This window comes from Rhodoblastus sp. 17X3 (assembly GCF_030056575.1).
Lineage (GTDB): Bacteria > Pseudomonadota > Alphaproteobacteria > Rhizobiales > Beijerinckiaceae > Rhodoblastus.
The window spans coordinates 1-55822 of the sequence record NZ_JASHHX010000016.1; the positions used below are offsets into that span (position 1 = coordinate 1).

Below are 55822 nucleotides of genomic sequence, written 5' to 3' on the forward strand. Positions count from 1 at the left end.
AAGAACATAACGCGAACATTATGTCAAGATCGCGAACCATCAAGCGAACCATGATCGATTAAAACTCTCGTCCGCGCGGTGCTTGGCTCCAGTGGTTTTTTTGCGCATTGCGGACGTTCGGCAAATGCCTGCTCCCCTCCCGTTGCGGCCGAGCGCTACCGTGGACGCCGCGCGCTGCCAAATCATCTCGTGAATCTGCTGCCAAGTGACATGCATCTCGCTATGGCGTTCAAGCTGTGAACCGGGCAGATCAGCCTGGAGAGACGCGCGGCGGCGCTCGCCATGTTCAACAAGCTAGTCGCGGAGAGCCTTACCGTGCTTGGTGTGACAGATGGGCTGTTTCGGGTCGCGGCCAAGTTCGCCAATCAGCATGCCCTAGGGCTTCGTGCCGGGGACGCGCTGCACCTCGCCATTGCCTCGGAGTATGGCGCCATCGTGCATGCGCTTGACCAGCGGCTTGCCGATGCTGGTCCGGCGCCCGGCGTGCCGACGCAATTGCTGGCATGACCCAGGTTCGCTCCTTCCCGGCTGGCCGCGCCTAGGGCGTCAATGGCAGATGATTGGACCAATGAACAGAACGACGCGATCGTTGCAGGCTATTTCGCGATACTCGCCGACGACATCGTTGGATGCCCCCACAGCGGCGACCACCTTGGTGCGTGGCGGAGCGGCGAAGAGCGAAAATGCGTCCAGCCTAAGCGTACGCTCGAAGGCGAAAGCGGATATCTGGGTGGAGTGGGCAAAGGCGGTATCGCTCCTCCGCTACCAATTCAAAATCAACGAATTAAGCAGCGAAGAACCGGGCGATTGGCGGCCTATTCACGTTGTTGTATGTCGCAGTGATTCCGCACGAGTCAGATCGTATCAGATCTGTTCGCGGCGGTGCGGCGCCTTGAGGCCTTGATCGGTTCTTGTATAGATCGCCTCGGACATTTCAGCGATGATTTTTCGGTCGCCAGTCTTTTTCTGAAGCAGCACGAACTCGATCGGCCCAAGCTCCGGCAAGCGTGGATCGGGGTCGCAGGCTTGCAAGCCTTGCGGGATGAGCGTGCTCGAATGCGCCATCATCCCGAGGCCGATGCCGGTCGCTGTCGCGAGGCCATTCAGGTCGCCGCTGGTGCAGGCAATGCGCCAAGGCACGCCCTCGCGCTCCAAGGCGGTGAGCGCCATGAAACGGGTGATGCTCGGCGGCGGATAGAGCACAAGCTGCGCTTCATCATGGCGGAACACTGGCTTATTGGTCGCAGCGGTCCAGACGATCCTGTCCCGGAAGACGAGCTGGCCGCGATCGCCGTCAGGCCAGCGTTTGCACAGAATCATGTCGAGTCGGCCCTCGTCGAAGAGTTCCATCAGCGTGCGGCTCAAGGCGATCGTGAAGTCGAGATCGACGTCCGGGTGGCTCTGGGTGAAGTCGCGGATGATCTCGCGCAGCCAGCCGATCGCCAGATCTTCGCAGGCGCCGAACAGGAAGCGCCTCCTTTTCTTGGCTAGTGAAAAATGACGCTTCGCCCGCTCATTGGTCTCGAGTATGGAGCGCGCGAACTCCAGCATGGCTTGTCCATGTTCGGTCAGGCTGTTCGAATGCGTGTCGCGCAAAAACAGCTTATGCCCGGCGAATTGCTCCAGTCGTTTGACATGTTCGCTGACGCTCGACTGCGAAAGGCCGAGTTGGCGCCCGGCTTCCGAAAAGCTTTTCACTTCCGTGATTGCGACGAAAGTGCGGAGGTGGAGCGGGTCGAGCATGGCCGGAGCGCCTCATCGGAAAATCCGATCGCTGATATTTAATCATCGGTAGTTCCGATTTACAAATTCCAATTCATCATCGGCCTCAACAAATTCGCCGCCAAATAATGGAGGCGGCGCAATGGGGAGGACCGATATGATCACCAGCAGGCGCAATTTCTTTGGCACGGCCGCGATGGGCGCTTCCGGGCTTGTGACCTTCGCGAGCATAGCCGAGGCGACCGACAAGTTCATGGCCAAGGGCGGCGACGGCGGCTACGCCCGCGAGGCGACAGCCCTGCCGCCGGGCGATGTGGTCGCCTATCACGACCCCAAAGACGTCGGCGCCATGCCAGACTTCAAGTTCTCGCTCGATGGCAACAAGCCCAAGGTCACCTCCGGCGGTTGGGCCAAGGAAGCAACGGTGCATCAGTTCCCGATCAGCAAGGGAATCGCCGGCGTTCACATGTATCTCAACCCTGGCGCGTCGCGCGAATTGCATTGGCACGCCATGGCGGCGGAGTGGGCTTTCGTCATTGAGGGACGCTGCCAGACGGTGGTGATCGAGCCGAGCGGCGCGGTCGAGGTCAATAATTTCGAGCCCGGAGATCTCTGGTATTTCGCCAAGGGGCACGGCCATTCAATCCAGGCGATCGGCGACAAGCCCTGTCATTTCATCCTGTCATTCGATAATGGCGCCTTCTCGGAACACGGCACGTTCTCCATCACGGACTGGGTCGATGTCACGCCGAAGGAGATGCTGGCGCTTGAATTCGGCTTGCCCAAGGACATTTTCGACGCTTTCCCGAAAGGCGAGACCTATATCCAGTCGGGTCCGATCTTGCAGCCGTCTGATGCGTTGGAGGCGCCCTGGCCCAAGGAATCGACACACAAATTCCAGCTGACACGCAATGCGAAGGCGGTGCGCGATTTCGATGGCGGGACCTTCCGGCTGGCGACCATTGACGAATTTCCGGCGCAAAAAACCATGTCGGGCGGCGTGATGACGCTGAAGCCTGGCGCGATGCGCAGGCTGCATTGGAATGTCAACGCCAATGAATGGCACTATTACCTGCGCGGCAAGGGACAGGTTGCGATGTTTGGCTCGGGCGGGCGAGGCAAGGTGGCGGAATTCGGTCCCGGCGACGTCGCCTATATTCCCATGGGCTTCGGCCACGCCATCAAGAACGTCGGGGACGAGGATCTCGAAATCGTCCAGACCTGGGACAATGGCAAGTTCGAGGAGATCGATCTCGATCGCTGGGTGCAGACCAGCCCGAACTATCTGCTGTCGAACAATTTCGCCGGCGTTCCCAATTCGACCATCGCCAAGTTGAAACGCGGCTGAGCTCTCCGGAAGCAGCTGGGCGCGGCCTCTCGCGGGCCGCGTCCTTTTTCGGAGCGGCTAGCGCCGTGTCTCATCGAAGCTCGGCGGCTTTCCAATGGTCTCAACCCGACGCAATTTCATTGAAATCGCCGCCTGGGGCGCGGCCTGTTTCCCGGCCTTGGCCAGCGCCTCCGCCGCGGAGTCCTAGAAATCCAGCTCGACAAGATGGTGCGGTCCAGCCCGGCCTATCTGCTCGCCAATAATTTCGCCGGCGCGCCGCCGGAGATCAGTCGCGCGACTGAAACGAAATTGAAAGGACCGCGCGACGGCGAAAACGACCGCGCGCGAAAAAAAGATGAGCGGGGAGAGAAATGATGGAGGCTGCGAACGAATTATCCTTGTCCGCGCGAACTGTTGAGGTCGCGCATCAGGTCCTGTCCGGCCGCGGCCGGGGGCTGCGCGGCCATCTCGCTTTCGTCGGGCCTGCCGTCGTCGCCTCTGTCGCCTATGTCGATCCCGGCAATGTCGCGACCAATATCCAGGCTGGCGCGCGCTATGGCTATAACCTGCTTTGGGTCGTCCTGTTCGCCAATGTCATTGCGATGCTGTTCCAGGCCATGTCGGCCAAGATGGGCATCGTCACCGGGCGCAATCTCGCGGAACTCTGCCGAGATCATTTTCCCAGGCCGGTTGTGATGGCGATGTGGGGCGCCAGCGAAATCGCCGCCATGGCGACCGATATCGCGGAATTCATCGGCGCAGCGCTGGGCTTTTCGCTTCTGTTCGAGATTCCCTTGTTTGTCGGCATGGTCGCGGCGGGCATTGTCGTTTTCGGAATCCTGCTTTTCGAAAAGCAGGGCTTTCGGCAATTGGAAATCGTGATCGGCGCAATGATTGCCGCCATCGCCGTCAGCTATGTGCTCGAACTGATCATCGCCAAGGTCGATTGGTCGAGCGCGGCCATGGGAGCGGTGACGCCGCGGATCGAGGATTCCTCCGCGCTCCTGCTGGCCGTCGGAATGATCGGCGCGACCGTCATGCCCCACGCGATCTTCCTGCATTCGGGCCTGACCCAGCAACGTGTTCCAGCAAGAACGGAACAGGAAAAAAGCAAGCTTCTGCGCATTTCCAATCGCGAGGTCATCGTCGCGCTGAGCGTCGCCGGACTGGTCAATGTCGCCATGGTGATGATGGCGGCCGCCGCCTTCCATCCGGGAGCGGCGGACGTCGCCGAAATCGAGACCGCTTATCGCACCTTAACTCCTCTCCTGGGCAAGGGCGCCGCCGCCTTGTTTCTGGTTTCCCTGCTGGCGTCGGGCCTCTCGAGCGCTGCTGTGGGAACCATGGCCGGTCAGATGATCATGCAGGGCTTCGTCGGCTTCCGAATTCCAATCTGGCTGCGACGCCTGGCGACCATGATCCCCTCATTCATCGTGATCGGCCTGGGCGTGAAGGCCATCGACGCCCTGGTGTGGAGCCAGGTCGCGCTAAGCGTGCTGCTGCCCATCCCCATGGTCGCGCTGCTGGTTCTGGCGCGCCGCCGCGACCTGATGGGCTCCTTCGTGAACAGTAAAGGGAATCAAATAATTGCGACACTCTCGGCCTTGATCGTTCTTGGCCTGAACGTCGTGCTGGTCGTTCAGGCTTTGAGCTGAGCGCTCGCAAGTTCCACTCGCAAGAAAACGATGAAGACAAGACCTGGGAGAAAAGGATGAGCATATCAATCAGGGCCAAGGCGCCCGAGGCGCCGCTCGGCTGGCTGGATCGCGAGGCGACCATTGCGCAGCCGGGTTTCAATCGCTGGCTGGTCCCGCCGGCGGCCTTGGCGATCCACCTCTGCATCGGCATGGCCTATGGCTTTTCGGTCTTCTGGCTGCCGCTGAGCCAAGCCATAGGAATCAGCAGGCCCGTCGCCTGCGCGGCCGATTCCGGCCTGATGACGGCTCTGTTCACCACGACATGCGACTGGAGAGTCGCCGATCTCGGCTGGATGTTCACTTTGTTCTTCGTCCTGCTCGGCTCATCCGCCGCCATATGGGGCGGCTGGCTGGAGCGCGCCGGTCCGCGCAAGGCGGGCGTGGTCGCAGCCTTCTGTTGGGCCGGGGGGCTGCTGATCGGCGCGCTCGGCGTCTATGCCCATCAGCTCTGGCTGCTCTGGCTCGGACCGGGCGTGATCGGCGGAATCGGGCTGGGCCTCGGCTATATTTCGCCGGTCTCCACGCTGATCAAATGGTTCCCCGACCGGCGCGGCATGGCCACCGGCATGGCGATCATGGGCTTTGGCGGCGGCGCGATGATCGGCTCCCCGCTCGCAACTCTGCTGATGAATTATTTCAAGACTCCGAATTCTGTCGGCGTCTGGCAAACGTTCATGGTGCTTGGCTGCGTCTATTTCGTGTACATGCTCGGCGGCGCCTTCGGCTATCGCGTTCCGCCGCATGGATGGCGGCCTCAGGGCTGGGCGCCGGCCCCCGCCGGGAAGGGCATGATCACGCATGGCGACGTCCATCTCGACAATGCGCTGAAGACCCCGCAGTTCTGGCTGATCTGGGCAGTGCTTTGCCTCAATGTCTCGGCAGGCATCGGCGTGCTTGGCATGGCCTCTCCCATGTTGCAGGAGATTTTCGGCGGCGCGCTGATCGGCAAGCCGGAATTGGGCTTCGCCGCGCTCGACGCCGGTCAGAAGGCCGCCATCGCGGGGATCGCGGCGGGCTTTGCCGGACTGTTGTCTCTGTTCAATATCGCGGGCCGCATTGGCTGGGCGACCATTTCTGACAAGTTGGGGCGAAAAAATACCTTTTTCGTCTTTTTCCTGGTGGGAATCGCGCTCTACGCCAGCACGTCCGCCTTCGCCCATATGGGAAGCAAGGCTCTGTTCGTTGGCGCCTTCTGCGCGATCCTGTCGATGTATGGCGGCGGCTTCGCCACCGTGCCGGCCTATCTGGCGGATATTTTCGGGACCCAGTATGTGGGCGCGATCCACGGCCGGTTGCTGACGGCCTGGTCCACGGCGGGAATCGTCGGACCGGTGGTGGTCAATTACATTCGTGAGTTCAACAAGGCGGCCGGAGTCCCCGCCGACCGGCTCTACGACGTCACCATGTATGTGCTCGCCGGCTTTTTGTTCCTCGGCATGATCTGCAATGCGCTTGTGCGCCCGGTCGATCCGAAATGGCTGATCCCCGAGCGTGAGGCTGCGGCGCGTCAAGCGGCGCAATCCATTCCCTCGGGACCGGTCGGCGATCATGGCGTCGGCCAAGGCCGGTTCGACGTCAAAGCGGCGCTGGCATGGGCCTCTGTCGGAATCCCCCTCCTATGGGGCGTGGCGCAAACGTTCGAAAAAGTGCTTAAAATTCTCTACTGAAAGCGCGGCGATTTGCCGACAGCGCCGCGTTCCGATTCCGCAATCCCGAGGGTTCACGTGGCGTCAATGAACACCCGCAAGGGCTGTCGGCCGCGGAAAAATCAAATTTCCGCGGCGAACCGCCAGATTGCGCGTTCGTTTGGTGGCGGAGGCAATGCAAAACGAGCCTCCGCTACCATCCCGCCCGTTGGCGCAGAATGCTCGCGCCTTCGGCAGCCGGGTTAACAATCGCAAATTTTAATCCCTTTGAGCCTCGCCGCCGTCTGAAATGCGCGTCGGCTGTCGCGCCGACCGGAACCGGCGCGACCTCCGTCGGGAGTTGGCGATCAGAATTCGCGGCCGATCCGCGCGTCGAGCGAATAAGCGCCGCCGCCCCGGATGACATAGCTCAGGGCGACGATCCCCCAGAACAGCGGATATTCGAAACCGCCGTCCGTCCAGAAGAAGCCGGCGCCGAGATGGACGCTCAGCACCGCCGCGCCCATGAGGCCGACGACCAGTGCGGCGACCGGCCGCGTCAGCAGGCCCAGCGCAAGGAAAAGACCGCCAAAAAACTCGATCAGGCCCGCGATCAGCGCGAGCGAGGCGGGCAGGCCGAGCTTGGCCGCGAAGAATTGGCCGGTCGCCTCAAGCCCGTAGCCGCCAAACAGGCCGAACAATTTCTGCGCGCCATGCGGCATCAAAAGGAGGCCGGCGGTCACGCGGACCATGGGGTCGGCGTAAGGCGTCAGAGCCTTGGTCAGCGCGCCGACCGCAGGGATGAGGGGACGGGGGGAGGAAACGGCTACAATGGTCATGGGCTCTGCTCCTGGCTTGGTTCGGACGACCTCGTCCGTTGCAAACAGAATTGCGCCATCCCTAGTTGGAAACAATTACGCAAAGAATGACATAACTGTTTTGTTATACTGAATAATTCGGGCAGGGCGACTATTCTCTTTGAAGAAACAGTTAAGTCACAATTGATGGAATTATCTTCGATTGTCAAAGGCCGTAGGTTTCTGGCGCCAAACGAATTCGGAGATTTTCCAATGTCCAACATTCTCGCGATCCACAGCAGCCTTTCGAGCGAAAACTCCATCTCCAACCAGCTGGTCGACCAGGCCGTCGCCGCCCTTCAGCAGAACGCGCCGCACAGTCAGGTTGTTCTGCGCGATCTCGCCATATCGTCGATCCCGCATCTCGACGCCGACGCTCTCTCGGGCATTCGCGGCGAGCCGTCCAGCGAGGCGCAGGCGGCGGCGCGAGCGCTTTCGGAAGAGCTGGTGAGCGAACTCAAGGCGGCGGATGTTCTGGTGATCGGCGCGCCGATGTATAATTTCGGCATTCCGACCTCGCTGAAGGCGTGGTTCGACTATGTCCTGCATCCCGGAATCACGTTCCAATACAGCTCGGCCGGCCCCAAAGGCCTGCTCACCGGCAAACGCGCCATCGTCGTTCTCAGCCGCGGCGGATTCTTCTCGGACGGTCCGGCCAGGTCGATGGATTCTCAGGAGCCGCATCTGCGCACCTTGCTCTGGTTCATGGGCATAACGGACGTCACCTTCATTCTTGCCGAGCGCCTCGCTTCGGGCGCGCAGGCTCAGGAAGCGGCGTTGTCGTCGGCGGCGCGCCAGATTTCGCAGACCGTGGAAAACCTGAAGGCGGCGGCCTGACCGGCCGCGCCAAGGCGCAAAAACAGGGGAGGCTCACATGGGAATGCTGGTTGAAGGCGTCTGGCGCGACATCTGGTACGACACCGCCTCGACGGGCGGCCAGTTCCAGCGGCCGGCGACGCAATTCCGCAACGCTCTTTCGGCTGAGGGGCCCTTCAAGCCCGAAGCCGGGCGCTATCATCTCTATGTGTCCTGGGCCTGCCCCTGGGCGCATCGCACGCTGATCTATCGCAAGCTCAAGGGGCTCGAACAGGCGATCGGCGTGACCTATGTCGAGCCGCTGATGCTGGAAGACGGCTGGACGATGGCGCAAGGCGCCGACAGCGTCAACGGCGCGCGTTTTCTCTGGCAGGTCTACGCCAAGGCGGCCCCGCATTATACCGGACGCGTGACGGTTCCGGTCCTGTGGGACCGCGAGCGGAACGCCATAGTCAATAATGAATCCGCCGAAATCATCCGCATTCTGGACGCCTGGCCGGGCGCGCGCGGGCCGCTGTTGCGCCCGCCGGAGCTTGCGGCGGAAATCGACGCGCTGAACGACATGATCTATCCGGCCATCAACAACGGGGTCTATCGCGCCGGCTTCGCCACCAGCCAGGCGGCCTATGATGAGGCCTTCGATCAGCTGTTCGCGGCGCTCGATGCGCTGGAGCTTCGGTTGAAGGATCGGGCCTTTCTGCTGGGCGAAAAGCCGACCGAGGCCGACTGGCGCCTGTTCACGACGCTGATCCGCTTCGACGCGGTCTATGTCGGGCATTTCAAATGCAATCGGCGGCGCATCGCCGATTATCCCGAATTATGGGATTACACCCGGGCGCTTTACCAGGCTCCCGGAATCGCCGAAACCGTCCGCTTCGATCAGATCAAGACGCATTATTACGGCAGCCATCGGACGATCAACCCCACCGGGATCATCCCCAAAGGCCCTGATCTCGACCTTCTGGCGCCCACGCGCCGCACGGCCTGAGGCGCGCCTCAACAAAACGCGATCGGCAGATCCTTGTCCCAATAGGGCTCCTTGCCGATCGCTTTCGAGAGGTGCTCGACGAAGCTGCGCACCTTGAGAACGTCGACGCGCCCGGGCGGCATCACGGCGAACAGGCTCGGCTCGACGGCGCGCCATTCGAGCAGGACCGGGAGCAGGGCGCCGGACCGCAGCGCTTCATGGGCGATGAAGGTCGGAGCGAGCATGATTCCCAAACCGTCAACCGCCGCCTGCACGAGGACGTCGCCATTGTTGCTGTGCAGCCGGCCATTGACGCGAATGTCGGCATTCACGCCTTTCCGCACGAAGCTCCAGACATTCTGGCGCGCCAGATAATCATAGACGAGGCAATCGTGCCGGGTCAGATCCTGCGGCTGCTCCGGCTTGCCCCGCTTTTCGAGATAGAACGGCGAGGCGCACACGACCATCCGCGCCGGCGCGAGGCGTCGCGCCGTCAGGCTGGAATCGCCGAGATTGCGAATGCGGATCGCGACATCATAGCCCTCGTCGACAATATCGACGACGCGGTCGTCGAGCGTGAGTTCGACATTGACCTCGGGATGCTGGAGCAGAAAAGCGTCGATGATCGGGCCGAGATGCCGGATGCCGAAGGACATCGGCGCATTGACGCGCAAGGTTCCGCGCGGGATCGCCGTCGCCGAGCGGATATCCTGCTCCGCGCTTTCCAGCAGGCCGAACATGGTTTCGGCCGCCGCCAGCAATTTGCGCCCGGCCTCTGTCAGGCTCATCGACCGCGTCGTGCGGTTGATCAGCTTCACGCCCAGTTCGGCTTCGAGGTCGGCGATGCGCTTGCTCGCCATGGCGCGGGAGATGCCGAGTTTGTCCGAACCGCGCGCAAAACTGCTGAGCGTCGCGATGGCGATAAAGGTCCGGAGGGCGTCAAGGTCGCGGATCATGCTCGCCTGGCCAACTGTGCGGCGCAACGTCTCGGAAACCCTGTCGTCTTGATTTCCACTGATTGACCTGTCGCCGGCCCGGCGGTAGGGCGTGCAAGTTAATCCCACCTCGCGTTCGAACTCAACCAGATGCCGTTCGCCGGCGAACGAATGTGCGCCGAGCCGGGCGACAAAAATCTCGCGTCGATCGTTTTTTCAAGAGTGGAGGCCGGCCTGGAACATTTTTTTGCTGCCCTCGCCTTTATTGTCCGGCGGGGGCGCGCCTTTCAGCTGCGGGTAATCAGAACGCCGCTGGAGCCGTCGGTCCCGAGATGGAATGCTCCGCCGGCCAATGTCGAATCCTGGAAATCCAGCGTCGCCAACTGATGGGCGCTGTTCGTGATTTGGAGCAGCCCGCTCGGAGCGCTGTAGTTGAAGATCGCGCCGGCAAGCGAGAAATTGTGCAGGTCGATGGCGCTGCCGGGGCTGAAATTCTGCAGCAGATCGCCCTTGTAGGCGGCCGTGCCGACGCCCGTTCCGAACAGGGCGGCGTTGTCGATGACGAGTTCCCCGCTGTTCTGAAAATCGATCCGCGACGCCGAGCCCAGAGACTGCGCAATTTCGAGACTGTCTCCGGAACCCAGCAGGAAGCTCCCCGTGCTGCCGACGTCGACGGCGACCGACACGTCGAGCGAGCCGTCAATGGCGAGAACGCCATTGTCGATCACAACGGCGATCGAATTGCCCGCGCCATGGAGCGTCCAATAGGCGCCGGAATCGTCTTGCAATGATTGGAAGTTCTGGAACTGTGAGGTTCCAAGGCCGGCCAGGTCTCCCCAGCCATTGGTCAGTTCGAGGGTTCCGCCGCCGCCGCTGACGAGGCCGTTGAACACGGATTGGGGATCGTCAATGACGCAGTTGGCGGCATTATTCGACACGAAATCGATCGCATAGATCCCGCCGCTTATGGTCCCGGAATTGGTGACGGTTCCGCTTCCGCCGTTGATGAACACGCCGGCATATCCGCCGGAAATCACGCCGTCGCCCTGATTGACGACGCTGCCGCCCTTTTCGAGGTCGACGCCGCCGCCGGACGGCGCGCTCGCGGCGATCACGCCGTCATTGGTGATAGTTCCGGCGCCGCCCCCGACAAAAACGCCGGCAATCTGAGCGGAGATCGCGCCGCCATAGATGTTATTGACGACGCCGCCGGCGTTCAAACCGATCCCGTCAGCGCCCGTCAGTTGACCGCCGTTGCTGACGGTCGCCGGAACGCCTGAAGCGAAGACCGCATATCCGACGCCCGCAATTGTTCCGCCGCTGTTATTGGTCACGAGGCCGCCAGCGCCGACGGTGACGCCCGCGCTGCCGGCTGCGACGGCGGAGATCGCGCCGCTGTTCACGATATTGGCCGAAACATTCGTCAGGTTGACGGCGGTGTTCTGGCCCAGAATGGAAGCGCCATAAAGGTTCGTCACGACGCCGCCAGCGCCAAGCTGGACCGCTGTCAGGGCTGTCGCCGATATCAGGCCTTGATTGACGATCGTTCCCGCTGCGCCGAGGACGAAAATCCCATAGCTGGTTCCCGATATCGCGCCGCCCCATTTGTTGTTGACGCTGCCGCCCAGCTCAAGATCGGCGCCCGCGCCGCCCGCGGTCGATGTGACGATCAACCCTGAATTGGCGACGCTTCCTCCGTGGCTGAGGCTCACTCCGGCGGTTTGGCCGGTGATCGTCCCGTCCTGCTGGTTGGTGATGGTTCCTCCGGCGGCGATGAGAACGCCGTATTTCCGACCGGCAAGGTAGCCGTCATTGGCGATCGTCGCGGTCCCCCCGGCTACGAACACGGCGGCCGCATTCGCGCCGACGAGGCCCTTGATCGAGCCGCCCCAACGGTTGGTGAGGCTGCCTCCCGCCAGAAAGGCGACGCCATCGTCGATTGAGGCTGCAATGCTGCCGGTGTTGGTCACGGAGCCGGCGCCGCCGGCGTCAAAGAAAACGCCGTCCTCGCCGCCGGCGATCGCGCCGCTGTTGTTGACCGAGCCGCCGGCGGCGAACCCGACGCCGTAGCCGGTTCCCGAGGCTGTGATCGTTCCGGCGTTAGCGACAGAGCCTGCGGGTCCGTCGACGAAAACACCCGATATGGTCGCCAAGGGCCCTGAGACGCCCTTGCCGGTTATGCTGCCCCCATATCGGTTGCCGATTGTTCCTCCCGCGCCGAGACGGACGCCGCCACTGCCGGAGATCGCGCCGTAATTGACGATCGTGGCCTGTCCGAGCAGGAAAACGCCATATCCCGTTGCTGACGATATGGCGCCATAGGAATTCGTGATCGACCAATTGACGCCGGCTCCGCCATCGATGGCGTCGGCGCCCGGCGCGGTCGCCGCGACGCCGCCGCTAAACGTGATCGTGAGCGGGTTGTCGGTGGGGGCGAGCGTCAAGGTTCCTGAAAGGAGCGTGGTGATCGTGCGCGACATGGGTAGCCTCCTCGAGCCACGCGGCTTTGGCGGTCGGGCGGTCTTCGGGATCAATCGGTTTGTCCCCGCACGGCAATCTTCGCGGCGCCGCTTCGGGTCGTCAGATATCTGGAAAGAACGCTCTGAACATACCGCAAAAGTTAACCAGGAACGCGCAACCTTTGGGCGTAAGCCGTTCGCGACGGCTTCGCGCGCGCTCGATCATCGGCGCCAGGGCGCGATGCCCGGAGACGCGACCATCCAGGGCCTTATGCGGCGGGCGGGAATGGCCAGTTCGAAGTTCGAATTGGCGAGCGAAAAATTGATGTTGTAGAACGGGTCCGTTTCGAGCGTCCTGCCCCAGGTCCTCTGCATATAAAGGACTTCCCGACGGAAACGCGCGGCTTTTTCAGGTTGCAGATCAGTCCCCCGGGAAGGCGATTCGTGATGAAAGAGCAGCGCGAACGGCGTCCATGCATTGAGATAGCCCCGCGCCGCGACCTTCAGCGAGAAATCGACGTCGTTGAACGCGACGGTCAAATCCGCGGCGTTCAGGCCGCCCACTTCTTCATAGACGGCTTTTCGGACCACCAGACAGGCGCCCGTCACCGCCGAGACATTGGACGCCAGCTGAAGGCGCCCGAAATAGCCGGCGTCCTTCGCGCCTGATCCTGCATGGAAATGCGCGGCGACGCCGCCCACGCCCAGCACCACGCCGCCATGCTGCACGCTGCCGTCGGGATAGAGCAGCTTGGCCCCCACGACACCGTATTCAGGGCGCGAGGCCAGCGCCACCATTTCGTCGAGCCAGTCGGAATCGATGACGTCGACGTCATTGTTGAGCAGGCCGATCAATTCGCCATGCGCGATGGCGACGGCCTTGTTGTTCATGTCCGAATAATTGAAGACGCCGCGATAGGGCATGACGCGCACGCGCGGATCCAGTGAAGCCTCCCGCAACAGTTCCCGCGTCTCGGGCTCGTCGCTGTCGTGATCGATGACGATGATTTCCAGATTGGGATAGGCCGTCCGGCGCATCAGTCCGTCGAGACAAGGACGCAGCAAGTCGGCCCGGTTGCGGGTCGGCACGATCAGCGAGACCAGCGGCGCCGGCGTGGGAACCATGCGCCGCACGCGCTCCCATTGCGGCAGGAACGGATGCGGCTCGATAATGGAATCGTCGCCCGTGGCGCGGAGATGATCGGACTTGGCGCGGCGCGCGGCGTCGACGCAGCGTTGCAGCTGGCTCTCCGAGAAGGACGATTTAACGGTCGAACTGCGCCAGTGATAGAGGATCGCCGGGATATGGCGGATCCGGTCGGGCAAGGTTTCGCGCGAAACGCGCAGGGCGAGATCATAGTCCTGGCTTCCCTCCAGCCCCAGGCGCAGGCCGCCGATATTCTCGACCAGGCTTCGCCGATAGACGCCGAGGTGGCTGACCATGTTGTGGCCGAGGAAAAGCTCGGGATTCCAGTCGGTCTTGAAATAGGGGTCGTGGCGGCGCCCGTTTTCGTCGACGCGATCCTCGTCGGAATAGATGAGATCGGCGTCCGGCGTCCGGTTCAATTCGACGACGACATGATAGAGCGCATGTTCGGCCAGCAGGTCGTCATGATCCATCAAGGCGATGAATTCGCCGCTGGCCACCCGGAGCGCGGAATTTGTCGCGGCTGAAATATGCCCGTTCACGTCGCGCTGCACCAACCTGATCCGGGCGTCGCGGGCGGCGTACTCGGCCAGGATCGCGGAGACATGGGGCGAAGGCGAGGCGTCGTCCGCGATGCACAGCTCCCAATGCGGGTAGAGTTGCGCGCGCACAGAGTCCAGCGCCTGCCGCAACAGCGCCGCCGGCGTTTCGTAAACCGGCATGATCACGGAAATCAAAGGCTGGTAGGTCAGCATTTCCAGGTGAGTCAGGATCCCCTGGCGATCGTCATCGTCGAGCGTGTCACATCGTGCGATCCAGTCCTGATAGGTGGCTTCGTCTTCCGGGGCGGGGCCCGTCGAGGGCCGGCGCTTTTGCGTCCGCGGACGCGGCATGTTTTCGAAGACGAGCGGCTCGATTCCCTCGAAACGGAACGCCATCGGCCGGCCTTCATATTTTCCGTAGCGCTCGAAATGAACCAGCGGATCGTAATGCGTTTCGACGACGTCGGGATTCGCTTCGAGATAGCCGGCGGCGGAAAAGACCGGGCCGGGATCGCGCCCTTCCTTGCGTCCGATCGTCAGGTAATGGACCGCCGGATCGACGCCCTCGCCAATGTCCTCGTATTTCCTCGCATACCAGCCGGGATCGAAGAAAATCGATTGCTGCAGATAGCGGAGCCGGCGGTGGAAGCGGCTGAACCGCTGGAAAAGTCCGATCCGGGGTTTGTTCGCGCTCAGGGCGGCGTGGCGCGTCGCCAGCGAGCCGACGGCGTCATGCAGATGGCGGCGCGTCGCGGTCAGTTCCGCCTTCAGGGCTTCGCTGTTTTTCCAGGCCTCGATCCGCGTTGCGATCAGCTCCGCGTGGACAAGCAGCCGATCGTCCTGCGGGGCGCGCGGGCTCCTTTCCAGCGCGATCGCCCACGGACGCAGGAAAGACGGGTCGAAACAGGCGACCGGGGCGAAGCCATGTTCCGCGAATGCGCGCAGCCAGTCGATCGGAGCCCGCAGCTTGTCTTGCGCCGGTCCGGCGAGATCGACCGGGGAGGCGGAAAACAGGACGCGCGTCGTCGCGGCGCAGATGTTGCGGATGGCGACGTCCGCATCGCCCTTGGGCAGATGGGTGAGAACCTCGATGCAGGCGATGAGATCGTAAGGACCGGCGATGGGATCGGTCAGCCTTCCCAGTCCGCGAAAGGCGCATTTGGGTTCCGGCGCCTGCGAAATCGCGGGCGCGGCGTCGACGCGAAAGCCGATCGCGCAGCCGGCGTCGAAAATACGCGGCGACGGCCAGGCCGAAATGACCTTCGCGGCAAGGTCGCTGAACGAGCCCCGATCCGGCTCTGCGCTGTGGCCGGCCGCCACGTATCCGCAAGCTGAATGATGCGCGTCATCGTGGATGGCGTGATGGATCTGTTGATATTGCTTTGAGGATAAATGCATCATCAGAATAACCATAGAATATGTTGCGCGCAGGTTCGGCCTAAAGGTGATCTCTATTAGGCCGTCTCAGTTTCATGGCGGCGGCGCCCGATCCGAGCGCGCTGAAAACGCGCCGACCCTTTGGCGTTGCAGACGATCTGACTGGGAGCTGGCTTTGACGACATGAGAGCTTCCAATCGGGCGGGGCTGGCCGCATTCCTGATTTTCTTATACGTGGGAAAAATACCCACGTCAAATGAATGTGTGATTGATTCCCACGGAATCGGTCTTTATGATTGCGCCATGTCCGAACCGTCCCCAGGCGCGCCGGGCGGGCCGCAGTTGCAGGGGCCCGTCGCGCGCCTTCTTCGGCCGCTGGTGCGGCTCCTGATCAAGAGCGGCGTGACCTTCCCGGCGCTGTGCGAACTTCTGCGCGAGCTTTATGTGAATGTCGCGGAACATGATTTCGCGCTTCCCGACAAAAGCCAGACGGACAGCCGCGTCAGCCTGCTGACGGGGATCCATCGCAAGGAGGTGCGGCGGCTGCGCGGCGCCGGGGCCCCGGTCAATGTCGTTCCGACGTCTCTTTCCCGCGCCAGCCAGATTCTGGCGCGTTGGCTCGGCGCGGCCGAATTCACCGATGAAGCGGGCCGGCCCCTGCCGCTGGCGCGCAACGCCCGGGAGGGCGAGGCTTCTTTCGATGAGCTGGTCGCCTCGGTCACGCGTGACCTGCGCGCGCGCGCCGTTCTCGACGAATGGCTCGACCGGGGCCTGGTGCGGATCGACGATGAAGATCGCGTCGTCCTGATCGAGCGGGCCTTGCTGCCTGGCAAGGACGATGAGCAGCTGCTCTATTATTTCGGCCGCAACCTGCATGACCACATGGCCGCGGCCGTCGCCAATGTTTCGGGCGACGGACCGCGCTTTTTCGAGCGCGCCGTTCATTACGACCAGCTTTCGGCGGCCGCAGTGCAGAAGCTCGAAGCTTTGTCGCGCGACCTTGCGACCCATGCGCTTCTGGCGGCGAACCGCGAGGCGCTGGCGATCTGCGATTCCGATCCCGGCGGCCCGCATCGCTGGAATTTCGGGCTTTATATTTTCACGGACGAGAATGAGGCTCCGCCGAGCCCGCCGAGCCCGCCGAGCCCGCCGAGCCCGCCGAGCCCGCCGAGCAGGCCGGAAGGCAAGACATGAGCGGCGCATCCTTGACGCGCCGCGCGCTGTTGTCCTCGATCGCCAGCACGCTCATCGCCCTTTCGCGGGCGGGCGCCGCGGAGAACGCGCCCCGCGATCGCGGCATCGGCGGCACCGGCGCCGCGCCCGATCCCGGCGAGGGCGACCGGGGCATCGGCGGCACGGGCGTCATCGGCACGATCCGGCGGTTCGGCAGCATTTACGTCAATGGTTTGCGCATCTCCTATCCGCCTGACGCGCCGGTTGAGGTCGATGGGGAGCTCAAGACCGTCCAAAGCCTGCGCATCGGCCAGGTCGTTCAGGTCATCGCCGCCAAAACCGGCAAGGGCCTGTCGACGCGAAGGATCGTCGTGGCGAGCGAAGTCGTTGGACCGGTCGAGCGCGTCGCCAGCGACGGCATGACCGTGCTGGGCCAGAATGTGTCGATGAACCGGGTCGATCTGCGCGGCTGGCGCCCGGGCGAGTGGGTCGCCGTGAGCGGCCTGCGTCAGGCCGACGGGACGATCATGGCGAGCCTCATCCAGCGTAGCGACGCGGCTTTGATGCGCGTCGCCGGGCCTGTGCGTCTTGGCCCTCAGGGCGAGGCGATGATCGGCGGTCTGCAAATCGCGGGGCTGGAGCCGGCCCTCGCCGGCCGCCGCATTTCTGTCGCCGGCGCCTTTGTCGACCGGACCTTCACCGCACAGACCACGACAGAGCCTTATCGCGCCCTCTTGAACGCCGTCCAGCGCGTGTCCATCGAATCCTATTTTTCGCGGGATGGGTCGCGGCTTGAACTGGGGTCCGGCCTTGTCGTCGAAGGCGACAAGCGGGCGGGGGGCCGGTCCGGCCTCGGCGTCGTGACCGTCCGTGTCGAACCCAATGGCGTGTTGCGCGCGGAGCGCCTCGCGCCCGCGTCGGAACGCGGCCCGAATGGGGGATTTGGGCCGGGTGGCCATGGTCCGGGGCCAGATGGCGGACGAGGCGGCTCGCTGGGGACGCCTCCCGGAGCGCCGGGCGGCATGCAAGGGCCGGGTCGCATGGGCGGCCAGCCGGCGGGCGGCGGGGGACCGTTCGGCGGACCTCCCGCCAGTCCCGCCGCCAATCCATTGCAAGGTCGTCCGGGCGGCGGCGGCTATTACGGCGGCGCGCCCGTCCCCGCGCCAGATAATTTTGGCGGGGCGGGCAATTTCTCCTCGCCGGGCGGCGCGCCCATGCCTTCTCCCGGCGGTTTGGGCGGCCCGGGCGGCTTCCCTTCGCCGGGCGGTTCCGGCGGATTTGGCGGTCCCGCCGCTCCCGGCGGGTCTGCGGTCCCCGGCGGATTCGGGGGCGGCGGCGCGGGCGGCCCTGGCGGTTTCGGCGGTCCCATGGGGCCAGGCGGGCCGCCAAGGCGGTGACGCTCCACGTTGCCCTGTGTTTTCGCGGGGCCTATCCTGACCGCGATGTCAATGCGTGGGCGGCGAGGCGTTGGACCGTGAGCGAGGCGAATCCAAAAACGCTCCATATTTTCGTCGAGGGCCGGGTGCAGGGCGTCGGCTATCGCGAATTTGTGCGCCGCGCCGCGTTGCGGCATGGCCTTTCCGGCTGGGTGCGCAATCGCTCCAATGGCGCCGTCGAGGCCCGGGCCAGCGGCGCGGCCGACGCGCTTGACGCTCTGGTGGAGGAGCTGCGCATGGGCCCGCCAAGTGCGGCCGTGACCGGGCTGCAGGCCATTGACGACTGCGATCCGCCGGAAAAAGCCGGCTTCGTCATCGTCCCCACGCTTTGAATGCTTCGATCCGGCTGACGTTTTTTTACGTAGAACCGTAACGAAGGGGCGCGCCGCACGTATCTCGCTTGAACGGAAAATTCGGCGATCTGGAGATCGATCATGCTGACACGCCGCACGACTCTTGGCTTTTTCGCTGGCGCGGCTCTCGCCGCCTCCGGCGGCGCCCGCGCCGCCGAGGACAAGCTGGAGCGCAGCGACGCCGAATGGCGCAAGCTGCTGACGCCCGATCAATATGCGGTGCTGCGCAAGGAGGGCACCGAGAGGGCCTTCACCAGCCCGCTGCTGCATGAGGAGCGCAAGGGCGTCTTCACCTGCGCCGGCTGCGACCTCGACCTGTTCTCGTCCACGACGAAATTCGACAGCGGCACTGGCTGGCCGAGCTTCTGGGCGCCGCTCGACAAGGCGGTGAACGAAAAGGAAGACCGGTCCTACGGCATGGTGCGAACAGCGGTGGCCTGCCGCCGCTGCGACGGCCATCTCGGCCATGTGTTCAACGACGGGCCCAAGCCCACGGGCCTGCGCTATTGCATGAATGGCGTGGCGTTGAAGTTCAAGACGGCCTGACCATAGGAACTTTCTCGTCATGCTTCTGTTTGTTCTCGCTTTTCTCGGCGGCGCCCTGACCATCGCCAGCCCCTGCATCCTGCCGGTCCTGCCCTTCGTCTTCGCCGGCGCGGGCCAATCCTTCCGCCGGCGCGGTCTGCCCATGCTGCTTGGCATGGCGGCGACTTTCGCGCTGGTCGCCACGCTCGCCGCCTTTGGCGGCGGCTGGGCGGCGCACGCCAATTCCTATGGCCGCGCCTTGGCCCTCGCTCTGCTGGCCGTGTTCGGTCTGGCGCTGGTCTGGCCTGGCCTGGCCGAGCGCCTGTCCGCGCCCTTGGTCGCCTTGGGCGGTCGCCTGTCGCAACAGGCCGATGGGGAAGAGGGCAAGGGCGGCGTCGGCGCGGCGCTGCTGCTGGGCGTGGCCACCGGCCTGCTCTGGGCGCCCTGCGCCGGGCCGATTCTGGGGATCATCCTGACCGGCGCCGCGCTGCAGGGCGCGACCATCGGCACGACCCTCCTGCTGCTCGCCTATGGCCTCGGCGCGGCGACCTCGCTGGCGCTTGCCTTGCTGGTCGGCGGCCGGGTCTTCGCCGCGATGAAGCGCTCGCTTGGGCTTGGCGAATGGGCGCGGCGCGCCTTCGGCCTTGCGGTTCTCGCGGCGGTCGCGGCCATTGCGCTCGGCGCCGACACCGGCTTCCTCGCCCGCCTGTCGCTGGCCAACACCAGCAGCTGGGAAGAGGCGCTGCTGACGAAATTCGGCGCTTCGCCCTCGAATGCGGCTGCGGGCGCCGCCTCCGTCGTGATGACGCCCGCCGAGGGCGCGATGATGATGGGCGGCGGCCCCAATATGATGATGGCGCCGGCGGCGTCCGGCGATGCGGCGAAGGGCGCAGCCCCGGCCGCCGGCTTGCCCATCGAGGGCCGGGCGCCGTCGCTCGCAGGGGCGGTGGAATGGCTGAACTCCCCGCCGCTTACGGTCGAAGGGCTGAAGGGCAAGGTCGTTCTGGTCGATTTCTGGACCTATTCCTGCATTAACTGCCTGCGCGCTCTGCCCTATGTTCGCGCCTGGTCGGAGAAATATCGCGATCAGGGCCTTGTCGTGATCGGCGTCCATGCGCCGGAATTCGCCTTCGAGAAGGACCCGGCCAATGTGAAGCGCGCCGTCGCGGATCTGGGCCTGACTTATCCGGTGGCGATCGACAATGATTATGCGATCTGGCGCGCCTTCAACAATCATTACTGGCCGGCGCATTATTTCATCGATGCGCAGGGCCGTATCCGCCACCATCATTTTGGCGAGGGCGATTACGCGGGATCGGAAAAAATCATCCAGCAATTGCTGGCGGAAGCGGGCGCGACCGCTGCGCCGGCCGGGATCGTCAAGGTCGCTGCGACCGGCGCTCAGGCCCCGCCCGACATGGCCGAGGTTCTCTCGCCGGAGACCTATCTCGGCTTCGCCCGCGCCGAGAACTTCGCTTCGCCGGGCGGCGCCGCGCAAAATCAGGCCCATGTCTATGCCGGGGCGGATCTGCGCCTGAACGAATGGAGCCTCTCCGGCGACTGGACCATCGGCGAGGAGCGCGCCGACCTCAATCGCGCGGGCGGCGCGATCGCCTTCCGCTTTCATGCGAGGGACCTGCACCTCGTGCTCGGCGCGGGCGCCGACGGCAAGCCGGCGCGGTTCCGGGTGAAGATCGACGGGGCGGCGCCGGGCGACAGCGCCGGCGCCGATATCGACGCCCAGGGCGAGGGCGTTGTGAGCGGCGAGCGGCTCTATCAGCTCGTGCGGCAGAAAGGCGCGGTCCGCGACCGCCTGTTCGAGATCGAATTCCTCGATCCCGGCGTGCGCGCCTACGCCTTTACCTTCGGTTGAATGGGAGAATGTCCATGACACGCATTGTCGTTCTGAAGCGATCGCTGGGAATCGCCGCGATTGCGGCGGCGCTTGCCGCCGGCTCCTTCGCTCTCGGAGCGCGGGCGGAGGAAGCGCCGCGCGTCATTCCGGCGCCGGTTCTGGATGAGCCGGCAGGCCAGCGCGGCGCCGAAACCATCGTGCTCGCGGGCGGATGTTTCTGGGGCGTGCAGGGCGTGTTCCAGCATGTGAAAGGCGTGACGCGCGCCGTCTCGGGCTATGCGGGCGGCGAGGCGGCGACGGCCCATTACGAGATCACGGGGCGCGGCGACACCGGCCATGCCGAATCCGTGCAGGTCACCTTCGACCCGGCGGAAATCAGCCTCGGGCGCATTTTGCAAATCTATTTCTCGGTCGCGCATGATCCGACCCAACTCAATCGTCAGGGGCCTGACAGCGGGACACAATATCGCTCGGCGATCTTCCCGGCGAGCGACGAGCAGGCGAAGATCGCCCGCGCCTATATGGCGCAGCTCAATCAGGCGCGGGTCTATCAGGCGGCGATCGTGACGAAGATCGAACCGGGGCGGACCTTCTATCCGGCCGAGGCCTATCATCAGGACTTTCTGGCCCGCAACCCGACCTATCCCTATATCCGCATCAACGACCTGCCAAAGATCGCCGCGCTGAAACAACTCTATCCGGGCGTCTATCGCGAGGCGCCGGTCCTCGTTGGCGACGCCATGCGTTAGAACGTCATGCGCAGGCCGGCATAGACCGAGAGGGGCTGGGCGGGCGCGACGGTTTCCGGATTGGTGAAGGCCTGGAACAGCTGGTCCGTCTGGAAATAGCCGCCGAAGGTGTAGTAGCGGTGGTTGAAAAGATTGTTGGCGATGGCGAAGGCTTCGATATTGCGCGTGATCTTGTAGGCGCCGTTGAGCGAAACCGTGGCGTAGCCCGGCAGCATGGGCTGCTGGTTGGAGGCGTCGCCGGCAAAGCGTTGCGGGCCGGTGATCAGGATGTCGGCGCCGACGCGGGCTTGCGCGTTGATGTCCCAGTCGAGACTGACCTTGCCGCGCTGGCGCGGGACCATCGGAAGCTGGTCGCCCGGAACGACGAAAATATTGCCATTGGCGTCGGCCGAGGGGCTGTTCGAGCCGAGCGTCAGATAATTGCGGAAGGTCGCGTCGATATAGGCGTAACTGGCGCGGACCGTGAAGGGCCCCTTGCGGTAATTGAGCTGGGCCTCCACGCCCTGGCGCAAGGTGTCGCCGACATTGGCGAAATAGCCGAAGCCCTGCTGGGTGGGAGATGGAACATTCAGGATGTCGTTGGTGCTGAGCGTGCGATAGACGCCCGCTTTCCAGCCGACCGCGCCCCAGTCGTTGGCGAGGACCTGCTGGCCGCGAAAGCCCGCTTCGAAGGTCTGCGCGACAACCTGCTGCAGCGGCGGATCGGAGACGAGGAACGCCCCCATGATGCATGGCTTTTGCGGATTCGCGCAGCCGAGTTCGAGCGGCGTCGGCGCGCGATTGGATTCGGCATAGGAGCCATAGACGAGCAGGTCGGGCGTGAGCTTGTAGGTCAGGCCGACGACCGGATTGACATGATTGTATTGGTTCTCGCCATTGACGTCGCCGCCGAGCTGGTCGACCAGCGAGATCGACGCCAGGTTGAAGCGCGCGCCGGCGGAGAGCGTGAGCTTGTCGGTGAGGTCGATTGCGTCGAGGATGTTGAGGCCGAAATAGCGGTTGATCGAATTGACGCTGACCGGGCCGATGGCGACCGGATCGCCCGAGGGGCCGAGATAGGTCCCTGAGCCGATGACGACATAATTGGGCGCGACCACGCCAAGCTCGGCGGTCGCATTGTAATTGGTCGTTCCGTAATCGAAACTCGCGCCGAAAGTGGCGTGGTTCTTGAAGCCGAACAAGGTTCCGCTGTTGGACAGCTGCGCGCTTGCCCCCGCGCTGGTGGTGAGGATGCTGGAGCGGTCGATCTCGCCGAGCGCGGCGTTCGACGGGAAGGGGTTGTTTAGCTGTTGCCCATTCAGTCCGTTGGCCGGCGTTGACGTGTCGTTATAGCAGAGCAGCGTCGGGTCGTCGCAGGGCTGCGTATTGGTCGGGTTGCCGTCGACCATGTGCTGGATGTAGCGCCGCACATAGGCGTTGGTGTTGAGGCTCCAGGTCGGAGAAAAGGCGAAATTGCCCGACAGCGCGATCTGGCCCATCTGGGTATGCGAGGTCTGCGGCGTCGTATAGACCCCGCCCCAGTCCTGATCGAGCAGCTGGATCGGCGCCGGACCGCTCGCGCCGAACAGATTGTCGGCGAGGCCCGCATTCAGGTGATATTCGTTGCCGTTGGCGCGATAGCCGAGATCGCCGTAGAAACGGCGGATGGTGGAGGCGCCGAATTGCCGGAATCCGCCGTCCTGCACGCCCTCGAGCGCGCCATAAAAGGCGAAATCGCCAACCTGCTTGCCGTAATCCAACGCGCCCTGGATGCGGCCATAGGAGCCGCCCGAGACTTCGAGCCGGCCGCCCTGGGTGTTGAAGCCGTCCCTCATCCTGATGTTGACGGCGCCGCCGAGCGCGTTAAGGCCGAACACCGGATTGTTGGAGATCATGTCCATCGACAGGATGGCGAAGGTCGGGATCATGTCCCAGTGCATCGTGTCGCCGAAGGCCTCGTTCACGCGCACGCCGTTCTGATAGACCGCGAGGCCTTGCGGCGTCCCTTGAACCGGCGAGGAGACGAAGCCGCGGAAGACCACGTCGGGCGACAGCATATTGCCCGTGGTCCCCTGGATGTCGACGCCGGGCACCAGGCGCTGGAGCGTGTCCGCCGCCGCCGGCGAACCGGTCCGCGCGATTTCCTTGGCGTCGATGCGGGTGTTGTTGGAGGGCGTGAGGTCCTGGGTGAAATTGATCGGCGCGCCGGCGATTCCAGCGTCGGCCGCCGGGATCGCGACAGGCGGCGCCGAGGTCGGCGCATCGGTGGTGACGTCGATGTCGGGCAGGGGCTGGCCGCTTTGCGCAAAGGCGAAGGCCGGGGCGCCGAGGATGGCGACCGTGGCCAACAAGGATGCACGAAGACGGTTCATGTTCACTCCCCACAAAATCGTTGGCGGGCCCCCCGCTTGGCGACAGGCCGGTGTCGCCGCGTCCGGCGCGGCGAGGACTCAATTTGGCGCTTTTTTCGCCTTAATTGGAAAACTAATACAAATTTTCGTGATCGCAAAGATATGGCGCCGAGGAAAGGGTCCTGTTCGGCCGGGAAAAAATCCCGATTGGTTTCGGGAACAGGGTTGGTCAAATATTTCGCGGCGCGGCTGACGGCGTTGCTTCAGATCAACTGGCGTTTTGCTCGGACATGTTCTGGGAGCGCGAAGGAATCGCCGCCTCGATCAGGCCGCCGCCGCCGGGGGCCATTCCAAAGGACAGCCGGCCGCCGAGGCCGCGCACCCGCTCGCGCATGCCGGCGAGCCCTAGTCCCGCGGGCTGTTGCGGTGCGATCCCGACGCCATCGTCCTGAACGCGAAGGCGGATTTCCGGCGGCGTCGCGACCCGCGACAGCACCACGGAGGCGTGGGTCGCCCTGGAATGGCGGAAAATATTGGTCAGGGCTTCCTGCACCAGCCGATAGAGCGCGAGGCTCTCCTTTTCGTCGGGCAGGTCGAACGCCTCCGGCAGGCAGAGTTCGACATCGACGCCCGGCTCCGTCTCGCGCCATCCCTCGACGAGGATTTTCAAAGCTTCGCACAGGCCCAGTTCGTCGAGCGCGGGCGGGCGCAACTGCCGCAGGATTCGCTTGTTGTGCCCCTGCAGGGCCTCGATCTGCTCGCGGATGGCGGCGACGCGGCGCTGGAGCGGCTCCAGCCCCGCCTCCCGCACCCCGGCTTCGAGCACAGTCGCATTGGCGCGCAAGGCGAAGAGATAGGGCCCAATCTCGTCGTGCAATTCATGCGCGATCTTCTTGCGCTCCTCCTCCTGCACGTCCATCAGGCGCTGAATCAGGGCGCGATTGGCGCCCGATAGATCCTGCAGCGCTTCGGCGAGAGCGTTGATCTTGGCGCAGAGATCGACGAATTCCGGGGAGCCGGCGGCTTGCGCGCGAATCTCGTAATCGCCCTGGCTCAGGCGCCCGAGGGCGGCGGAATAGGTATCGAGCGGCCGCAGGGTGCGGGCGAGAATAAGGCTCGCGCCCAAAAGGGCGGCGAGCGCGATGGCGCCGCCGGTGAGCGCGAGATTGCGGACATCCTGCCAGACCTCGTTGACCTCGTCGGAGGGATCGCTCGCGATGACGATATCGCCATATTTGCGGCCGTCGATGGTCGCGGGCAAGATCGTCATCTGGTTGCGGGCGCGAATGAGATTGGAAAACCAGACCGGGGACTGGCGGCGCGATTCATCGGGGACCATGACCGCCGCCATGGCGTCGGCGGGATCGCGGACGAGGGCGATGCGGATATGGCGCAGCGAATCGAGGCTGCGCGCGAGTTGACGCAGGGCGTCTTCCGGATCGGCCGCGCCGTGGAAATTGACGAGAGCCGCCTCGACGAAGTCGCGCGTCACCCGGGTCATGGCCTCGCCCTCGGCCTGCACGCGGGCGCGCGCGTTCAGCGCCATGCGGCCGATATCGGCGGCGAGGCCGAGAAAGAGCAGCAGGCCGAAGAGCAGATCGATGCGGACCTTGAGCGACATGGAGCAACCGTCAGGCGGGGGCGGGGAGGGCGATGGTCGGGTTCGGCTGCTGGCAATGTCAAGGGCGGGGGCAGCCGCTTGCAATGCGGCTTGGCGCAACGCATGTTTGACGCAAACTAATCGAGGAGGCGCAGGGTGCGGGTTCTGATCGTCGACGATCATCCGGTGGTTGTCTCGGGCTGCAAGGCGCTGCTCGCCGCCGAGCCGGACATTGAGGTTTTCGACGCGCCCGACGCGGAGACCGGGCTGGCCGCCTATATGGCGAAGACGCCGGATGTCGCGGTGATCGACATCAATCTTCCAGGCCTGTCAGGTTTCGAACTAGCTACGCGCATCCTGACGCAGGACCCGGCCGCGCGCATCGTCATCTTCAGCATGAACGACGATCCGGCCTTCGCCGCCCGCGCCATTTCAACCGGCGCGAAGGGCTATCTCGCAAAGAATGACGACCCCTCGCTCTTTGTCGCCGCCCTGCGACAGGTCTGCGCGGGTGGAACCTATCTGCCCGGCGCGCTCGCGCAGAAAATGGCCTTCGCCAAATTCGACAATCGCCTCGCGCAACTCTCGCAGCGCGAGATGGAGATCGTCCGCCTGCTCGCGGCGGGTCAATCGATGGGCGCCATCGCCGACAAGCTCGGCGTGTCCTACAAGACCATCGCCAATAATTGCACGTCGTTGAAGCTCAAGCTCGGCGCGCGGACATCGATGGACCTGATGCGTGTGGCGCTGGAGGCGCAGGGGCAATAACAGGCGTCGTGGCGGAATGCTGAACGGCGGCCGTTTGCCGTTTCGCCTTCTCGCGATTACCGTTGAGGCCTTGTTTCGATGATATTGGAGACTTCCGATGTTTGATCGTCGTTTCATTTTGGCCGCCGCCACCGCGTTTTGCGCCAGCCCAGCGATGGCCGGCGTTCCGAAGGCGCTCGATCCCGACGCCGACGGGACGATCGATCTCGCCGAGGCGAAGAAAGCCGCGGGCGCCTTGTTCGACAGGCTCGACAAGGATCACGAAGGCACGCTCGACATCAAGGAACTGCGCGGAAGGGTGAGTAAGGCCGATCTCGAAGGGGCCGACCCGGACATGGACACGACCTTGACGAAGGACGAATATCTCGCTCTGGTCGAAAAGCGGTTCAAGGCGGCGGACCCGGACAATGAGGGGACGCTGGACGCCAGGGAGTTGCACAGCAAGGCGGGCAAGGCGCTGCTGAAGCTGCTGAAATGAAAAAAGAGCGATTTTCCGGCGCGAATGGCGGAAGATCGCTCTCAAGTTTCGGAGTTGCTAACGCAGGCAGGCCTCCAATGGATTTTCCTCGGCGCTGGCGATTTCTCCCGCTTCCAGCTTCAGGCCGGGGACGCGGCAGGTGCGTCCATTCCTGAAATTTTATGCGCTGGGAGGCCAGCGCCGCGCCACTCGTCTTGCCATGCGCGCTTGCACGCGCGTTCCCCAGACGATCGAATTCCTGAAATGGCCGCGACGGACATGAACTGTGGGAGGCGAAAGGCGATGATGAGGCGCTTTTCGTCGTCCGCCGCGACCTGATGCTTTACTAGCACTCGCGCTCAATGCGAAAAACTTCAAAGAATCCCGGGCCTTGATGGCCTTATTCACCGCTGGTTCGGGAATTTGTCCCAAAGCCCTGCGCGCCGCGTCATTTTCACAAAGCGGTTTCGCAAAAGCCGCCGATAGGCTATTCGCCCTCGACGGGTGCGGCGGATCGCATATTCGAGGACCGGGTTTTGGACGAGATCGAAGTCATCATCCCCAATTTGAGCTTGCGCTATTCCGGCGGCACAGCGGTCAACCGCACGATCGCGCCGCTGATCGCCAGCAAGCTCGACGCCGCCTGGTTCGGACCCGACGCGCCGGGGGGAATTGCGCAATTATCCGTGCTCGAATTGCTGCGCCTGCGTTTCCAGCCGCCGAAGCGTCACAAGGTCCGCATCTGGCACGCCCGCCGCAATGTCGAAATGCTCGTCGGGCTGGTGCTGAAATGGCTCGGCTGGCGCTTCTCCGTGATCTTCAATTCGGCCGGCCAGCGCCGCCACTCGGCCTATACTCGCTTTCTCATTTCGCAGATGGACGAGATCATCGCCACCAGCGAAATCTCGGCGTCTTTTCTGGAGCGTCCCGCGAAAGTCATCCATCACGGCATCGATCTGGAAAGCTACAAGCCGCCGGAAGACCGCGAGGCCGCCTTCGCCGCGACCGGGCTGCCCGGAAAATACGGCATCGGCGTCTTCGGCCGCGTACGCAAGCAGAAGGGCATCGATCTTTTCGTCGCCTCCATGCTGAGGCTTCTGCCCAAATATCCGGATTTCACCGCCGTCATCATCGGCCTGATCACCCCGGATAATGCGGGTTTCGTGGACAAGCTCAAGGCGGATATCGCTGGGGCGGGCCTGAGCGAGCGCATCCGCTTTCTGGGCGAACTGCCCATCGACGACGTTCCCGCCTGGTACAAGCGCATCTCGATCTATGTCTTCGCCTCGCGCGTCGAAGGCTTCGGCCTGACCATGCTGGAGGCAATGGCGGCGGGCAATGCGGTGGTTGCGACCCGCGCGGGCGCGGCGGAGCTGGTGATCGAGGATGGCGTGACGGGCGTGCTGGCGCCCACGGGCGACGTCGAGGCGCTGACCGGATCGATCGAACCGTTGATGCGCGCGCCGGAACAGATCGTCGGCATTGGCGCGCGGGCGCGGGCGCGCGTCATGGACGCCTTCAACCGCGACCGCGAGGTCGACGAGATCATCGGCGTCTATGACAAGATCTGGACGAAAGCCTGAGCCCGGAAAGGTTCAGGCGTAGGGCTGCTCCGGAGTTTTGCCGAACAGGCGCTTGACCGCCGCCGACAGATGATGGCGCAGCATGGCGATGCGGCGGTCGCCTTCCGAAGTGACCCAATTGAACTGGATCACGCGGCGCTCGCCTGAATAGGGCTCGTGGCCGTGCCAGGAATTGTCGGAGCGTTTGAACGCCAGCAGCGTCCCGGCGGCGGGCGGCACTTCCATGATCGGATCGTCGAGCCCGGCGTTGGATTTCAGCAGCCGCAGGCGTCCGCCCGCATGTTCCCACTCGGGGTTCATATAGATCAGGATCGTGAGGATCTTGCTCTTGGTGTCGGTGTGGATGCGGCCGTCGCGGGGGCTGCAGCGGCCGCGCACCGTGATCGTATGCGGACGTCCGGCGAGGTCGACGCCGAATTTCTCCGCGAAGGCGGCGCGGAAGTCATCGCTCGCCAGTTCGTCGAGAAAGGTCTGGAAGGCCGGGCCAAAGGACAGCTGCGCTGCGGGATAGCTGCCGCTCTCGCTGATCTTCGGATAGTCGCGGTTGATCTCCGCGCAGGCCTCGGCGCTGAGAAAGCCCGGAACCGTCAGGAATTCGAAGGGCGCCCGGGTCAGGGGCGTCGCCTTGAAGGCGTCCAGATCCATAAAGCGCAAGGTCATCGAGCCGGCTCCCGCTGCGGCGGCGACCGTCGTCAAAACGGCCGCGCGGAGGATCGGGTTTATAAGCGTGGGTCCGGCGCCTGTCAAAATGGCTTAGCCGCCGCGCATTTTACCGTTCCATGATCTCCGTCACCAGCGCGTCGAGCTGCGGCGCGATTTCGGCCGCCCGCCCATGTATGACATGGTCGAAATCCTCGTCGCGCGGCGTTTCGGCGGATTCGAGATTGGACAGGATCGTGGTCGCGGGGCAGCGGCGGGCGATCTGGCCGATCGGCAGCACAAGGCCCGAGGTGCCGATGGCCACCAGCACATCGTCCTCGGTCAGGCTTTCGAGGCTTTTCCACATTTGCGCATATCGCGGCGCCGGCTCGTTGAAGAAGACCACATTGGGCTTCACGCTTTCCATCCGGCCGCATTTCGGACAGCGGTCGGTCGCGGGGTCGAAACGGCGATAGCCGAACAGCCATTGTGCGCCGCATGAGACGCAGCGCATGGCCGAGAGGAAACCATGGACATGCATGACGTAACGCGCGCCGGCCCGCTCGAACAGGTCGTCGACGTTCTGCGTGATGAGTTCGGCGTTGTAGCGCTTCTCCCAATCCACAGTGAGGAAATGGGCCTTGTTGGGCGCGACATGGGCGAGTTCCTCGCGCCGGCGCGAATAGAATTCATGGACCAGCTCGAAATTTTCTTCCCAGCAGTCGAAATTGCAGACGACCTCAGGGTCATATTGCGCCCACAGGCTTTCGCCGCCGGAGGTGCGAAAGGTGTCGAGGCCCGAATCGGCGGAAATGCCGCTGCCGGTGAAGACGATAAGGCGGCGCTGAGGCTCGGGGGTCATGGAGGCTCGGGGGTCATGGCGGCCCGTCGTGCGAAGTGAAGCTTCAGTTAATCACGGAGCGGCAAAAGCGGCAAACCATAGGTCGCGCAATTGTCATGCGACCGGGGCCCGACTATCGTTCTCCCGCGCGGGCTCTTCTCCTCCGCGCTCTCGGTTTCTCAGGGGGCTCCGCTTGCCCGGCTTGTTTTCCGGACTTGTCGCGTTCGCGGCCTATTTCGTCGGCGCGATCGGCTATTGCATCGTCTTCGGCCTGATCTACACGCGGCTGACGGCCCATGACGAATTCGACCTGATCGTGCGCCAGCACAATGCCTCCGCGGGCCTCGCCTTCGGCGGCGCGCTGATCGGCTTCGCGCTCGCGCTCGCGGGGGCGGTCCACAACACCCGGAGCGCGCTTGAATTCATGGTCTGGGGCCTTGTCGCCATGCTCAGCCAGTTCCTGGCCTATGGCGTGGCGCGGCTGCTCCATCCGGGCCTGTCGAACGCCATAGCGCAGAACGCCCTGGCCTCCGCCTATTGGGTCGCCTCGGTCTCGATCGCGTCGGGGCTGCTCGCCGCCGCCTGCATGAGCCCCTGAGCCGATGCCCCGCCCGACCAAGCCGTTCGGACGGCGGAACCCGCCGCAAAAGATCACCCCGCCGCCGATCGTCTATCACGCGCCGCAGGGCCTTGGCGGCGAACCGCCGCAAGACCGTCGCCGGCTGCGCTCGCTCGCGATCATCCTCGGCGTCTGCGGCATGGGCGCCATCGGCGGCCTCGCGCTCCATCAGGCCCTGAACAAGGACAATTGCCGGAACGCCGATCCCAATGACCCCAATTCGCCCGCCTGCCATGCCAGCGGCGGACATGCCAGCAGCGGACATGGCGGCGGCGGGCGCAGCGGGAGCGGCGGACATTGGTATGGTTCGAGCGGCTCAAGCGGCTCCAGCGGGTCCGGCGAACATGCGGCCTCTTTCGGCGGCTTCGGCGCGACCGGCGAGAGCGGCGCGCATTCCGGCGGCTTCGGCGGCTTTCACGGCGGGGGCGGAGAATGAGGCGCGAGGCCTCGGTCCCGCGCGCGGATTTCGCGGAACAGGCGGCGAAAATCGGCTTCGCCTTCGCCCATATCGACGGCGAAGCCTATTGGGACGAATCCGTCCGCTATGTTTTCTCGCGACGCGAGATCGAGGACGATCTCGAAGCTGCGACCGGCGAGCTTGCGGCGCTTTGCCACGAACTGGTCCGCCGGATTGTCGTCACCGAGCGAATGATGGCGCGGCTTGGCGTGCCGGACCATGCGCGCGACGTCATCGCCGAAAGCTGGAGCCGCCGCGACCCTGCGCTCTACGGACGGTTCGATTTCGCCTATGACGGCAAGGCCCCGCCGAAACTGCTGGAATATAATGCCGACACGCCGACCAGCCTGTTCGAATCGTCGGTCGTGCAATGGTTCTGGCTGGAGCAGATGATCGCCTCCGGGCAGTTGCCGCCGGGCGCAGACCAGTTCAATTCCCTGCATGAAAAGCTGGTCGCGCGCTGGGGCCGGATCGGCGCCGGGCGTTTCCTCCATCTTGCCTGCCTGCGCGACAGCGTGGAGGATTCCGGCACGACGGCCTATGTCGAGGAATGCGCCCGGCAGGCGGGCTTGCAGACCAGCCTGATCGACATGGGCGACATCGGCCTCGCGCCGGGTCGCGGCTTCATCGACCGCTCGGGCCGCGACATCGCCTTGATGTTCAAGCTCTATCCGTGGGAATGGATGTTCGGCGAGGCCTTCGGGAAGGCGCCGGAGCTGCGCGCGGCGCGGTTCGTTGAACCGGCGTGGAAAATGCTGTTGTCCAGCAAGGGAATGCTGGCGTTGCTCTGGGAGATCGCGCCGGGCCATCCCAATCTGTTGCCGTGCTTTTTCGAGGACGATCCGCGCGCCGCGGAACTGGGAACGCGCTTCGCGCGCAAGCCGCTGTTTTCCCGCGAGGGCGGCAATGTCGAATTGCATGACGGCGACCGCGTCGTCGCAGGTCCGGACCTCGCCTATGGCGGGCGATTCGTGCGGCAGGCGCTCAATCCTCTGCCGGATTTTTCCGGGAATTATCCAGTCTGCGGCTGCTGGCTGGTTGGCGACGAGCCGGCGGGCCTTGGGCTGCGCGAGGACGTCTCGCCCGTCACAGGCAATCGCTCGCGCTTCGTTCCCCACGCGATTCTGGATTAGTTTCTAGCGCCAGAACGGCCGCAGCTTCTTGAAGCGTTTCCAGTCCTTCGCCAGCCCTTCGTCCGCGATGAGCGCGCCGCGCGCATACCAGCCGGAGACGATCCCGGCGGCGCGCGCCGCCTCGGTCGCGTGCGACTGGCTGAGGAAATGATCCGCGCTCGCCGCGTCATTATGCGCGCCAAGAATTTCCTGCAGATTCGCCGCCGCGCGGACGAAGGGCGTCGAGTCGCGCTGCTCCTCGAAGCACGACGAGAAGAATTCCGCGCCATAGCGCAGGTTTTTCAGCGCGATGCGCACTTCATGGCGCTTCTCGTCGGGGAGGGTCACGAGTTTCTTGCCGCGTTTCAGCACGCGCTTGTGCAACTGTTCGAGCGCCTGCGCCGCGAAGAGAGCCACGGGCTCGGTCAAGGTCGTCAGCTGCGCGCCGCTGACGGCGTTGCGCCAGCCGCGGCGGGCGACGAAGGCGCTGAGCTTCAGCACGAACAGGGTGGGGCGGACCGATTCGGTCAGCGCGCGCGCATCGACATAGGCCGCAGCGCGGCGCTGTTCGAGCGCATCGAGCAAAGGCGCGAAATCCTTGCGGTCGCCGAAATGGCCCATCGGCCCGTCCTCGATCAGGTCGCGCAGGGCGTCGCTGTCGCGGGCGGCGCCGAGCGCCGTCGCCAACTCCTTGGCCTCGGCGCGGAAAGTTTCGAATTCGGGGCAGGGGATGGCGCGCTTGAGCATGCCGAGGGCCGCACGCAGGCGGCGCAGCGCGACGCGCATCTGATGGATCGATTCCGGGGCGTCGCTGGCGCGCAGCGAGGCCCAGTTGGCGAGGTAATGGTCGATTGCGCCGAGAATGATCTGCGCGGTGGCCTCGTCAAGACTGGCGTCGGCCGGCAGGGCGGCGGGCTTGGCCTTGACAGGCTTGGGCTCGCTCCCCAGGCAGAAATGCGAAGCGCGCTCCGCCTTGCTGACAATGTCGAGGCGCAAGGGCAGCGCCTCGGCCAGGATGGCGGCGAAATCGTGAAGGTCCTGCGGCAGGCCGGATTTCAGCTCCAGTTCGACCTCGCGCAGCGGCAATTCCCGTCCGCTGGCGTGAATGAGGCCGTCGTCGAAAGCGGCTTCGATCTGGGTCGCGCCGCGCGCGATCAGACGCGTGACGCGGCTGACCCGGGTTTCATATTTTGCTTCGAGCGGGGCGTCGCCAATGATCTGGCGCAGGCCGCCGGCGACATCGGCGTCGAACAGCGCGAGATCGGGCTCCATCTTGCTCGCACGGACTTCGATCTCGCCGCGCGTGAAGGAATCTCCCGCCATTTGCAGCGGCCATTTCAGCGTCATGACCGGCGCGCCGCGTCCGCTGCGCCGCACGCGCAGGGCAATCTTGCGCTTCTTGAGGTCCCAGTCGGGCGTGTCGAAATAGATCGAGATCAGCTTGCGCGCCGGCGACGCGCCCTCGACGCGCAGCAGCGGCGAGGCGAGCGCGGCGGCAAGTCCCGCGGCGTCCGTCGTGAACTTGATCTCGACTTCCTGGGGGGCGGGACCGGCCGGCTTGGCTTCAGGCGCCGGGGCGGGCGCGGCGTCCGCCTTTGTCTCGACCGGGGTTTCGACCTGAGGCTCGGGCAGGGTTTCGATATCGGTCACGACACGCTCGGCTTGAACGGAAAAGACGGCCTGCGCCCGGCGGTCCGTCGGAGCGCGTGAGGCAGCGCGGGGCGCAGTCAGGCGCCTGCTGTCTCATACTAAAACAGTTCCGCGAAAAATGCCGCCGCTTTTTTCGTTTCGGGCTGAACTAAGATTATAACGATTGTAAAAACAGTAGTTTAGGCTGGAAAATCGAGTACGCCGGCCTTGCCGGCTTTCGTGCCGAACGCCAGCCGTCCGCCTGTCGCGTCAAAGGCGAGAGCCATGACGGCGTCACGCTCGTTCTCGGTCTTGCGGACGAGAATTTCCGCGCCGTCGGAGAGCCGCACCAGCAGGATCCAGCCGTCGTCATAGCCGATTGCGACAATCAGGGCCTTGGGGTGAAAGGCGACTTTCGTGACGAGCACATTCGGACGCACACCGCATTCGCGCGGCGGCTGGCCCATCGGCCCGTCCTTGCCCGAGAACGGCCAGACGATGCAGCCGTCCGCGCCGGAAGTGGCGAGCCAGTCGCCGTCATGCGACCAGGCCAGCGACCGCGTCTTGGCCGGATAGCCGGACATGCGCATGTCCTTGCGATCAGCGAGGCGCCAGCCGTGCAGTGCATTCTCCTGCATGGAAGTCACGACGAATCGGGCGTCGGGCGAGACGGTTGCGTCGAGATGCGAGCCTTTCCAGCTCAGGCTTTCCGGCGCGGCGGCAGTATTGGGGAACCACAGGCTCGCGCCATTGTAATGGGCGATGACGAGGCGGTAGCCCTTGGGGAAGAATCCGAGGCCGCGCACGGTGGAGGGAGCGGCCCAGCCCTTGATCTCGCCTTTGGCGTCGCGGGCGCGGACATTCTTGCCACTCGACCAGGCCAGCGCCCCGTCGGCCCGCCAGGCGAGCGCGTCGATCCAGCCCTTTTCCCTGGCGATGCTCTCGGTCTTGCCCGAGACGCCCGTGGCGGCGACAAGTCCGTCATCGCCGCCGGTATAGAGTTTCGCGCCGTCGCAGGCGACGACCAGAATGGCGCCGTCCTCATGGGCTTTGATCCGCCGCTCCTCGCCGATGTCGGCGAGCAGGACGGTTCCCTCCGCCAGAGCGAAGGCGGGCGTGCGGCCAAGAAAGCCCGCGCCGACGATTTCCTCGCCGACTTCGATCGGCGTGACATATTCGGTGAGGGAGGAAGGACTCATGAAGGGGTTCCGTTATTTCATGCCGTGCTAGGCGGCGCGCCCGCAGGCGGCGGCCTTGTCGTCAAAGGCTTCGATCATCATCCTGGCGCGGGCGAGGCTCTCAGCGGAAAGCGCCTGTTCGGTCGGCCCCCAGGCGATCTTTTCGCGCGCCAGCAGCAGGCATTCGGGGAAATGGGCGCGCACCATGGCGAAATCATGCAGGACCGCGACCACGGTGCGGCCTTCCCGATGCCAGCGCGCGATGAGGGCGAGCAGATCCTGCACGGCGCGCTCGTCGATGGCGGAAAAAGGCTCGTCGAGCAGGATGAGCGAGGCGTCCTGCAGCAGCAGGCGCGCGAACAGGAGCCGCTGGGTCTGGCCGCCCGAGAGCGCGCCGATCGGGCGGCGCTCGAAGCCGGCAAGGCCCACGGTTTCGAGCGCGTCATGGACCTTCGCCTCATCGACGCGAGACAGGCCGCCGAACAGGCCGATGCGCCGCCACAGGCCCATGGCCGCCATGTCGAACACGTCGATGGGAAAGCTTAGGTCCACCTGCGCGGCCTGCGGCAGATAGCCGATATCGCGCGCGCGCGCGCCGCCGAGGTCGATGGTTCCGCCCATCGGCTTCAATATGCCCGTCAGGGCCTTGAACAGTGTCGATTTGCCGGCGCCGTTGGGGCCGCAGACGGCGAGCAGCGCGCCGGGCGCGATCTCGCCATCGAGATGGTGGACGGCGGGATGGCGGTCATAGCCGAGGGTGACATTGCGCAGCGTGACGCGGGGAGCCGACTTTTGCGCGGTCATGACAGAGCCCAATAGACGCCGCTCCAGAGCAGGACCAGGGCGCCCAGAACGATGGCGAGCCTCTGCCCGACCGCGAGCCGCAGCAGCGAGAAACCCGGCTCGTGGCGCGCGGGCGGGGCGGCGTGATCGTGCGCATGCATGTTTCGACCTGCCTCCCTGTCGCGATCCACGCTGGCGGCGAGACGCCGTTTGACGACGAAAGCGCCGCCGCTGTCAATCGAAAGCGGCCTCGCGTCCAGCGCGCGCCGGAAAGAAATCTCTTAGAACGGATGGTACTGGAACATCCAGATTTCGGAGATCGGCTTGTCGCCGAGCTTCAGGAAAGCGCGCAACTCCACCGGGTCCTTGCCCTCGATCCCGGCCACATCGAATTGCACCCGCCAATGGCCCGGCACTTCGTCGGGCACGGCCTCGATCATCTGATAATGGCCCAGATGGCCGCGCGAGGTTTCCACGACCAGTTCCGGCTTCACGCCCTTGGGCAGGTCGGCGAGGGCGCCGCCGAGAAATTCAACCATGAACTTGCGCACGCCTTTCGGGCGCGGCTGGCCGGGCTGGCCGCCATTGCCGAGGCGCGTGGCGACGACCTTGGCGAGACCGCTGGGGAAAGGCTCGTCGGCCAGCCAGTGCAGCCGGAAGGAGAAGTTGAATTCCGATCCCGCGACGGCGGGCGCGGCGGGAACCCACATCACCACGATATTGTCGTGGATCTCGTCATCGGTCGCCAGTTCGACCAGATGGATCGCGCCCTTGCCCCAGTCGCCCTTGGGCTCGACCCACAGGCTTGGGCGGCGGTCGTAATAGACGCCGTCGATGTAATGGTCGAACACGCGGTCGCGCTGCAGCAGGCCATAGCCCTTGGGGTTATTGTCGCTGAAGGCGGAGGCCATGACGTGCGGGGGATTGTTGAGCGGGCGCCACAACCGGCCGCCCCAGCCGGTCCACATGGCGAGGCCGTCGGAATCATGCACTTCCGGGCGCCAGTCCACGGCGGTCTGCTTGGCGGTTTCCGAGAACCAGTACATCGAGGTGAGCGGCGCGATTCCGAAGCGCACCACGTCGCCGCGCAGGAAGAAAGCCTGGTCGATGTCCATGACCACGCCTTCGCCGCGCGTCATCACGAATTTCACGGCGCCGACGATCTTGGGCCCTTCGAGCAGCGCATAGACCGTGACGGAATCGCCGGATTGCGGCCCGATATAGATCTTGGTGAAATCAGGGAATTCCTCATTGCGATCCGCCACGGCGGTGTCGATGGCGACGCCGCGCGCGGAAAGGCCATATTGATGCAATTCGCCGATGGCGCGGAGATAGGAGGCGCCGAGGAAGGCGACCCAATCGTTTTTATGCCAGTCGAATTTTTGCGAATCCTTGGCTTCCTGAAAGCGGAAACCGGCGAAACCCGCGCCCTTCGGCAATTGCCGGGCGGGGGAATCCGCCGGCATGTCGAAATAGCTCGGATCATAGATGATCTCGCGCGCGCTGTTGTTTTCCAGCACGTAGATATCGACGGCCTTTTTGAAGAAACGGCCGAGATGGAAGAAGGTCACGGGGAAGCGGTTCGGCCCTTCCGCATAGAGCGCGAAGGAATCATTGAAGCGGATCTTGCCCCAGGCGTCGTAGTCGATGGACTGCAGCAGGTCGGGCGCAGGCGTCGCCGGGCCGCGATAGGGCTCGCCCGCCATGGTCCTGGCCTGGGCCTTCAGCGTCTCGAAGGAAAAGGGCTGGGCGGGGCCGAGCTTCAGCCCCGGCGCGGCGGCGAGCGCGGGCGCGCCGCCCGATCCGGCCAGCCCCGCGACGGACGCCAGGGCGATGGTCTTGCCGAGAGTTTTGCACAGGGTCCGGCGATCAAGGGTTCTGGTCATGGCTTTTGTCCGAAATCGGTTCGGCGTCCGGCCTTGAGGGCCGGGCGGAACGGCCAGACTAGCCGGAAAAGGTTTTTCTTCGGTTGCGGGAGCGTCGGGCTCGCGGTCAGCGGCGGACGGGCTCGTGCGCGATGGCCGTGCGCATGAAGTAATAGAGTCCGAAGAAGCCGATCGCGACGAAGGCGAGCTCAATGGCCCGGGCCCAGCCCGCGCCGAGCTGGAACAGGCCGCCAAGCGCCCAGCCGGCGGCCCATGAGGCTCCGACCAGCTCTGTGCCGACGAGGATGGCCAGGGCGGCGAGGGTGCGCGCATTGGTCCAGTTGATGGGCTTTTTCTCGGGCATGCCAGCGATCCTGTTTGAAGGACTGATCTAAACCAGAGTTAAGGCCGTGGCAATGTTGCGCCGCTTGTGGCGAAGCGCGATTTGGGGCAGAAAGCCCCGGTCCGCGGCGGTTGCGCCGCTTCATCAGGAAGAAATGACCAGATGGCCCGTTCCGCCTCCCCTTTCACTGGCGTTCGCCGCGCCGCGCTTGTCCTTTCGTTCTGCGCGACGGCGCTGACCCCCGCGCTGGCCCAGACTCCCGCTCCGGCCCCCGCACCCGCCCCGGCTCAAGCGCCCGCGAAGGCCACGAACAAGGTGCTGGCGACCGTCAATGGCTCGGACATCACTGAACTGGACGTCGCCCAGGCGCGCGAGGACGTGGGCTCGACCCTGCCCAAGCAGATGAACGACGCCGCCCGTGACAAGGCCCTGCTGGATTATGTCATCGACCTCAAGCTTGTGACGCAGAAGGCCATCACCGAGAAGATGGACCAGACGCCCGATTTCCAGAAGAAGATGATCTATTATCGCGAAAAGCTGCTGATGGAAGGCTATCTCGGCCAGGTCGCCAAGGACAGCACCACCGACGCGGCGATGAAGGCGACCTATGACGAGGCCGCCAAGGCGCAGAAGCCGGAAATCGAGATTCACGCCCTGCATATTCTCGTCCCGACCGAGGACGAGGCCAAGACGGTCGAGAAGCGCCTGAAGGCGGGCGAGGATTTCGGCAAGCTCGCCGATGAACTGTCCAAGGATCCCGGCTCCAAGGGCGGCGATCTCGGCTGGTTCACCAAGGACCGCATGGTGCCGGAATTCGCCGACGCCGCCTACAAGCTTGAGCCCGGCCAGGTCTCCGACCCGGTCAAGACCCAGTTCGGCTGGCATGTCATCAAGGTGCTGGACAAGCGCACGAAGCCCTTCCCGCCGATGGATCAGGTCAAGGATCAGCTCGAGCGTTTCGTGGCCCAGCGCGCGCAGAGCGAGGCGATCCTGAAACTGCGCGAGGCCGCCAAGATCACCCGCACGGACGAGCCGAAGGCGGATGAGGCCAAGCCCGACGCCGCCAAGCCGGCCGAAGCGCCGAAGAAGTAAGCCAGAGATCGAGAAGCCCCGCTCCGGCGGGGCTTCTTCATTTGGCGCGCGGCTCTTCCCGCTCCGCTGCGACGGCGGCGCGGAACGCCGCGACGAAATCCGCCAGTTCGGTCTCCGGCAGATCCGTCACCGCGACATAGGAGCGGTCGAAATCGCTCCAGCGCGCGACATGATAGCCGTCGAGCCGGCTGGTCGCGATCGTTTCGCCTGCGCCTCCCGACAGCGGCAGTTCCGTCACTTCAATGCGATGTTCGCGGCGGCGATAGACGAGCGTTGGCGCGATTCGTCCGTCCAGCGCCTCGACCCGGCCGCCAATGAGCGGAAAGCCGGCCGAGGCGAGATCCACGGCGGCGACAGCCAGCGGGGCGCGGCTGGCGAGCCAGGGTTTCACCACATGGCGGTCGCTGGTGGCGACATCCACGCTTTGGCCGCCGATCTGCGTGCGCATGAAGGCGGAAACGAGGGCGCGCTCGTCCTGCGGCTGCGCTGGGCGCAACAGGCCGCCGCCATAGCCGAGAAGCGCGCCGAGCAACAGGCTGGCCGCCAAAGCGGGCGGCGGCGCGGAAAAGAGCCATGGCCTCTGACGCGGCGGCGCGCCGAGCGCGGCCATGCGGGCGCGCAGATGCGCCGGCGCAGGCTCGATCGGCGCGGCGCGGCGCAGGGCTTCTTCCAGCGAGGCCATGCGGGCGAATTCGGCGGCCAGCGCCGGATCTTCGGCGCAGGCGCGCTCGAAAGCGAGCATTCCGGCGGCGTCGAGTTCGCCGTCCAGCGCCGCCTGAAGCCGCAGGGCTTTTTCGTCCGCCTCCGTCACTTTTTTGCTCCCAAGGCTTGGGCCAGAGCCGCGCGGGCCCGCGCGAGGCGCGACATCACGGTGCCGACTGGCGCCGCCGTAGCCACGGCGATGTCGCGGTAGCTCAGGCCATGCACCGCGCGCATCAGCAGGGTTTCGCGCAGGGCCAGCGGCAATTCTGCGAGCGCGCCGCGCAGGGCCGCGCCTTCGTCGGCGGCGATCAGCCGCGTTTCGGCGTCGGGTCCCGGCTCGGCGGCCGAAAGCCGCCCGTCGCGTTCGAGATCGCCGATATCGGCCGGGCTTGGCGGCGCGCGGCGGCTCAGAAAGGTCAGCGCGACATTGCGCGTGATCGTCAGCATCCAGGCGCGCGGCTTTTCAACCTGCTGGGTCTCAAGCGCCGCCAGCGCCCGGAGGCAGGCCTCCTGCACGATGTCTTCCGCGTCGGCGCCGTTGCCCGCCAGCGATTTGGCAAGCGAATAAGCCGCGTCGAGATGGGGTAGCGCGACGGCGGCGAAGCGCCGCCGCGCCAGATCGCTGGCGGTCACGAACGAGCGCACTCCAATTCAGCGGGCGCGCGTCTTCAGAAATTCGATGACGTCGGCGCGATCCTGCTCATTGTCGAGATGATAGAACATTTTTGCTCCGGGCAGGAATTTTTGCGGATCGGCGAGCCATTGGTCGAGCGTCTTTTCGTCCCAGGCGACGTTCGAGTTTTTCAGCGCGTCGGAATAGGAATAATCCGGCAGCGATCCCGCCTTGCGGCCATAGACGCCGCGATGGCGCGGGCCGACTTCATTCTTGTCCAGCGAGTGGCAGTCCTGACAGCCCTCATACAAGGCCTCCCCGCGCGTCGCGTCGCCCGCCGCCAAGGCGGCGGAGGGCAGGATGAAGGCGGCGCCGAGCGCCAGCAGCAAGATGGATTTGTTCATGTCCCGCCTCACCCTGCGAGCGTCGAATCTGTGATGGCGAGATGCGCATTGCCGGGCGCATAAACGACGTCGGTGATGCCGAGCACGCTGCGCAATTGCCCGGGGGGCACTTTCAACGGGCCGGGCGCGGGCGCCGTTCCGGGCGCCGGCTGCGGAAAGGCCGTCGAGCGCGCGGTATGGAAGGTCGCGTTGCCCTCGATCTTCTGCATGGTCTGATGAATATGGCCGTTGAGCACGGTGAGCGAGCCGAAGCGGGCGAGCAGCGCGAGCGCGGCCAGCGAATCCTGCGTGCCCCAGCCCCATTCCGGCGCGATGGTCCAAAGCGGAATATGGCAGAACACGACGATGGGGGTGGAATCGGTCTTGTCGCGCAGATCGTCGGCGAGCCATGCGAGCTGCGCGCCGCCGAGCGAGCCGAGGCCATTGGCCTTGAGGTCCGTGACATTGTTGAGCGAGATGAAATGCACGCCCTTATGGTCGAAGGAGTAATAAGCTCCGTCGCGCGCGCCCTTGCCGAAGCGCTCCATATAGGCCTTGGCCGTGGCCGCATCGAGGATGTCATGTTCGCCGGGCGCGTAATGCACGTCGAGCTTGAGCCGCGCGATGGATTTGAGCGCGATGTCGAATTGCTCCGGCGTGGCGGTGTGGGTGATGTCGCCGGTATGGATGATGAAATCGGGCGGCGACGGCAGCGCGGCGATCTTGTCCAGCGCCTCGTTCAGCGTGGCGGCGGGGTCCGGATTGACCGGCTTGTCGAAGCCGATATGGCTGTCGGAAATCTGGACGAAGGTAAAGCCCGCGTCCTTGGCCTGCGCCGAGCCGAGCAGGCGCGAAACGGGCGCGCCGCCAGCAAAACTCCACACCATGCCCGTCCCGGCCCAGGCCATGCATTCCAGTAGTCGCCGGCGGCTTGGTCCGGCCTTCATCGCCTCGTCATGTTTCGCCATGAATCTCTCCGTATCGCAGGGTTGCGACTTAGAGACTCGAAGTGCGGGCGCTTTATTCCCCGAGGCGGAGAAATTTTCGCGAAAGAAGGGCGGCCTGCGGCGCCGATGCGACTTGACGCCCGGGCGCAAGGCGACGACTAATCCGCCCGCCGTAATTCTGAAGGGACAATCCCATGGCCGCTGCCGCCCCTGTTTCTCCCCTCGCGCCGAAGGTTTTCGCCGAGCTTCCGCCGCTCGACGGCGTGCGTCTCGCCGCTGGCGCCGCCGGCATCCGCTATCAGGGCCGCACCGACGTGCTGCTGGCCGTGTTTGACCATGGCGCGACGGTCGCCGGCGTTTTCACCACCTCCAAATGCCCTTCCGCGCCGGTGGACTGGTGCCGCGAAAAACTGCGTGGCGGCCGCGCCCGCGCCTTGGTCGTCAATTCCGGCAACGCCAACGCCTTCACTGGCAAAGCCGGACGCGAGGCGGCCGAGCTGACGGCGAAGCTGGCGGCGAAGGCTGTCGGCGCGGATGAGGGTGAAATCTTCCTGGCCTCGACCGGGGTGATCGGCGAACCGCTCGACGCGACGAAATTCGAGGGCGTGCTGGACCGGCTGGCGAGCGAGGCGCGCCCCGAAGGCTGGCTCGACGCCGCCCGCGCCATCATGACCACCGACACTTTTCCCAAGGTCGCCACGGCCAAGGCCGAAATCGACGGCGTCGAGGTGACCATCAACGGCATGGCCAAGGGCGCGGGCATGATCGCGCCGGATATGGCGACCATGCTGTCCTATGTCTTCACCGACGCCGCGATCTCGTCCGAAGCGTTGCAGAAGTTGCTCTCGAAAGGCGTCAAGACCACGTTCAACGCCGTGACGGTCGACAGCGACACCTCGACTTCCGACACCTTGATGCTTTTCGCCACCGGCGCGGCGGAAAAGCGGGGCCAGAAGAAGGTCAAGAAGGCAGGCGACAAGCGCCTGAAGGATTTCGTCGCCAAGCTCGAAACGGTGTTGCTCGATCTCGCCCAGCAGGTGGCGCGCGACGGCGAAGGCGCGCGGAAATTCATTGAAGTGCGGGTGACTGGCGCCGAGGACGACAAGGCGGCCAAGCGAATCGCCTTTTCCATCGCCAATTCGCCGCTGGTGAAAACGGCGGCGGCGGGCGAGGACGCCAATTGGGGCCGTGTGGTCATGGCGGTTGGCAAGGCCGGCGAAAAGGCAGAGCGCGACCTGCTGTCGATCTGGTTCGGCGATATCCGTGTCGCCCATGAGGGCCGCCGCGACCCGGATTATGACGAGGCGGCGGCGAGCGCTGTCATGAAGCAAGACAAGATCGTGATTCGCGCCGATATCGGCGTCGGCAAGGGCGAGGCGACGGTCTGGACCTGCGACCTGACCAAGGAATATGTCGCTATCAACGGCGATTACCGCTCCTGAGGCGCACTGAAAAATGAAACTTCTGCTGGTCGTCGCGGCGGCTCTGATCGACGCCGACAATCGCGTGCTGGTGGCGCAGAGGCCCGAGGGGAAGAACCTCGCGGGTCTCTGGGAATTCCCCGGCGGCAAGGTGGATCCGGGCGAGCGGCCCGAACAGGCGCTGATTCGCGAGCTGCGTGAGGAGCTGGGCGTCGCGGTAAAGGAGCCCTGCCTCGCGCCCCTGACCTTCGCCAGCCACGCCTATGAGGATTTCCACCTGCTGATGCCGCTTTACGTCTGCCGGCGCTGGGAGGGCTTTGTGGCCTCGCGCGAGGGCCAGGCCTTGAAATGGCTGCGCCCCAATCAATTGCGTGACGTCCCGATGCCCCCGGCGGACGAACCGCTCATTCCGGCCCTGATTGAATTGCTGGCCTGACCTGCGCGGTTCATTCAGGAACTATTCATGCTTTTGCGCATAAATACCCTTTCGCAACGCAGCATTGACGGAGCCTTAACGGCTCCTTAGATGATCGGGCGAAAAGAAGGCGCGGGCGTAAAATCTGCAAAATTCATAATGGAATCAATGCAGAAAAATGCCTAAAGTTCGGGCTTGAACTTTATGTTGCGATGCAACATATTAGACTCTGACGTGAGGAAGCGTTTTCGGAGGTCCGAGCAACAGCGGCGCATTGCCGCGGAAGGACAAGGAATAACCACATGGAACAGATGATGATCCATGGCGGGGTCATACGCAGGTTATGGCCGGCCGATCTCTCGGCGTTTCGGGAGCATCTCTTGCGCCTTGATGCGCAGAGCCGGTTTGACCGCTACGCAATGTCGGTCAACGACGATTTTCTGATCCGCTATGCCGAGCGCTGCTTTGGCATCGACGACGTGATCTATGGCTATTACGTCGATGGCGTCTTGCGCGGCGCCGGCGAATTGCGGGCTGTCGGCAATAATATCATCGGCGGCTCCGTCGAGGCGGCGTTCAGCGTCGAGAAGGACTGGCGCCGCCGCGGCGTCGGCACCGAGCTGATGTCGCGCATCGTTCGCGCGGCCCGCAACCGCCGCGCCGACGCGCTCTATATGTCCTGCCTCGCGAGCAACGCCGCGATGCAGGCCCTGGCGAAGAAATTCTCTGCCGATCTGCGCTTCGAGACTGACGACATGACCGGGAAACTGGTCGCGCGCGATCCGACGCCGGCTTCGGTGTGGAGCGAATTCGCCGACAATGCGACGAGCTTCGCCACGGCCATGCTCGACCTGCAGACCCGCGTGTTCTCGCTGCAGCCGCGCGCGTAACGACAAGACAGGACCCGCCGCCCCGGCGACCGGCCCAAGAACCCGAAATGACCCCGGAATGATCAACGAAAAAGGCGCGCCTCACGGCGCGCCTTTTGCGTTTGGACCTATGCGGCAGGTTCAGACCTGCCGCTCGATCATCATGTTCTTGATTTCCGCGATCGCCTTGGCCGGATTGAGGCTCTTCGGGCAGGCGCGGGCGCAGTTCATGATGGTGTGGCAGCGATAGAGCCGGAAGGGGTCTTCGAGATTGTCGAGACGCTCGCCGGTTGATTCGTCGCGCGAATCGATCAGCCAGCGATAGGCCTGCAGCAGGGCGGACGGACCGAGATAGCGGTCGCCGTTCCACCAGTAGGACGGGCAGGAGGTCGAGCAGCAGGCGCAGAGGATGCATTCATAGAGGCCGTCGAGCTTGCTGCGGTCCTCGGGCGATTGCAGCCATTCCTTTTCCGGCGCCGGGGTCGAGGTCTTGAGCCAGGGCTCAATCGCGGCGTGCTGGGCGTAGAAATTGGTCAGGTCCGGGACGAGGTCCTTGACCACCGGCATATGCGGCAGCGGATAGATCTTGACCGGCGCCTTCACATCGTCGATCGCGCGGGTGCAGGCGAGGGTGTTCTCGCCGTCGATATTCATGGCGCAGGAGCCGCAAATGCCTTCGCGGCAGGAGCGGCGCAGCGTCAGGGTCGGATCGACCTGGTTCTTGATGTAGAGCAGGGCGTCGAGAATCATCGGCCCGCAATCCTCGCGGTCGACGTAATAGGTGTCGATCGACGGATTGCGGCCGTCATCCGGGTTCCAGCGATAGATCTGGAATTCGGTGACCTTTTTGGCGTTGGCGGGCTTGGGCCAGCTCTTGCCGCGGCCGACAACGGAGTTCTTCGGTAGTGCGAGTTCAACCATCGGGATTGCTCTCTCTCATCGCGCCGCCCGAGGGCGTGTTTCTTGGCGAGAATTTTGGCGAGAAATGGTGGGCCGGGGCTTGGCCCCGGCCGGGATTGACCTCAGTACACGCGGGCTTTCGGCTCGATATAGCTGACTTCGTCGGTCATGGTGTAGTTGTGCACCGGGCGGTAATCGATGTTCACGGTCTTGGCCGCGTCATCGATGGTCGCCAGGGTATGCTTCATCCAGTTGACGTCGTCGCGGTTCGCATAATCCTCGCGGGCGTGGGCGCCGCGCGATTCCTTGCGGTTTTCGGCGCCGACCATGGTGACCGCCGCCTGCACGATCAGATTGTCGAACTCCAGCGTTTCGAGCAGGTCCGAGTTCCAGATCAGCGAACGGTCGGTAACGCGAAGATCGTCGCGGCCCTGCCACACGTCATGGATGAGCTTCACGCCTTCTTCCAGAACCTCGCCAGTGCGATAGACCGCGCAATTGTTCTGCATGACTTTCTGCATCCGCAGGCGCAGTTCGGCGGTCGGCGTGCCGCCATTGGCGTGGCGGTAATGGTCGAGGCGCGACAGGGCGAGATCGGCCGAGTTCTCCGGCAGATTGTCCTGCTTGGCGCCCGCCTTGACGATTTCCGCGGCGCGGAGGCCCGCTGCGCGGCCGAACACCACGAGATCGATCAGCGAGTTGGAGCCGAGACGGTTCGCGCCGTGCACGGACACGCAGGCGGCCTCGCCGAGCGCCATCAGGCCGGGCACCACCACGTCGGGATTGTCGCCCTTCTTGGTCAGCACTTCGCCGTGGTAGTTCGTCTGGATGCCGCCCATGTTGTAGTGGACGGTCGGCAGGACCGGGATCGGCTCGCGGGTGACGTCCACGCCGGCGAAAATCTTGGCGCTTTCCGAAATGCCGGGCAGGCGCTCGTGCAGGATTTTCGGATCGAGATGGTCAAGATGCAGGAAGATGTGATCCTTGTTCTTGCCCACGCCGCGGCCTTCGCGGATTTCCATGGTCATCGCGCGCGAGACCATGTCGCGCGGCGCCAAATCCTTCACGGACGGCGCATAGCGCTCCATGAAGCGCTCGCCGGCCGAATTGGTCAGGTAGCCGCCTTCGCCGCGCGCGCCCTCGGTGATCAGGCAGCCCGCGCCGTAAATGCCGGTCGGGTGGAACTGCACGAATTCGAGGTCCTGCAGCGGCAGGCCCGCGCGCAGAACCATGCCGCCGCCGTCGCCGGTGCAGGTATGGGCCGAGGTGGCGGAGAAATAGGAGCGGCCATAGCCGCCGGTCGCCAGGATGACGAGCTGGGCGCGGAAGCGATGGATCGTGCCGTCGTCCATTTTCAGACAGACGACGCCGCGGCAGCGGCCTTCCGCGTCCATGATCAGGTCGATCGCGAAATATTCGATGAAGAACTCGGTCGAGTTCTTCAGGGCCTGGCCATAAAGCGTGTGCAGCATGGCGTGGCCGGTGCGGTCGGCGGCGGCGCAGGTGCGCTGGGCGGGCGGGCCGCGGCCGAAATCGGTAGTCATGCCGCCGAACGGGCGCTGATAGATCTTGCCGTCCACGGTGCGGGAGAAGGGCACGCCCCAATGCTCCAGCTCATAGACGGCGGCCGGCGCGTTGCGGCAGAGATATTCGATCGCGTCCTGGTCTCCGAGCCAGTCGGAGCCCTTGACGGTGTCGTACATGTGCCATTTCCAGTTGTCCGGACCCATATTGGCCAGCGAGGCGGCGACGCCGCCCTGAGCCGCCACGGTGTGCGAACGCGTGGGGAAGACTTTGGAAATGCAGGCTGTGCGCAGGCCCGCCTGCGAGCAGCCGACGGTGGCGCGCAGACCCGCGCCGCCCGCTCCGACCACCACGACGTCGAAAGTGTGGTCCACGATCGGATAGGCCTTGCCGCCGATGGCCGCCTTGGCGGGGGCGTCGTTCGATGCCATTGGATGAACCCTTAGCGAGAAATTGCGGACGCCGGGGCGGCGGGAAGCCGCGCCCGGAAACGGGAATCAGGTGAAGCTGAGGCGCAGCACCGCATAGACGGAGGCGGCGCCCAGAACGAGGCCGAAGCAGGTATTGGCCATCAGGGCCAGGTGCTTGGCGTGCGTCCCGTGGATATAGTCCTCGATGATGACCTGCATGCCGAGCGTCATGTGATAGATCCCGACGCCGACGAAGAGCAGCAACAGGATGGCGGGGCAGGGCGAGCCGAGCAGGATGCGCGCGCTCTGGAAGTCCCGGCCGGCGAGCGACAGCACGATCAGGATGAAGGCGATCGTCAGCGGCAGCAGCGCGAAGGAGGTCAGCCGCATCAGCCAGGCGTGATGCGTGCCCGACTTGGCCGATCCGAGAAAACTGACCCGCGCGCGGGGCGTTAGGAGAGTGGATTTCTGAGCCATGGAGCAAGCCTCAGCGGATGATGAAGGAGACGATCCACAACAGGACCGTGAGGACGCCGGCGGCGGCGAAGGAGCCGATCGCGAGGCGGTCGCGCGATTCGGCGTCGAAGCCCTTGCCGGCGTCCCAGATCGCGTGGCGCAGGCCGCCCATCAGATGGAGCAGAAGGGCGAAGGTATAACCGAACAGGACCAGTTGGCCGAGGAAGGAGCCGAAGATGGCCGAGGTGAAATTGAAGCTGTGGGCGTCGCCGGCAGCGGCGAGCAGATAGGCCGCGAGCAGAAGGGTGCCGGCATAGAGCGCGGCGCCGGTGACGCGATGCGCGATCGAGGCGGCCATGGTCGGCGACCACTTGTAGATCTGCATGTGCGGAGAGAGCGGGCGGCGCTGCTCCAGCGGGATCGAGCTGGGTTCGGCCTCGGCCATGGGAATCACCCTTCCTGTTCGGACTGAGTTGGCGAGGGTCCGCGGAGCGCGGGTCGCGCCCATGGAACCTAAATTAAACCTAAGAGGTCGGAAACATTCACTAATCGAAACGCGTGCGCTGCGCAATGACAACGCCCTCAACCATTCGATGTAAATCGGGCGCCTGAAAATCGAGCAAATTTCATGGGGAGGCCCGGCGAATGCCTTGCTTTCGCAATGCAAACCGGCGAAACCTTATACCGTTGGAGAATTCGCAGTTGAAACCTTTTTCTTCCAGACGGTTGCCGCTCGCTGGCCTGTTGGCCGCCGCCGCGATCCTTCTTTGCCTCCCGGAGCGGGCTTCGGCCTCGGCGCGGTTGACCATCGAATCCGGCGGAATTTCGCGTTCCGCCGTGGTAGTGTTGCGCGAGCGGCTGAAATTGCGCCGTCGGCCGCTGATCATCGTGCTGCATCGGAGCGGCGGACTCGGCGCTCGCGTCCGGCCTGGGCTGGGGCTGGAGAGGGCTGCGCAATCCAACGCACCGATTTTCGTCTATCCAGAAGCGGTCAGTGGCGGCTGGCCGGCGAATCCCGGACCGGACGCGGACCGCGATCTCAAATTCCTGCGCGACCTGGTGGATCATTACGTCGTCGACGGCTCTGTTGACCCGCGCAAGATTTTTATCGTCGGCGTCTCGTCCGGAGGCGCCTTCGCCTATCGCGCCGCCTGCGCCGGAATCGGCCGCCCGGTGGCTGGGCTGGCGACGCTGATTTCCGCCATGCCGAACGATCTGGCGAATTGCGCGCCTTCGGCGCCGCTCGCCTATATGTCGGTCAGTGGTCAGGCGGACCCGCTGGTTCCCTATGCCGGGGGCAAGACGACATTTTCGGAAACCGCCTTCAACAGCTTGCCTGCGGAAGGGGCCCTGGCGGTTTTCGCCAGGATCAACGGCTGCGGCGCGCGACGCGAAGACCGTCCGATCCCCGACCGCGACAAGAGCGATCATTCCAGAGCCTATGTCCTGTCCTATGCGGGTTGCAAGGCGCCGGTGGAAATGATTCGCGTCGATGGCGGGGGGCATCGCATCCCGGGCCACAAGTCCGATCCGCAGATCGAGCCGGTCGGAGGCGAAAACAATGATTTCGACGCCAGCCGCGCGGTCTGGGACTTCCTGAAGCACAACGGCGCCTGAGCGGCGCCGTATGAACATTCCGAAATTCAAATTTATTGATCCATGTCATTGCGGCCGCGTCGCGATGGCATGGACAGAATCGGCAATAGGGCTTTAGGCCCTCTTTTTTTTTAGCGAAATCCGTATTATGGCAAATGCACGCGAGGCGGCGCGCGTGGCGCGGCGCCCTTTTCATCGCCTGTGTCTGATTGCCGCGCCCTATGTTCCGGCGGCTCTTTCAGCATTCGACAGATCCGGCGCAGGCCGCCACATTTGAGGATTCCCATGAGCAGCGACGCCCATCCCGCCGACAATACCGAAGCCAAGGACATCAAGATCTTTGTCGCGGTGGTCTTGCTCGTGATCGTCGCGGCGGTCGTGCTCGGCTTCACATTCGGCCTCGGCGGCATCGGCGCGCTGGCCATTTTCGCCGCGGCCGCGATGCTTCTGCTCTGCGTGCTGCTCACGGCTGGCTGATCGGCCTTCGCGCCCGCATGAAAAAAACCCCGCGACATCGTCGCGGGGTTTTTTGCTGTCCGCCTTCAGCGCGGGATCAGCGCCCAATAGTCGAGGTCGAGAATGACGCTCGGGTCGTAGCCCTCGCCTTGCTTGAAGGGATGGGCGGCCGTGGGCTGGTCCTTGGTCGCGATGGTGCGCAGGCGCAAGGCGCCGACGTCGTCGCGGCCATGGATTTCGGCGCGCTCCAGCACTTCGGTCCAGGCGAAGACCGTCAGGCCAGCGAAAAGCGGGCTGACATGGCGACCGCCATTGATGGCCGCGATATGGAAAGCGTTGGCGAGGCCGTTGAAGCTCAGCGCGCGGGCGAGCGAAATGACATGGCCGCCATAGATCAGGCGGCGGCCGAAGCGGCCCTGGCCCTCGGTATATTGGTTGAAGTGGACCTTGGCGGTGTTCTGGTAAAGGCGGGTGGCGAACTGGTGCTCGGCCTCCTCGACCGTCATGCCGTCGACATGGTCGATGCGCTCGCCGGGCAGGTAATCGCCCCAGCGATGGGGAGATCCGGCCAGCGCGAAATCATATTTGCGCGGGTCGATCACCGGGCAGGCGTCGCCGAGCTGGTCGGGCGCCAGCGCGCGCGGCAGTTGCGGCGTGACCTCCGCCGGCGCCGGCGAATTGGGATCGCGCTTGCGCACCATCACCCAGCGCACATATTCGAGCACGCAGTCGCCGCGCTGGTTGAAGCCGCGCGAGCGGACATAGACGACGCCGGTCTGGCCGTTGGAGTTTTCCTTGAGGCCGATGACCTCGGAAGTTGAGGAGAGCGTGTCGCCCGGATAGACCGGGACGAGAAAGCGGCAATCGGCATAGCCGAGATTGGCGACGGCGTTGAGCGAAATGTCCGCCACGGTCTTGCCGAACACGATGTGGAAGACCAGCAGATCGTCGACCGGGCTCTTGGGATAGCCGATCGAATGGGCGAAGGCGTCCGAGGACTGGACCGCGAAGCGGGGACCGTAAAGCGCGGTGTAAAGGGCGACGTCGCCCACGGTGACGGTACGCGGCGTCGCATGGACGATCACCTGACCGAGCTGGAAATCCTCGAAGAAATTGCCCGAATTGGTCTTGCTCATCTGTGCCCCCAAGCCCTGTGCCGCAAGCCCCCGGAGTTGCGGCGCGAAATCGCGCTTCTGCGTTTAGGGCATGGCGGCGCGTGTTGGCAATGGCGCCTTTGTGGCCCGCGCTCAGGAAACCAGCGCCAGCAGCCGCTCGGCAAGCGCATCCGCGTCGCCTTCCAGGAACAGGGTTTTCTGGCGCGAGGTTGCGCCGGAGGTCAGGCGGATGCGCGAGGCCGGGACCTTGAGGGATTTCGCGACAAGGGCGATCAGGGCGTCATTGGCCTTGCCGTCCTCGGGAACGGCCCGCACCCGCGCTTTGAGCGCGCGGGCGCCGTCGGCGCGCGTCTCCACGCCTTCCAGCGCGTCGCGTGAGGATTTGGGCGTCAGCCGCACGTGGAGGTCGATTCCGTCCGCGCGGCGGCTCCAGAAGGGCGCGCCGTTGGAGGTCACATCGTCGAGGCGAGCAGGGCCCGGGCGAGCGCGTTCAGCTCCATCTGGATGAAGGAGAGCAGCAGCAGCAGAACGATCGGCGAAATGTCCATGCCGCCGATCGGCGGCAGAAAGCGGCGAATCGGGCGCAGCGCCGGCTCGGTCAGCGCGTTGACGCCGTTCCAGACCGACCGGACGAAATCATTGCGCATGTTGATCACGTCGAAGGCGAGCAGCCAGGACATGACCGCCATGATGATGATGACCCACCAATAGAGGTCGAGGGCCATATCGAGCACCCGGAACACGGGAAGGATGAAAGCGGCGGCGGACATTGCGACTCCGGTCCAGGTTCGGATGCGGCTTTTTAAAGCTTTGCGGGCGCGTAAACAAGTTTTCCGGAATTTCGCGCGGAAATCGCGCGGAAATCTCCTGCGCAGATTGACAGGAAAGCGCGCGCGCCCTAAACACCCGCTCCGGAGCGGGGCTGTAGCTCAGATGGGAGAGCGCTGCAATCGCACTGCAGAGGTCAGGGGTTCGAATCCCCTCAGCTCCACCAATCCGGCTTCATAACTTGATGATTTCGCCAAAACTTGGCTTTAATCGGCTACTTGGCTGTAGTCGGCATTGAGCCGCGGCGTCGTCCGACGAATTCCCCGCGAGCGCCGGCTTCGCCACGATTCATTATTCGCAGGAATTTGCCGATCCAGCCTGTTGTCTCGGCCGGGCTTTGTCCGCAGGATGGCTGGCAGGCGTTGGACTGAACCGAACGCACGCAAGTTTTGCAGGACAGCTCATGCGCCGAATAGCCGTCGCCACCCTGATCGCGCTGAGCCTGTGCGCGTCCGCCGCCGCCCAGTCGAGCGACGAGGCCTTCAAAACCTCCTTGCAAAAAGCGCTCGACGCCTATGTGGCGACTCGCGGCGAGTCGGAACACATCTCCGCAGCGTCTTTGAGCGTCAGCCTGAAGGGCGCCGGAGAGGCCGTCAACCTCGCGGCTGGAACGACGAAATACCCGGACGCGGGCGCGAAGGCTGCGCCGGCCGACCTGTTCGAGATCGGCAGCATCACGAAGTCCTTCACCTCGGTCGCCATTCTGCAGCTCGAAGCCGCAGGGAAGCTGACGATCGAGGACAGACTCGGCAAGTGGCTGCCGCAATATCCCGAATGGAAGGACGTCACGATCCACCGGATGCTCGACATGACGAGCCCCATTCCCGGCTATGACAATCAGCCGTCCATCGCCAGGATCATGGGCGAGGATCCCGACCACAGGTTCACGCCGGAGGAGCTGGTCGCCTCGGCTTACCCGCATGACGGCGAGCCCAAGCCCGTCAGCGGCTGGACCTATTCGAACACCAATTACATCCTTGCCCAGATGATCGTCGAAAAGGCCGGCGGCAAAGCCTATGCGGATGTCGTGCGCGATCTCGCCGAACAGGTCGGGCTGAAGAACACTTTTTACGAACAAAACCTGTATCCGGCATCGATTACCGACCGCATGGTCTCCGGCTATTTTTTCAACCACGATCCCGACGACAAACTGCTCGCGCCGCTGCTCGGGCGCGACGTCAAACACGACAGCGTCTCCTGGATGCAGGGCGCCGGCGGCGTCGTCTCGTCGATGGAGGACGTCTCGCGCTGGGCGCGCGCGCTCTATGAGGGACCGCTGTTGGCCGACAGGCAGCGCCACGAACTCATGACGCTCGTCTCCGACAAGACCGGCGAGCCCATCGCCGCGCCTTCCGAAGAGCATCCGAGCGCGTTCGGGCTCGGCGTTGGCGCGGGCATCCGCCCGGCGCTCGGCGTCTATTGGTACTATCAGGGAATGACGCTGGGCTATCGCGTGCTCTATGCCTATTTCCCCGATAACGGCGCGGTCATCGTCGTGGGCCTCAACAGCCAGCCCGACGACAAGCAGAACAAGAATGGCGCGTTGCTGGAAGAGGTCTATGGCGTGTTGCAAAAGGCCGGCAAAATCCCGTCGCGCCCCTGAAGCGCAAGGCGAGGCTCACGGCCCCGCCTTTTTTGCGCCATTCGCCGCTCAGGGCGGCCGCGCGCCATATTTTTGGCTCAAGTTTGTGCGCATCATTCAAGATTGGGCAGAATTTTGCTCGCGGAGGCTGGACCTTGAGCGACCAATTGATTTCTCCCGTACAATGCCGGATGGCGCGGGCCGGGCTTGGCCTCACGGCGGGGGCTCTGGCCGAACGCGCGCAAGTCTCCAAAGTCACTCTTTCCGATTTCGAACTGGGCAAGCGCTCGCCGATGCCGCGCACGATCGCTGCGATCCGCGCGGCGCTCGAGCAGGCGGGCATGGAATTCATCGACGCCAATGGCGGTGGCGCAGGGGTGCGGCTGAAGGCGCAAACATCGGACGCGATCATCTCGCTGGAAGACCTGAACGCGGAAAACGACAACTAGCCGCCACAGGATTTTGGATCGCCCGCCGATGCGAAAGGCGCGACGGAAGTCGCGACGAGGGGGCAAAATGACGACGATCCGGCAATTGCTTCAGGAAAAGGGCGGCGAACTGGTCACGATCGGCCCCGACGCCAAGGTTTTCGACGCGATCAAGGCCATGGCCGACCGCAATGTTGGCGCGCTGGTCGTGATGGAGGGCGGCAGAATGGTCGGGCTCATCACCGAGCGGATTTACGCGCGGGAAGTGGTGCTGAAGGGCCGGACCTCGCCGACCACGCTGGTCCGCGAGGTGATGGCGACGGATGTGCCCTACGCCAGGCCCGAGCAATCGGTCGAGGAAAGCATGGCGGTGATGACGCGGACGCGCTTCCGCCATCTACCCGTCTTCGAGCGCGGCGAACTGATCGGGCTGATCTCGATGGGGGACCTCGTCAACGCCATCATCGGCCATCAGGAATTCACCATCGAGCAATTGCTGCATTACATCCAGCACTAGCCGTGATGCGACGCTCCGAGGCCGGGCGCCCGCCAGCGCACCACGCCCAGCCCGAGCAGGGCGAGCGCGGTGAAGCCGGCGCCGGCGAGAAAGGTCGCCTGCGCCCCGGCCGCGTCCCATAGCGTCCCGGCCAGAACGCTTGCCGCCAGCAGGGCCAGTCCGCCGAGCAGGTTGAAGACGCCAAAGGCCGTGCCGCGCAGTTCCGACGGGGCGGTGTCGGCGACGAGCGTCGCCAGCAGCCCCTGGGTCAGGCCCATGTGCAGGCCCCACAACAGGATGCCGATGGACACGCCCAGCAATCCGTCCGAAAAGGCCAGCCAGACATCCGCAGCGATCAGCAGGGCGAAGCCGATCAGCAACACGTTGATCCGGTTGGTCCGATCGGACAAGACGCCCGCCGGATAGGCGGCGAGCGCATAGACCACATTCATCGCCACCAGCACCATCGGGATCAGGACGAGCGGCAGGCCGACCATTTTCGCCCGCAATATGAGGAAGGCTTCGCTGAACCGCGCCAAAGCGAACAGCGTCGCCACCGTCACCACCAGCCAATAGCTCGGCCCGAGCTTTCGCAGCTCATGAAAACTGAGCGGAAAGCGAATCTTGCGCTGGCCAGCGGGGCGCTCCGGCTCATGCACCGCGAGCAGGAGCAGGCCGACTGACAGGAAGGCCGGAATGACCGCAACCCAGAACACCGCCAGGAAACTCCCGCCGGTGAGCGCCATCAACGCGATGGCGAGAGCCGGTCCGAGAAAGGCGCCGACGGTGTCCAGCGACTGGCGCAGGCCGAAACTCGCGCCGCGGAGATGGGCGGGCGCGATGTCGGCGACGAGCGCGTCGCGGGGCGCGCCCCGGATACCCTTGCCGATCCGGTCGACGAAGCGCGCCGCGACCAGCCAGCCGATCGACCCGGCCAGCGGAAAAACCGGCTTGGTGACCGCGGCGAGGCCATAGCCGATGACGGCGAGCAGCTTGCGCTTGCCCAACAGGTCGGAGATCGCGCCCGAGAAAATCTTGATGATCGAAGCCGTGGCTTCGGCGATCCCCTCGATCAGTCCCACCGTCGCCATCGACGCGCCCATGGCGGTCACGAGATAGACCGGCAGCAGCGCATGAATCATCTCGGATGAAACATCCATCAGCAGCGAGACGAAGCCGAGCGCCCAAATGCCGGAGGGGATCTCCTTCAAACGCGCGACGCCGCGCGCCAATGGCGCGTCCTTGGTCGCCTTCCCGACGGATTTCATGGCTTTGCCGCCGCCGCGCCGTCAAGATATTCGATGGCCCTTTGAAGCGCCTGAAGATCCTGCGGACGGGAGAGGCGGTGGTCGCCGTCCTTGACGAGGGTGATGGTCGCAGGGTCCGAGGCGAGGCTCTCGACCAGCCGCATGGCGTGGCGCCAGGGCACGTCGGGGTCCGCCATGCCTTGCAGGATCGACACCGGGCACCAGGTGCGGATTTCGCCGCCGAGCAGGCTGTTGGCGCGGCCATCCTCGAACAGCGCGCGGGTCAGGGGATAGCCCTCGCCATAGGCGTTGGCGGGGCGCATCCACACGCCCTTGCTTTCGATGGTCCGGCGCACGGCTTCCGGCAGTTGCGGCCAGATCAGCGCCTCGGTGAAGTCCACCGCCGGCGCGATCAGGACCATGCCGGCGAGGCGGTCGGCTTCGCCGGCCTGAGCCAGCGCACGGGCGAGCAGCAGCGCGATCCAGCCGCCCATCGAGGAGCCGATCACGATCTGCGGTCCTTTCGTGAGGGCGCGGAAGATGGCGAGCGCCTGTTCCGCCCACAGCCCGATGGTC

At 64.5% G+C, this 55822-nt stretch carries 54 protein-coding genes, 1 tRNA gene and 1 pseudogene (1 of these 56 cut by a window edge); 28 read left to right on the plus strand and 28 right to left on the minus strand.

The features are described 5' to 3' along the window. Window positions 1-240: 240 nt before the first annotated feature. Window positions 241-507 (plus strand): annotated as a pseudogene (locus QM467_RS14385) (type II toxin-antitoxin system VapC family toxin); the annotation flags it as partial. Window positions 508-864: 357 nt separating this feature from the next. On the opposite strand, the gene QM467_RS14390 reads toward QM467_RS14385, so the two are convergent. Continuing rightward, window positions 865-1743 carry a LysR family transcriptional regulator gene (locus QM467_RS14390; RefSeq protein WP_283367029.1) on the minus strand — a complete coding sequence of 293 codons (879 nt, stop codon included), beginning with the start codon at window positions 1741-1743 and terminating at the stop codon, window positions 865-867. A 136-nt stretch (window positions 1744-1879) separates the two neighbouring features. On the opposite strand from QM467_RS14390, the gene QM467_RS14395 reads away from it, so the two are divergent. The 3 genes from QM467_RS14395 to QM467_RS14405 all read left to right on the plus strand — a co-directional run bounded on the left by QM467_RS14395 (window position 1880) and on the right by QM467_RS14405 (window position 6413). Continuing rightward, window positions 1880-3070 (plus strand): cupin domain-containing protein, encoded by a 1191-nt coding sequence (locus tag QM467_RS14395; RefSeq protein ID WP_283367030.1) that lies wholly within the window; start codon window positions 1880-1882, stop codon window positions 3068-3070. 350 nt (window positions 3071-3420) lie between these two features. After that, window positions 3421-4704 (plus strand): Nramp family divalent metal transporter, encoded by a 1284-nt coding sequence (locus QM467_RS14400; RefSeq protein WP_446737782.1) that lies wholly within the window; start codon window positions 3421-3423, stop codon window positions 4702-4704. Window positions 4705-4760: 56 nt separating this feature from the next. After that, a complete protein-coding gene (locus QM467_RS14405) occupies window positions 4761-6413 on the plus strand; it encodes an OFA family MFS transporter (RefSeq protein WP_283367032.1) in 1653 nt (550 codons plus the stop codon). 326 nt (window positions 6414-6739) lie between these two features. Here the strand turns inward: QM467_RS14405 and QM467_RS14410 are convergent, their stop codons facing one another. Then, window positions 6740-7210 (minus strand): DoxX family protein, encoded by a 471-nt coding sequence (locus tag QM467_RS14410; protein ID WP_283367033.1) that lies wholly within the window; start codon window positions 7208-7210, stop codon window positions 6740-6742. Between the two features lie 231 nt (window positions 7211-7441). On the opposite strand from QM467_RS14410, the gene QM467_RS14415 reads away from it, so the two are divergent. Both QM467_RS14415 and QM467_RS14420 read left to right on the plus strand, forming a co-directional pair. Further along, a complete protein-coding gene (locus tag QM467_RS14415; protein WP_283367034.1) occupies window positions 7442-8065 on the plus strand; it encodes an FMN-dependent NADH-azoreductase in 624 nt (207 codons plus the stop codon). 37 nt (window positions 8066-8102) lie between these two features. Next, window positions 8103-9032, plus strand: a complete 930-nt coding sequence (locus QM467_RS14420; RefSeq protein ID WP_283367035.1) for a glutathione S-transferase family protein — start codon at window positions 8103-8105, stop codon at window positions 9030-9032. Between the two features lie 8 nt (window positions 9033-9040). Here QM467_RS14420 and QM467_RS14425 read toward each other — a convergent pair whose 3' ends face one another. The 3 genes from QM467_RS14425 to QM467_RS14435 form a co-directional block, all read right to left on the minus strand. Further along, window positions 9041-9967 carry a LysR family transcriptional regulator gene (locus QM467_RS14425; RefSeq protein ID WP_283367036.1) on the minus strand — a complete coding sequence of 309 codons (927 nt, stop codon included), beginning with the start codon at window positions 9965-9967 and terminating at the stop codon, window positions 9041-9043. 266 nt (window positions 9968-10233) lie between these two features. Beyond that, window positions 10234-12426, minus strand: a complete 2193-nt coding sequence (locus QM467_RS14430) for a beta strand repeat-containing protein (RefSeq protein ID WP_283367037.1) — start codon at window positions 12424-12426, stop codon at window positions 10234-10236. A gap of 201 nt (window positions 12427-12627) precedes the next feature. Continuing rightward, on the minus strand, window positions 12628-15495 hold the full coding sequence (locus QM467_RS14435) for a glycosyltransferase family 2 protein (protein WP_283367038.1): 2868 nt from the start codon (window positions 15493-15495) through the stop codon (window positions 12628-12630). Window positions 15496-15774: 279 nt separating this feature from the next. Between QM467_RS14435 and QM467_RS14440 the strand changes: the two genes are divergently transcribed. From QM467_RS14440 to msrA, 6 genes are all read left to right on the plus strand, one after another. Further along, the gene (locus tag QM467_RS14440; RefSeq protein ID WP_283367039.1) at window positions 15775-16665 is read left to right on the plus strand and encodes a DUF6502 family protein; all 891 of its coding nucleotides are present in this window, start codon (window positions 15775-15777) and stop codon (window positions 16663-16665) included. Further along, window positions 16662-18041: a DUF5666 domain-containing protein gene (locus QM467_RS14445; protein WP_283367040.1), complete on the plus strand. Its 1380-nt coding sequence runs from the start codon at window positions 16662-16664 to the stop codon at window positions 18039-18041. The genes QM467_RS14440 and QM467_RS14445 overlap by 4 nt, the downstream gene beginning before the upstream one ends. 77 nt (window positions 18042-18118) lie before the next feature. After that, window positions 18119-18412, plus strand: a complete 294-nt coding sequence (locus QM467_RS14450; protein WP_283367041.1) for an acylphosphatase — start codon at window positions 18119-18121, stop codon at window positions 18410-18412. 102 nt (window positions 18413-18514) lie between these two features. Then, on the plus strand, window positions 18515-18979 hold the full coding sequence (msrB, locus tag QM467_RS14455) for a peptide-methionine (R)-S-oxide reductase MsrB (protein WP_283367042.1): 465 nt from the start codon (window positions 18515-18517) through the stop codon (window positions 18977-18979). Window positions 18980-18998: 19 nt separating this feature from the next. Then, window positions 18999-20831, plus strand: a complete 1833-nt coding sequence (locus QM467_RS14460; protein ID WP_283367043.1) for a cytochrome c biogenesis protein DipZ — start codon at window positions 18999-19001, stop codon at window positions 20829-20831. A 14-nt stretch (window positions 20832-20845) separates the two neighbouring features. Next, on the plus strand, window positions 20846-21562 hold the full coding sequence (gene msrA / locus QM467_RS14465; protein WP_283367044.1) for a peptide-methionine (S)-S-oxide reductase MsrA: 717 nt from the start codon (window positions 20846-20848) through the stop codon (window positions 21560-21562). Here the strand turns inward: msrA and QM467_RS14470 are convergent. Further along, entirely contained in the window at window positions 21559-23913 is a 2355-nt protein-coding gene (locus QM467_RS14470) for a TonB-dependent receptor (protein ID WP_283367045.1), read from the minus strand. The two genes, msrA and QM467_RS14470, sit on opposite strands and share 4 nt — an antisense overlap. A 247-nt stretch (window positions 23914-24160) precedes the next feature. After that, a complete protein-coding gene (locus QM467_RS14475; RefSeq protein ID WP_283367046.1) occupies window positions 24161-25513 on the minus strand; it encodes a sensor histidine kinase in 1353 nt (450 codons plus the stop codon). Between the two features lie 135 nt (window positions 25514-25648). On the opposite strand from QM467_RS14475, the gene QM467_RS14480 reads away from it, so the two are divergent. The 3 genes from QM467_RS14480 to QM467_RS14490 all read left to right on the plus strand — a co-directional run bounded on the left by QM467_RS14480 (window position 25649) and on the right by QM467_RS14490 (window position 28300). Then, window positions 25649-26260, plus strand: coding sequence for a response regulator transcription factor (locus QM467_RS14480; protein WP_283367047.1), 612 nt, complete (start codon window positions 25649-25651; stop codon window positions 26258-26260). Between the two features lie 97 nt (window positions 26261-26357). Next, entirely contained in the window at window positions 26358-26738 is a 381-nt protein-coding gene (locus QM467_RS14485; protein ID WP_283367048.1) for a calcium-binding protein, read from the plus strand. A 515-nt stretch (window positions 26739-27253) separates the two neighbouring features. After that, the gene (locus QM467_RS14490) at window positions 27254-28300 is read left to right on the plus strand and encodes a glycosyltransferase family 4 protein (protein WP_283367049.1); all 1047 of its coding nucleotides are present in this window, start codon (window positions 27254-27256) and stop codon (window positions 28298-28300) included. A 12-nt stretch (window positions 28301-28312) separates the two neighbouring features. Here the strand turns inward: QM467_RS14490 and QM467_RS14495 are convergent, their stop codons facing one another. Together QM467_RS14495 and QM467_RS14500 are read right to left on the minus strand one after the other, a co-directional pair. Next, complete coding sequence (locus tag QM467_RS14495; protein ID WP_283367050.1) at window positions 28313-28960, minus strand: 2OG-Fe(II) oxygenase; 648 nt, start codon at window positions 28958-28960, stop codon at window positions 28313-28315. Between the two features lie 109 nt (window positions 28961-29069). After that, on the minus strand, window positions 29070-29801 hold the full coding sequence (locus QM467_RS14500) for an SIR2 family NAD-dependent protein deacylase (protein ID WP_283367051.1): 732 nt from the start codon (window positions 29799-29801) through the stop codon (window positions 29070-29072). A 172-nt stretch (window positions 29802-29973) separates the two neighbouring features. On the opposite strand from QM467_RS14500, the gene QM467_RS14505 reads away from it, so the two are divergent. From QM467_RS14505 to QM467_RS14515, 3 genes are read left to right on the plus strand one after another with little or no spacing between them, the layout of a single operon-like run. Further along, entirely contained in the window at window positions 29974-30378 is a 405-nt protein-coding gene (locus tag QM467_RS14505) for a DUF350 domain-containing protein (RefSeq protein WP_283367052.1), read from the plus strand. A 4-nt stretch (window positions 30379-30382) separates the two neighbouring features. Beyond that, window positions 30383-30835: a hypothetical protein gene (locus tag QM467_RS14510; RefSeq protein WP_283367053.1), complete on the plus strand. Its 453-nt coding sequence runs from the start codon at window positions 30383-30385 to the stop codon at window positions 30833-30835. Then, entirely contained in the window at window positions 30832-31989 is a 1158-nt protein-coding gene (locus QM467_RS14515) for a glutathionylspermidine synthase family protein (protein WP_283367054.1), read from the plus strand. Before QM467_RS14510 ends, QM467_RS14515 begins: the two co-directional genes overlap by 4 nt. 3 nt (window positions 31990-31992) lie before the next feature. Here QM467_RS14515 and QM467_RS14520 read toward each other — a convergent pair whose 3' ends face one another. The 6 genes from QM467_RS14520 to QM467_RS14545 all read right to left on the minus strand — a co-directional run bounded on the left by QM467_RS14520 (window position 31993) and on the right by QM467_RS14545 (window position 37787). Next, window positions 31993-33618, minus strand: a complete 1626-nt coding sequence (locus tag QM467_RS14520; RefSeq protein ID WP_283367055.1) for a CYTH and CHAD domain-containing protein — start codon at window positions 33616-33618, stop codon at window positions 31993-31995. 179 nt (window positions 33619-33797) lie between these two features. Next, entirely contained in the window at window positions 33798-34796 is a 999-nt protein-coding gene (locus QM467_RS14525) for a WD40 repeat domain-containing protein (protein ID WP_283367056.1), read from the minus strand. A gap of 27 nt (window positions 34797-34823) precedes the next feature. Then, window positions 34824-35579, minus strand: coding sequence for a metal ABC transporter ATP-binding protein (locus tag QM467_RS14530; protein WP_283367057.1), 756 nt, complete (start codon window positions 35577-35579; stop codon window positions 34824-34826). Beyond that, complete coding sequence (locus tag QM467_RS14535) at window positions 35576-35719, minus strand: hypothetical protein (protein WP_283367058.1); 144 nt, start codon at window positions 35717-35719, stop codon at window positions 35576-35578. Before QM467_RS14535 ends, QM467_RS14530 begins: the two co-directional genes overlap by 4 nt. A gap of 120 nt (window positions 35720-35839) precedes the next feature. After that, complete coding sequence (locus tag QM467_RS14540; protein ID WP_283367059.1) at window positions 35840-37444, minus strand: glucan biosynthesis protein; 1605 nt, start codon at window positions 37442-37444, stop codon at window positions 35840-35842. Between the two features lie 106 nt (window positions 37445-37550). Then, entirely contained in the window at window positions 37551-37787 is a 237-nt protein-coding gene (locus QM467_RS14545) for a hypothetical protein (RefSeq protein WP_283367060.1), read from the minus strand. Window positions 37788-37928: 141 nt separating this feature from the next. On the opposite strand from QM467_RS14545, the gene QM467_RS14550 reads away from it, so the two are divergent. Then, the gene (locus QM467_RS14550; protein WP_283367061.1) at window positions 37929-38858 is read left to right on the plus strand and encodes a peptidylprolyl isomerase; all 930 of its coding nucleotides are present in this window, start codon (window positions 37929-37931) and stop codon (window positions 38856-38858) included. Window positions 38859-38895: 37 nt separating this feature from the next. Here QM467_RS14550 and QM467_RS14555 read toward each other — a convergent pair whose 3' ends face one another. The 4 genes from QM467_RS14555 to QM467_RS14570 are packed head-to-tail and all read right to left on the minus strand — an operon-like array spanning window position 38896 to window position 41524. After that, window positions 38896-39669 carry an anti-sigma factor family protein gene (locus QM467_RS14555; protein ID WP_283367062.1) on the minus strand — a complete coding sequence of 258 codons (774 nt, stop codon included), beginning with the start codon at window positions 39667-39669 and terminating at the stop codon, window positions 38896-38898. Continuing rightward, window positions 39666-40193 (minus strand): sigma-70 family RNA polymerase sigma factor, encoded by a 528-nt coding sequence (locus tag QM467_RS14560; protein ID WP_283367063.1) that lies wholly within the window; start codon window positions 40191-40193, stop codon window positions 39666-39668. Before QM467_RS14560 ends, QM467_RS14555 begins: the two co-directional genes overlap by 4 nt. Before the next feature lie 18 nt (window positions 40194-40211). Then, a complete protein-coding gene (locus QM467_RS14565) occupies window positions 40212-40577 on the minus strand; it encodes a c-type cytochrome (RefSeq protein WP_283367064.1) in 366 nt (121 codons plus the stop codon). A gap of 8 nt (window positions 40578-40585) precedes the next feature. Continuing rightward, window positions 40586-41524, minus strand: coding sequence for a metallophosphoesterase family protein (locus QM467_RS14570; protein ID WP_283367065.1), 939 nt, complete (start codon window positions 41522-41524; stop codon window positions 40586-40588). Window positions 41525-41697: 173 nt separating this feature from the next. On the opposite strand from QM467_RS14570, the gene argJ reads away from it, so the two are divergent. The 3 genes from argJ to QM467_RS14585 all read left to right on the plus strand — a co-directional run bounded on the left by argJ (window position 41698) and on the right by QM467_RS14585 (window position 44229). Continuing rightward, the gene (gene argJ, locus QM467_RS14575; RefSeq protein ID WP_283367066.1) at window positions 41698-42945 is read left to right on the plus strand and encodes a bifunctional glutamate N-acetyltransferase/amino-acid acetyltransferase ArgJ; all 1248 of its coding nucleotides are present in this window, start codon (window positions 41698-41700) and stop codon (window positions 42943-42945) included. Between the two features lie 13 nt (window positions 42946-42958). Next, window positions 42959-43360 (plus strand): (deoxy)nucleoside triphosphate pyrophosphohydrolase, encoded by a 402-nt coding sequence (locus QM467_RS14580; protein WP_283367067.1) that lies wholly within the window; start codon window positions 42959-42961, stop codon window positions 43358-43360. A 281-nt stretch (window positions 43361-43641) separates the two neighbouring features. Continuing rightward, window positions 43642-44229 (plus strand): GNAT family N-acetyltransferase, encoded by a 588-nt coding sequence (locus QM467_RS14585; RefSeq protein WP_283367068.1) that lies wholly within the window; start codon window positions 43642-43644, stop codon window positions 44227-44229. A 120-nt stretch (window positions 44230-44349) separates the two neighbouring features. Here the strand turns inward: QM467_RS14585 and QM467_RS14590 are convergent, their stop codons facing one another. The 4 genes from QM467_RS14590 to sdhC all read right to left on the minus strand — a co-directional run bounded on the left by QM467_RS14590 (window position 44350) and on the right by sdhC (window position 47943). Beyond that, on the minus strand, window positions 44350-45129 hold the full coding sequence (locus QM467_RS14590; protein ID WP_283367069.1) for a succinate dehydrogenase iron-sulfur subunit: 780 nt from the start codon (window positions 45127-45129) through the stop codon (window positions 44350-44352). A gap of 101 nt (window positions 45130-45230) precedes the next feature. Further along, on the minus strand, window positions 45231-47063 hold the full coding sequence (gene sdhA / locus QM467_RS14595) for a succinate dehydrogenase flavoprotein subunit (protein ID WP_283367070.1): 1833 nt from the start codon (window positions 47061-47063) through the stop codon (window positions 45231-45233). Between the two features lie 66 nt (window positions 47064-47129). Next, entirely contained in the window at window positions 47130-47519 is a 390-nt protein-coding gene (gene sdhD, locus QM467_RS14600; RefSeq protein ID WP_283367071.1) for a succinate dehydrogenase, hydrophobic membrane anchor protein, read from the minus strand. 10 nt (window positions 47520-47529) lie between these two features. After that, window positions 47530-47943 carry a succinate dehydrogenase, cytochrome b556 subunit gene (gene sdhC, locus QM467_RS14605; RefSeq protein ID WP_283367072.1) on the minus strand — a complete coding sequence of 138 codons (414 nt, stop codon included), beginning with the start codon at window positions 47941-47943 and terminating at the stop codon, window positions 47530-47532. A 257-nt stretch (window positions 47944-48200) separates the two neighbouring features. On the opposite strand from sdhC, the gene QM467_RS14610 reads away from it, so the two are divergent. Both QM467_RS14610 and QM467_RS14615 read left to right on the plus strand, forming a co-directional pair. Continuing rightward, window positions 48201-49115, plus strand: a complete 915-nt coding sequence (locus QM467_RS14610) for an alpha/beta hydrolase family esterase (protein ID WP_283367073.1) — start codon at window positions 48201-48203, stop codon at window positions 49113-49115. A gap of 264 nt (window positions 49116-49379) precedes the next feature. Continuing rightward, the gene (locus QM467_RS14615; protein ID WP_283367074.1) at window positions 49380-49571 is read left to right on the plus strand and encodes a hypothetical protein; all 192 of its coding nucleotides are present in this window, start codon (window positions 49380-49382) and stop codon (window positions 49569-49571) included. Between the two features lie 65 nt (window positions 49572-49636). On the opposite strand, the gene QM467_RS14620 is transcribed toward QM467_RS14615, so the two are convergent. The 3 genes from QM467_RS14620 to QM467_RS14630 all read right to left on the minus strand — a co-directional run bounded on the left by QM467_RS14620 (window position 49637) and on the right by QM467_RS14630 (window position 51435). Next, entirely contained in the window at window positions 49637-50686 is a 1050-nt protein-coding gene (locus QM467_RS14620) for a MaoC family dehydratase (RefSeq protein ID WP_283367075.1), read from the minus strand. A gap of 111 nt (window positions 50687-50797) precedes the next feature. Next, window positions 50798-51121: a DUF167 family protein gene (locus QM467_RS14625; protein WP_283367076.1), complete on the minus strand. Its 324-nt coding sequence runs from the start codon at window positions 51119-51121 to the stop codon at window positions 50798-50800. Beyond that, window positions 51118-51435 carry a YggT family protein gene (locus QM467_RS14630; protein WP_283367077.1) on the minus strand — a complete coding sequence of 106 codons (318 nt, stop codon included), beginning with the start codon at window positions 51433-51435 and terminating at the stop codon, window positions 51118-51120. The genes QM467_RS14625 and QM467_RS14630 overlap by 4 nt, the downstream gene beginning before the upstream one ends. A gap of 148 nt (window positions 51436-51583) precedes the next feature. On the opposite strand from QM467_RS14630, the gene QM467_RS14635 reads away from it, so the two are divergent. From QM467_RS14635 to QM467_RS14650, 4 genes are all read left to right on the plus strand, one after another. Next, window positions 51584-51659: transfer RNA gene (locus tag QM467_RS14635), tRNA-Ala, on the plus strand. Between the two features lie 237 nt (window positions 51660-51896). Beyond that, window positions 51897-53096, plus strand: coding sequence for a serine hydrolase domain-containing protein (locus tag QM467_RS14640; RefSeq protein ID WP_283367078.1), 1200 nt, complete (start codon window positions 51897-51899; stop codon window positions 53094-53096). Window positions 53097-53230: 134 nt separating this feature from the next. Beyond that, window positions 53231-53524 carry a helix-turn-helix domain-containing protein gene (locus QM467_RS14645; protein WP_283367079.1) on the plus strand — a complete coding sequence of 98 codons (294 nt, stop codon included), beginning with the start codon at window positions 53231-53233 and terminating at the stop codon, window positions 53522-53524. A 67-nt stretch (window positions 53525-53591) separates the two neighbouring features. Beyond that, window positions 53592-54020 (plus strand): CBS domain-containing protein, encoded by a 429-nt coding sequence (locus tag QM467_RS14650; protein ID WP_283367080.1) that lies wholly within the window; start codon window positions 53592-53594, stop codon window positions 54018-54020. Here the strand turns inward: QM467_RS14650 and QM467_RS14655 are convergent. Then, window positions 54017-55267 (minus strand): MFS transporter, encoded by a 1251-nt coding sequence (locus tag QM467_RS14655; RefSeq protein WP_283367081.1) that lies wholly within the window; start codon window positions 55265-55267, stop codon window positions 54017-54019. The two genes, QM467_RS14650 and QM467_RS14655, sit on opposite strands and share 4 nt — an antisense overlap. Beyond that, on the minus strand, window positions 55264-55822 hold the 3' portion of the coding sequence (locus QM467_RS14660) for an alpha/beta hydrolase (protein WP_283367125.1). 251 nt of this gene lie beyond the right edge of the window; only the last 559 of its 810 coding nucleotides appear in the window; its start codon lies off the right edge, out of view; its stop codon occupies window positions 55264-55266. Before QM467_RS14660 ends, QM467_RS14655 begins: the two co-directional genes overlap by 4 nt.

Coding starts and splice junctions, on each gene's coding strand:
- QM467_RS14510 (WP_283367053.1), top strand. CDS start 30,383: ATGCCCCGCCCGACCAAGCCGTTCGGACGGCGGAACCCGCCGCAAAAG.
- QM467_RS14515 (WP_283367054.1), top strand. CDS start 30,832: ATGAGGCGCGAGGCCTCGGTCCCGCGCGCGGATTTCGCGGAACAGGCG.
- QM467_RS14395 (WP_283367030.1), top strand. CDS start 1,880: ATGATCACCAGCAGGCGCAATTTCTTTGGCACGGCCGCGATGGGCGCT.
- QM467_RS14500 (WP_283367051.1), bottom strand. CDS start 29,801: ATGACCCCCGAGCCTCAGCGCCGCCTTATCGTCTTCACCGGCAGCGGC.
- QM467_RS14650 (WP_283367080.1), top strand. CDS start 53,592: ATGACGACGATCCGGCAATTGCTTCAGGAAAAGGGCGGCGAACTGGTC.
- QM467_RS14525 (WP_283367056.1), bottom strand. CDS start 34,796: ATGAGTCCTTCCTCCCTCACCGAATATGTCACGCCGATCGAAGTCGGC.
- QM467_RS14570 (WP_283367065.1), bottom strand. CDS start 41,524: ATGGCGAAACATGACGAGGCGATGAAGGCCGGACCAAGCCGCCGGCGA.
- QM467_RS14475 (WP_283367046.1), bottom strand. CDS start 25,513: ATGTCGCTCAAGGTCCGCATCGATCTGCTCTTCGGCCTGCTGCTCTTT.
- QM467_RS14435 (WP_283367038.1), bottom strand. CDS start 15,495: ATGATGCATTTATCCTCAAAGCAATATCAACAGATCCATCACGCCATC.
- QM467_RS14585 (WP_283367068.1), top strand. CDS start 43,642: ATGGAACAGATGATGATCCATGGCGGGGTCATACGCAGGTTATGGCCG.
- QM467_RS14495 (WP_283367050.1), bottom strand. CDS start 28,960: ATGACCTTGCGCTTTATGGATCTGGACGCCTTCAAGGCGACGCCCCTG.
- QM467_RS14615 (WP_283367074.1), top strand. CDS start 49,380: ATGAGCAGCGACGCCCATCCCGCCGACAATACCGAAGCCAAGGACATC.
- QM467_RS14640 (WP_283367078.1), top strand. CDS start 51,897: ATGCGCCGAATAGCCGTCGCCACCCTGATCGCGCTGAGCCTGTGCGCG.
- QM467_RS14460 (WP_283367043.1), top strand. CDS start 18,999: ATGCTTCTGTTTGTTCTCGCTTTTCTCGGCGGCGCCCTGACCATCGCC.
- QM467_RS14565 (WP_283367064.1), bottom strand. CDS start 40,577: ATGAACAAATCCATCTTGCTGCTGGCGCTCGGCGCCGCCTTCATCCTG.
- QM467_RS14630 (WP_283367077.1), bottom strand. CDS start 51,435: ATGTCCGCCGCCGCTTTCATCCTTCCCGTGTTCCGGGTGCTCGATATG.
- msrB (WP_283367042.1), top strand. CDS start 18,515: ATGCTGACACGCCGCACGACTCTTGGCTTTTTCGCTGGCGCGGCTCTC.
- QM467_RS14530 (WP_283367057.1), bottom strand. CDS start 35,579: ATGACCGCGCAAAAGTCGGCTCCCCGCGTCACGCTGCGCAATGTCACC.
- QM467_RS14545 (WP_283367060.1), bottom strand. CDS start 37,787: ATGCCCGAGAAAAAGCCCATCAACTGGACCAATGCGCGCACCCTCGCC.
- QM467_RS14550 (WP_283367061.1), top strand. CDS start 37,929: ATGGCCCGTTCCGCCTCCCCTTTCACTGGCGTTCGCCGCGCCGCGCTT.
- QM467_RS14470 (WP_283367045.1), bottom strand. CDS start 23,913: ATGAACCGTCTTCGTGCATCCTTGTTGGCCACGGTCGCCATCCTCGGC.
- QM467_RS14620 (WP_283367075.1), bottom strand. CDS start 50,686: ATGAGCAAGACCAATTCGGGCAATTTCTTCGAGGATTTCCAGCTCGGT.
- QM467_RS14485 (WP_283367048.1), top strand. CDS start 26,358: ATGTTTGATCGTCGTTTCATTTTGGCCGCCGCCACCGCGTTTTGCGCC.
- sdhD (WP_283367071.1), bottom strand. CDS start 47,519: ATGGCTCAGAAATCCACTCTCCTAACGCCCCGCGCGCGGGTCAGTTTT.
- QM467_RS14535 (WP_283367058.1), bottom strand. CDS start 35,719: ATGCATGCGCACGATCACGCCGCCCCGCCCGCGCGCCACGAGCCGGGT.
- sdhC (WP_283367072.1), bottom strand. CDS start 47,943: ATGGCCGAGGCCGAACCCAGCTCGATCCCGCTGGAGCAGCGCCGCCCG.
- QM467_RS14655 (WP_283367081.1), bottom strand. CDS start 55,267: ATGAAATCCGTCGGGAAGGCGACCAAGGACGCGCCATTGGCGCGCGGC.
- QM467_RS14540 (WP_283367059.1), bottom strand. CDS start 37,444: ATGACCAGAACCCTTGATCGCCGGACCCTGTGCAAAACTCTCGGCAAG.
- QM467_RS14390 (WP_283367029.1), bottom strand. CDS start 1,743: ATGCTCGACCCGCTCCACCTCCGCACTTTCGTCGCAATCACGGAAGTG.
- argJ (WP_283367066.1), top strand. CDS start 41,698: ATGGCCGCTGCCGCCCCTGTTTCTCCCCTCGCGCCGAAGGTTTTCGCC.
- QM467_RS14420 (WP_283367035.1), top strand. CDS start 8,103: ATGGGAATGCTGGTTGAAGGCGTCTGGCGCGACATCTGGTACGACACC.
- sdhA (WP_283367070.1), bottom strand. CDS start 47,063: ATGGCATCGAACGACGCCCCCGCCAAGGCGGCCATCGGCGGCAAGGCC.
- msrA (WP_283367044.1), top strand. CDS start 20,846: ATGACACGCATTGTCGTTCTGAAGCGATCGCTGGGAATCGCCGCGATT.
- QM467_RS14405 (WP_283367032.1), top strand. CDS start 4,761: ATGAGCATATCAATCAGGGCCAAGGCGCCCGAGGCGCCGCTCGGCTGG.
- QM467_RS14400 (WP_446737782.1), top strand. CDS start 3,421: ATGATGGAGGCTGCGAACGAATTATCCTTGTCCGCGCGAACTGTTGAG.
- QM467_RS14580 (WP_283367067.1), top strand. CDS start 42,959: ATGAAACTTCTGCTGGTCGTCGCGGCGGCTCTGATCGACGCCGACAAT.
- QM467_RS14590 (WP_283367069.1), bottom strand. CDS start 45,129: ATGGTTGAACTCGCACTACCGAAGAACTCCGTTGTCGGCCGCGGCAAG.
- QM467_RS14410 (WP_283367033.1), bottom strand. CDS start 7,210: ATGACCATTGTAGCCGTTTCCTCCCCCCGTCCCCTCATCCCTGCGGTC.
- QM467_RS14445 (WP_283367040.1), top strand. CDS start 16,662: ATGAGCGGCGCATCCTTGACGCGCCGCGCGCTGTTGTCCTCGATCGCC.
- QM467_RS14415 (WP_283367034.1), top strand. CDS start 7,442: ATGTCCAACATTCTCGCGATCCACAGCAGCCTTTCGAGCGAAAACTCC.
- QM467_RS14430 (WP_283367037.1), bottom strand. CDS start 12,426: ATGTCGCGCACGATCACCACGCTCCTTTCAGGAACCTTGACGCTCGCC.
- QM467_RS14425 (WP_283367036.1), bottom strand. CDS start 9,967: ATGATCCGCGACCTTGACGCCCTCCGGACCTTTATCGCCATCGCGACG.
- QM467_RS14440 (WP_283367039.1), top strand. CDS start 15,775: ATGTCCGAACCGTCCCCAGGCGCGCCGGGCGGGCCGCAGTTGCAGGGG.